Source organism: Mammaliicoccus sp. B-M6, assembly GCF_022386965.1.
Classification (GTDB): Bacteria; Bacillota; Bacilli; order Staphylococcales; family Staphylococcaceae; genus Mammaliicoccus; species Mammaliicoccus sciuri_A.
The window spans coordinates 1-44,624 of the sequence record NZ_JAJNHJ010000019.1 but is presented as its reverse complement, the minus strand read 5'-3'; the positions used below and the strand labels follow the sequence as shown (position 1 = coordinate 44,624).

45 protein-coding genes, 9 tRNA genes, 1 pseudogene and 1 riboswitch are annotated in these 44,624 nt (G+C 31.4%); of the genes and pseudogenes, 19 read left to right on the top strand and 36 right to left on the bottom strand.

The features are described from left to right. Positions 1-612: 612 nt before the first annotated feature. Together sagB and LQ693_RS08535 are read right to left on the bottom strand one after the other, a co-directional pair. On the bottom strand, positions 613-1,542 hold the full coding sequence (sagB, locus tag LQ693_RS08540) for a peptidoglycan release complex glucosaminidase SagB (RefSeq protein ID WP_107566135.1): 930 nt from the start codon (positions 1,540-1,542) through the stop codon (positions 613-615). A 186-nt stretch (positions 1,543-1,728) separates the two neighbouring features. Next, positions 1,729-1,950 (bottom strand): hypothetical protein, encoded by a 222-nt coding sequence (locus LQ693_RS08535; RefSeq protein ID WP_107566136.1) that lies wholly within the window; start codon positions 1,948-1,950, stop codon positions 1,729-1,731. A 278-nt stretch (positions 1,951-2,228) separates the two neighbouring features. On the opposite strand from LQ693_RS08535, the gene LQ693_RS08530 reads away from it, so the two are divergent. Together LQ693_RS08530 and LQ693_RS08525 are read left to right on the top strand one after the other, a co-directional pair. After that, positions 2,229-2,705 carry a sigma-70 family RNA polymerase sigma factor gene (locus LQ693_RS08530; RefSeq protein WP_239743661.1) on the top strand — a complete coding sequence of 159 codons (477 nt, stop codon included), beginning with the start codon at positions 2,229-2,231 and terminating at the stop codon, positions 2,703-2,705. A gap of 75 nt (positions 2,706-2,780) precedes the next feature. Beyond that, positions 2,781-3,251: a competence protein ComK gene (locus LQ693_RS08525; RefSeq protein ID WP_232151596.1), complete on the top strand. Its 471-nt coding sequence runs from the start codon at positions 2,781-2,783 to the stop codon at positions 3,249-3,251. Between the two features lie 41 nt (positions 3,252-3,292). Here LQ693_RS08525 and LQ693_RS08520 read toward each other — a convergent pair whose 3' ends face one another. Then, positions 3,293-4,114, bottom strand: a complete 822-nt coding sequence (locus tag LQ693_RS08520; RefSeq protein ID WP_107566138.1) for a DUF5996 family protein — start codon at positions 4,112-4,114, stop codon at positions 3,293-3,295. Positions 4,115-4,138: 24 nt separating this feature from the next. Then, entirely contained in the window at positions 4,139-4,594 is a 456-nt protein-coding gene (locus tag LQ693_RS08515) for a hypothetical protein (RefSeq protein WP_107566139.1), read from the bottom strand. A 97-nt stretch (positions 4,595-4,691) separates the two neighbouring features. On the opposite strand from LQ693_RS08515, the gene LQ693_RS08510 reads away from it, so the two are divergent. Next, entirely contained in the window at positions 4,692-5,363 is a 672-nt protein-coding gene (locus tag LQ693_RS08510) for a helix-turn-helix domain-containing protein (RefSeq protein WP_107565777.1), read from the top strand. Here LQ693_RS08510 and LQ693_RS08505 read toward each other — a convergent pair. Together LQ693_RS08505 and LQ693_RS08500 are read right to left on the bottom strand one after the other, a co-directional pair. Further along, positions 5,354-5,986, bottom strand: coding sequence for an HAD family hydrolase (locus LQ693_RS08505; protein ID WP_107572762.1), 633 nt, complete (start codon positions 5,984-5,986; stop codon positions 5,354-5,356). The two genes, LQ693_RS08510 and LQ693_RS08505, sit on opposite strands and share 10 nt — an antisense overlap. A 67-nt stretch (positions 5,987-6,053) precedes the next feature. Next, entirely contained in the window at positions 6,054-6,443 is a 390-nt protein-coding gene (locus LQ693_RS08500) for a hypothetical protein (RefSeq protein WP_182461935.1), read from the bottom strand. A gap of 211 nt (positions 6,444-6,654) precedes the next feature. Here LQ693_RS08500 and LQ693_RS08495 point away from each other — a divergent pair, with 211 nt between their 5' ends. Next, on the top strand, positions 6,655-8,004 hold the full coding sequence (locus LQ693_RS08495) for a PepSY-associated TM helix domain-containing protein (protein WP_239703163.1): 1,350 nt from the start codon (positions 6,655-6,657) through the stop codon (positions 8,002-8,004). 94 nt (positions 8,005-8,098) lie between these two features. Here LQ693_RS08495 and LQ693_RS08490 read toward each other — a convergent pair whose 3' ends face one another. From LQ693_RS08490 to LQ693_RS08480, 3 genes are all read right to left on the bottom strand, one after another. Next, on the bottom strand, positions 8,099-8,263 hold the full coding sequence (locus tag LQ693_RS08490) for a hypothetical protein (RefSeq protein ID WP_162841912.1): 165 nt from the start codon (positions 8,261-8,263) through the stop codon (positions 8,099-8,101). Between the two features lie 96 nt (positions 8,264-8,359). Beyond that, complete coding sequence (locus LQ693_RS08485) at positions 8,360-9,223, bottom strand: cation diffusion facilitator family transporter (RefSeq protein WP_374229777.1); 864 nt, start codon at positions 9,221-9,223, stop codon at positions 8,360-8,362. 316 nt (positions 9,224-9,539) lie between these two features. Next, a complete protein-coding gene (locus LQ693_RS08480; RefSeq protein WP_103361843.1) occupies positions 9,540-10,250 on the bottom strand; it encodes a transaldolase in 711 nt (236 codons plus the stop codon). Positions 10,251-10,449: 199 nt separating this feature from the next. Between LQ693_RS08480 and LQ693_RS08475 the strand changes: the two genes are divergently transcribed. Genes LQ693_RS08475 through LQ693_RS08460 form a run of 4 tightly spaced genes read left to right on the top strand, consistent with a single transcriptional unit; the run spans position 10,450 to position 12,403 of the window. Next, a complete protein-coding gene (locus tag LQ693_RS08475) occupies positions 10,450-11,301 on the top strand; it encodes an MBL fold metallo-hydrolase (RefSeq protein ID WP_107565780.1) in 852 nt (283 codons plus the stop codon). A 46-nt stretch (positions 11,302-11,347) separates the two neighbouring features. Continuing rightward, positions 11,348-11,650: a hypothetical protein gene (locus LQ693_RS08470; protein WP_025905535.1), complete on the top strand. Its 303-nt coding sequence runs from the start codon at positions 11,348-11,350 to the stop codon at positions 11,648-11,650. Positions 11,651-11,693: 43 nt separating this feature from the next. Next, a complete protein-coding gene (gene crcB, locus LQ693_RS08465) occupies positions 11,694-12,059 on the top strand; it encodes a fluoride efflux transporter CrcB (protein WP_103361845.1) in 366 nt (121 codons plus the stop codon). Beyond that, entirely contained in the window at positions 12,056-12,403 is a 348-nt protein-coding gene (locus tag LQ693_RS08460; protein WP_107572763.1) for a fluoride efflux transporter FluC, read from the top strand. Before crcB ends, LQ693_RS08460 begins: the two co-directional genes overlap by 4 nt. Positions 12,404-12,493: 90 nt before the next feature. Here LQ693_RS08460 and LQ693_RS08455 read toward each other — a convergent pair whose 3' ends face one another. The 4 genes from LQ693_RS08455 to metK all read right to left on the bottom strand — a co-directional run bounded on the left by LQ693_RS08455 (position 12,494) and on the right by metK (position 17,590). Then, positions 12,494-13,336: an aldo/keto reductase gene (locus tag LQ693_RS08455; protein ID WP_025905538.1), complete on the bottom strand. Its 843-nt coding sequence runs from the start codon at positions 13,334-13,336 to the stop codon at positions 12,494-12,496. A gap of 28 nt (positions 13,337-13,364) precedes the next feature. After that, positions 13,365-14,747: an NAD-dependent succinate-semialdehyde dehydrogenase gene (locus LQ693_RS08450; RefSeq protein WP_025905539.1), complete on the bottom strand. Its 1,383-nt coding sequence runs from the start codon at positions 14,745-14,747 to the stop codon at positions 13,365-13,367. Positions 14,748-14,806: 59 nt separating this feature from the next. Then, complete coding sequence (locus LQ693_RS08445) at positions 14,807-15,718, bottom strand: nuclease-related domain-containing protein (RefSeq protein ID WP_037589699.1); 912 nt, start codon at positions 15,716-15,718, stop codon at positions 14,807-14,809. A gap of 678 nt (positions 15,719-16,396) precedes the next feature. Continuing rightward, entirely contained in the window at positions 16,397-17,590 is a 1,194-nt protein-coding gene (metK, locus tag LQ693_RS08440) for a methionine adenosyltransferase (protein WP_025905541.1), read from the bottom strand. Positions 17,591-17,693: 103 nt separating this feature from the next. After that, a riboswitch (SAM riboswitch) is annotated at positions 17,694-17,805 on the bottom strand. Positions 17,806-17,987: 182 nt separating this feature from the next. On the opposite strand from metK, the gene pckA reads away from it, so the two are divergent. Further along, on the top strand, positions 17,988-19,589 hold the full coding sequence (gene pckA, locus LQ693_RS08435) for a phosphoenolpyruvate carboxykinase (ATP) (protein ID WP_107565783.1): 1,602 nt from the start codon (positions 17,988-17,990) through the stop codon (positions 19,587-19,589). A gap of 21 nt (positions 19,590-19,610) precedes the next feature. Here the strand turns inward: pckA and LQ693_RS08430 are convergent, their stop codons facing one another. Both LQ693_RS08430 and ytkD read right to left on the bottom strand, forming a co-directional pair. Then, the gene (locus LQ693_RS08430) at positions 19,611-20,387 is read right to left on the bottom strand and encodes an alpha/beta hydrolase family protein (protein WP_025905543.1); all 777 of its coding nucleotides are present in this window, start codon (positions 20,385-20,387) and stop codon (positions 19,611-19,613) included. Beyond that, positions 20,371-20,835 carry an RNA deprotection pyrophosphohydrolase gene (ytkD, locus tag LQ693_RS08425; protein ID WP_037560128.1) on the bottom strand — a complete coding sequence of 155 codons (465 nt, stop codon included), beginning with the start codon at positions 20,833-20,835 and terminating at the stop codon, positions 20,371-20,373. The genes LQ693_RS08430 and ytkD overlap by 17 nt, the downstream gene beginning before the upstream one ends. A 66-nt stretch (positions 20,836-20,901) precedes the next feature. Between ytkD and LQ693_RS08420 the strand changes: the two genes are divergently transcribed. Continuing rightward, a complete protein-coding gene (locus LQ693_RS08420) occupies positions 20,902-21,687 on the top strand; it encodes a hypothetical protein (protein ID WP_239703162.1) in 786 nt (261 codons plus the stop codon). Between the two features lie 10 nt (positions 21,688-21,697). Continuing rightward, positions 21,698-21,922 carry a membrane protein insertion efficiency factor YidD gene (yidD, locus tag LQ693_RS08415; RefSeq protein ID WP_025905546.1) on the top strand — a complete coding sequence of 75 codons (225 nt, stop codon included), beginning with the start codon at positions 21,698-21,700 and terminating at the stop codon, positions 21,920-21,922. Between the two features lie 46 nt (positions 21,923-21,968). Here yidD and menC read toward each other — a convergent pair whose 3' ends face one another. The 4 genes from menC to LQ693_RS08395 form a co-directional block, all read right to left on the bottom strand. Then, positions 21,969-22,967, bottom strand: coding sequence for an o-succinylbenzoate synthase (menC, locus tag LQ693_RS08410; protein WP_025905547.1), 999 nt, complete (start codon positions 22,965-22,967; stop codon positions 21,969-21,971). Further along, a complete protein-coding gene (gene menE, locus LQ693_RS08405; RefSeq protein ID WP_239703161.1) occupies positions 22,954-24,363 on the bottom strand; it encodes an o-succinylbenzoate--CoA ligase in 1,410 nt (469 codons plus the stop codon). The genes menC and menE overlap by 14 nt, the downstream gene beginning before the upstream one ends. 116 nt (positions 24,364-24,479) lie before the next feature. Further along, positions 24,480-25,646 (bottom strand): MFS transporter, encoded by a 1,167-nt coding sequence (locus LQ693_RS08400; protein WP_025905549.1) that lies wholly within the window; start codon positions 25,644-25,646, stop codon positions 24,480-24,482. Between the two features lie 141 nt (positions 25,647-25,787). Next, complete coding sequence (locus LQ693_RS08395) at positions 25,788-26,627, bottom strand: DegV family protein (RefSeq protein ID WP_103361856.1); 840 nt, start codon at positions 26,625-26,627, stop codon at positions 25,788-25,790. 360 nt (positions 26,628-26,987) lie between these two features. Between LQ693_RS08395 and LQ693_RS08390 the strand changes: the two genes are divergently transcribed. Next, positions 26,988-27,419 (top strand): GNAT family N-acetyltransferase, encoded by a 432-nt coding sequence (locus LQ693_RS08390; RefSeq protein WP_107591086.1) that lies wholly within the window; start codon positions 26,988-26,990, stop codon positions 27,417-27,419. Positions 27,420-27,439: 20 nt separating this feature from the next. Continuing rightward, positions 27,440-27,754, top strand: a pseudogene (locus LQ693_RS13840) (EamA family transporter); the annotation flags it as partial. Between the two features lie 370 nt (positions 27,755-28,124). Here LQ693_RS13840 and LQ693_RS08380 read toward each other — a convergent pair. The 12 genes from LQ693_RS08380 to hemE all read right to left on the bottom strand — a co-directional run bounded on the left by LQ693_RS08380 (position 28,125) and on the right by hemE (position 33,183). Then, a tRNA-Ser gene (locus tag LQ693_RS08380) sits at positions 28,125-28,213 on the bottom strand. 42 nt (positions 28,214-28,255) lie between these two features. Beyond that, a tRNA-Glu gene (locus LQ693_RS08375) sits at positions 28,256-28,327 on the bottom strand. Between the two features lie 3 nt (positions 28,328-28,330). Then, positions 28,331-28,405, bottom strand: a tRNA-Asn gene (locus LQ693_RS08370). Positions 28,406-28,412: 7 nt separating this feature from the next. Continuing rightward, positions 28,413-28,486 (bottom strand) — tRNA-Gly (locus LQ693_RS08365). Positions 28,487-28,506: 20 nt separating this feature from the next. Beyond that, positions 28,507-28,582 (bottom strand) — tRNA-His (locus LQ693_RS08360). Between the two features lie 20 nt (positions 28,583-28,602). Continuing rightward, positions 28,603-28,675, bottom strand: a tRNA-Phe gene (locus tag LQ693_RS08355). A gap of 10 nt (positions 28,676-28,685) precedes the next feature. Next, positions 28,686-28,761 (bottom strand) — tRNA-Asp (locus LQ693_RS08350). Between the two features lie 14 nt (positions 28,762-28,775). Next, a tRNA-Met gene (locus LQ693_RS08345) sits at positions 28,776-28,849 on the bottom strand. 87 nt (positions 28,850-28,936) lie between these two features. Next, positions 28,937-29,011, bottom strand: a tRNA-Glu gene (locus tag LQ693_RS08340). 731 nt (positions 29,012-29,742) lie between these two features. Continuing rightward, complete coding sequence (gene hemY / locus LQ693_RS08335) at positions 29,743-31,137, bottom strand: protoporphyrinogen oxidase (protein ID WP_107565464.1); 1,395 nt, start codon at positions 31,135-31,137, stop codon at positions 29,743-29,745. Between the two features lie 32 nt (positions 31,138-31,169). Then, positions 31,170-32,090: a ferrochelatase gene (hemH, locus tag LQ693_RS08330; RefSeq protein ID WP_239743658.1), complete on the bottom strand. Its 921-nt coding sequence runs from the start codon at positions 32,088-32,090 to the stop codon at positions 31,170-31,172. A 40-nt stretch (positions 32,091-32,130) separates the two neighbouring features. After that, positions 32,131-33,183, bottom strand: coding sequence for a uroporphyrinogen decarboxylase (gene hemE / locus LQ693_RS08325; protein ID WP_025904823.1), 1,053 nt, complete (start codon positions 33,181-33,183; stop codon positions 32,131-32,133). A gap of 166 nt (positions 33,184-33,349) precedes the next feature. On the opposite strand from hemE, the gene LQ693_RS08320 reads away from it, so the two are divergent. Further along, a complete protein-coding gene (locus tag LQ693_RS08320) occupies positions 33,350-33,877 on the top strand; it encodes an antibiotic biosynthesis monooxygenase family protein (protein ID WP_107572767.1) in 528 nt (175 codons plus the stop codon). A gap of 60 nt (positions 33,878-33,937) precedes the next feature. Here the strand turns inward: LQ693_RS08320 and ecsB are convergent, their stop codons facing one another. Then, a complete protein-coding gene (gene ecsB / locus LQ693_RS08315; RefSeq protein ID WP_239703160.1) occupies positions 33,938-35,158 on the bottom strand; it encodes an ABC transporter permease EcsB in 1,221 nt (406 codons plus the stop codon). Continuing rightward, positions 35,151-35,888 carry an ABC transporter ATP-binding protein gene (locus tag LQ693_RS08310; RefSeq protein WP_037589715.1) on the bottom strand — a complete coding sequence of 246 codons (738 nt, stop codon included), beginning with the start codon at positions 35,886-35,888 and terminating at the stop codon, positions 35,151-35,153. Before LQ693_RS08310 ends, ecsB begins: the two co-directional genes overlap by 8 nt. A gap of 128 nt (positions 35,889-36,016) precedes the next feature. On the opposite strand from LQ693_RS08310, the gene LQ693_RS08305 reads away from it, so the two are divergent. The 5 genes from LQ693_RS08305 to LQ693_RS08285 all read left to right on the top strand — a co-directional run bounded on the left by LQ693_RS08305 (position 36,017) and on the right by LQ693_RS08285 (position 39,168). Then, entirely contained in the window at positions 36,017-36,439 is a 423-nt protein-coding gene (locus tag LQ693_RS08305) for an HIT family protein (protein ID WP_025904819.1), read from the top strand. Positions 36,440-36,503: 64 nt separating this feature from the next. After that, positions 36,504-36,881 (top strand): YtxH domain-containing protein, encoded by a 378-nt coding sequence (locus LQ693_RS08300; protein ID WP_025904818.1) that lies wholly within the window; start codon positions 36,504-36,506, stop codon positions 36,879-36,881. A 96-nt stretch (positions 36,882-36,977) separates the two neighbouring features. After that, a complete protein-coding gene (locus LQ693_RS08295; RefSeq protein ID WP_025904817.1) occupies positions 36,978-37,523 on the top strand; it encodes an HTH-type transcriptional regulator Hpr in 546 nt (181 codons plus the stop codon). 38 nt (positions 37,524-37,561) lie between these two features. Further along, positions 37,562-38,125, top strand: a complete 564-nt coding sequence (locus LQ693_RS08290) for a DUF3267 domain-containing protein (RefSeq protein WP_025904816.1) — start codon at positions 37,562-37,564, stop codon at positions 38,123-38,125. Positions 38,126-38,196: 71 nt separating this feature from the next. After that, on the top strand, positions 38,197-39,168 hold the full coding sequence (locus LQ693_RS08285; RefSeq protein WP_025904815.1) for a peptidylprolyl isomerase: 972 nt from the start codon (positions 38,197-38,199) through the stop codon (positions 39,166-39,168). A 51-nt stretch (positions 39,169-39,219) separates the two neighbouring features. Here the strand turns inward: LQ693_RS08285 and yhaM are convergent, their stop codons facing one another. The 3 genes from yhaM to LQ693_RS08270 are packed head-to-tail and all read right to left on the bottom strand — an operon-like array spanning position 39,220 to position 44,280. After that, positions 39,220-40,161 (bottom strand): 3'-5' exoribonuclease YhaM, encoded by a 942-nt coding sequence (gene yhaM, locus LQ693_RS08280; protein WP_025904814.1) that lies wholly within the window; start codon positions 40,159-40,161, stop codon positions 39,220-39,222. Next, positions 40,158-43,091 carry an ATP-binding protein gene (locus LQ693_RS08275; protein WP_025904813.1) on the bottom strand — a complete coding sequence of 978 codons (2,934 nt, stop codon included), beginning with the start codon at positions 43,089-43,091 and terminating at the stop codon, positions 40,158-40,160. The genes yhaM and LQ693_RS08275 overlap by 4 nt, the downstream gene beginning before the upstream one ends. A gap of 4 nt (positions 43,092-43,095) precedes the next feature. Continuing rightward, the gene (locus tag LQ693_RS08270) at positions 43,096-44,280 is read right to left on the bottom strand and encodes a metallophosphoesterase family protein (protein ID WP_025904812.1); all 1,185 of its coding nucleotides are present in this window, start codon (positions 44,278-44,280) and stop codon (positions 43,096-43,098) included. Between the last annotated feature and the right edge of the window lie 344 nt (positions 44,281-44,624).

Here is a 44,624-nt window from a genome sequence, read left to right as displayed (position 1 = left end):
TAAACTTCAAAACAAATATAGTTGTTCGATTCATTAAAAACCAAAGGTTGATTACATACTAAAGATATTACACAAACATATGGACTTGACTAGTGCCCTTTTAGGGCTGGTCAGTAATAGAGGCTTATAGCCGCAGAACAAACCACCCGTTAAACGGGTGGTTTTGATTTGGACGGGTGCATTGTGAACACTTCTGGTCGAACTTGTTTATAACGGGTGCGTTGTGAACACTTCTCGCCAAACTTGCTCATAACAGGTGCGTTGTGAACACTTCTCGCCAAACTTGTTCATAACGCGTTTGTTAGTTACAAAACTTAGACGAATTGTTAATAAGGACCGTCTTAGTTACAAAACTCGGCCGAAGTGTTAATATGGACCGACTTAGTTACAAAAATCAGCCAAACTGTTACTATGGACCGCCTTAATTACAAAACTCCTGAGATTTGTAACTAAGGAACACAGTATTTGCACTTCTCACCAAAACTGCTAATAACGACACCAGTATTTGCACTTCTTGCCAAAACTGCTTATAACAGCAGTCCATTATGACAATTTCAATACTCCACTCACACAGAAAAGACTCGAAACATTTGTCTCGAGTCTTCTTTATTACTATTTTTCTTCTTGTTTATCTAATTTTTCATCTAATGCTTTGATTGAAAGTGACTTATCTGTATCTTGGTACTTATATACGATATAGTACTTTCCTTCTGTTTTAAGTTCGTTATAGAAATCTGCTATTATACGTGCATTACTTTGTGCCCATTTGATATCTGTTGCGTATTGATGTACGCCAGGTTTCTCTGGGTTCCATCTCATACTATATAAGGTATTTTGTTCTGGGTTTGATAAATAATGATCATGTATAAATTTCGCGCCACCTGATATGGCTTTTTGAGGTGTATCCCAGCCTCTTTTTTTAGCGTAATTTGCGCCTGTTCCGATAGGATCACTGTCTAATGCGCCGACACCATAAAAGTTATAATACTTTTTACCATCAGATTCTTCTTTAGATTTCGTTACTTTCCCTTTGTCGGTTAACATGACACCATTTGCTAATTCACTTTTGTTATTACCTGTTTCTAATATGGCGTGAGATATTAAATACACTTCATTAACATGCTCTTTCTTAGCAGCATTTAAAAATTCTGTTGTATAATCTTCAAGTACTTCTTGTTTTCTTAACATATGATGAATTCGTTTTTCTTCAATTCCTTGATACTCTGATAAGTTCAAGAATTGATATACTTGTTTTTTATCATTTAAGATTTTTTCTACATCCATCACTTCATATATTTCGCTTCGTGTTGCATTTTTCCAATTGCCTGACTCTGTTGCTACTTGCATTTTCGTATCATTTTTATATTGTTTATTTACCGCTTTACTTAAAGTTAATGGAACTTCTACATTATCTTCTTGTTTATCTACTTCATAAAATTTCAAATGATCTGAAATCAAATAATAAAACAGGCCAACAATAACTAACAAGACTATTGATAATATGACTAAATTTTTAATGGTTTCTAGCCTGGCATTCTTCATCGTTTCACCTCTGTGTTTGTAAACCACCATCAATCATAATTTATTACCTATTTTTTACAATTGCATTAAAGTTTACTCTTTATATTCTATAGGATAAGGGCTTATTATTCAAAAATAAGAATGTTACGTTTTAATTACTATTATATTTCAACAAAAAAAGCAAACATGCTTTGAAAGTATGTTTGCTTATTTATAAGTTGAATAATTCATAAATATAAATGACATTGCCGCTGATCTATTCTTATAGTTATACTGGCTTAAATTGATTGTACCCTCTTCTTCGCCATTTCTATAATTCATAAATCTGTTTACGTTGTTAATCATTACAAAATCTGCGTTATCTCTTATCGTATTCAAGTCATTATTTCTTGCAAAAAAGTGTTCTAAATTTAGATGTTCGTAATCCATATGATGAGCCTCCTAATCTTTGCCCCAATAAAACATATGTCCATATATATAACCAAATATACACGTTTGAAACGAAAATGTAAATCATTTCAATCTATGTTTTTATAAGATATTTTCGAGAAAAAGTCTTTATTTTTTCAAAATAATCTCATAAATTATGTTCTATTTTAAAGTTTGTCCGTTTTTTTAATATTTAACTGATTTTTAAAGTGTTTCTATATTATTTACAATGCGTTTATCCGGAAATAAACGTGTGCATGCTCACCAAAGAGGACAACATGAAACAACACAAATTTGAACATTATTATAAGCAATATAAAAATATGATTCATTATTTACTGCATCGATATCATATCCAATACGGTTACGAAGATTATTATCAACTGTTATTAATTAAACTATGGACTGAAATTGAGCGATACGATTTTTCAAAGACCGCTTCACTAGATAAATATTTATATACGAAATTAAAGTATTGTCTCATTGACTGCATCAGAAAGCAAAGTAAAGATTCAAAACGTGTTTCACCCACTTCTAATCATGAAATGTTAGATCAAAGCTTCATTGAATCTCATCAATTTGAAACATTTAGTATGTTAGAGATTTTATCTCAAGATGAACTCATGTGGTTAACGCTAACATTACAAGGATTCTCAACCCAAGAAATTGCGATATATTTAAATAAAAGTGAATCGTCCATTAAGTATTATCGCAAAAATGCGCGTCGTAAATTGAAATCACATTTTTTATTTTAATTACAATTAAATCTTCAAAAATTACAATATTTTTCCCGAAATTTAAGTAACATGTTATATAGGGAGGTGTATCAAATGACTTTAATCAACCCTAATATGACATTACTGAAATACGCAGATGATTCAGCTTATAGATTCCAAATCGAATATTTAGATAAATCAACCATTTATACTAATCATTCAATCCCCTATCTTATTAATGACGCACTAAAAATTGAAGGTGCTAGTTTAAAATCAAGAGAACATTACGCCAAATACGTCTTAAATATTTCTAAACTGCTTCCCATTCTTATCTATGCCACTGAAGATTTCGTATTATTTCCAACAAGCGCTAAATCTAACTACAATTATATGTTGATTAACAGTAAACACATTGTTCATATCGACGCATACAAACATTACACTAAATTGTTATTAATTAATCAGCATACGAAAGTCATCTATCATGAATATCCTATAATCAGTATGAAACTCGGTGAATCATTAAGACTCATTCAGTTTCAAAAGCATCATCTTAACAGACAAAATCTACCCTCAAATATATAAAAGTCGTTACGCACTAATTGCGTAACGACTTTTTTGTTATTCTATATTAACTTACTACTTACGCCTGATAACAATGCTTGGTATGCACTATTAAAGAATGTCAGCAATACTTCATCTCTTCTAATAATACTTTCCAAATCTTCTTCATAAATTAAAAAGCTTCCATCTTTACCATTATATTCAGCATATGATGGTTCTACTTGTTTCAAGTTGATTTTATCTTGCTTAAACGGATTAATCTTAATAATATAATAAGGAGACTCTCTATATTTATCTCCAAAGTAATAACAAAGTGATACGGTATACTCATCATTACCTTCTACATAAAAAATAGATGTTACATCAAATTTATCCCAGAACAAACCTGTTTTGACATCTTTAATATTTCTTGAATGTAAAAATTGATAATGATCATATTGAGCTTGCTGCATTAATCTTAGTGCATGATATGCAGTCTTTGGATTAAAGATTCGTTCTTTGTCATCTTCATCTAGCGTTTTTTCATATGGAATATTATACGGTTTCGTATTGATAGTGATATCAATGCCGTTATCATGTAATGTATCAAATACAAAGTGATAATATTCTTGAATTGTAAGTCCAGATTTGACGATCATAGATTCTTCTTTTTCATCTATTTTAACGATTAATAACTGATCGATTAAATCTAAGTTAATTTCAAATGTATGATTGTCCTTTTTTAATACGCCTGTAGATAGCCCAACTTGATTGACAGTTAACATGACGTGCTTATATAACGGTTCAGGTGTATTCACAGCTAAACAACATTTCCCCATAATTTGAACAATATATCTTATTGTTGCACGTGTATCACGCCATTCATCAAAATATAACAAGCTCATCTACAACACCCCCTAGTTAGTAATCTATGAAAATTCTTTAAATCTTCTAGCGATTAATAAACGCCTTGTAAAGAATGCATTTACCCATTTGATACCTTTATAACCTATAAAAAATAACACAATACCAATGACAAGGTATAAGGCTTGTAATGTTAATGCTTCACCAATTGGTTTTGTGAAATATAAAGTAAATGTCCCTAATATCAACAAAGCAGCTGTTATTAAAATGCCCGCCATTAAGACATTTCCAAATAATAAACCACCTAACGTGATTACTTTATACAAACTACTTGGTGGTGTTGCTTTATCTATAATTTCATTTTCTACAAATTCATTCACAAATTTACTTGGTTTACCATATTCATCAATTAAATTTTTATCTGCATGATGGTTTAATTTCTCATCCACTATATGTTTTTCTTTTTTATTGATAAACCAAAGCTTTTTATAAACAATGGATTTATATTGTTCGTTATTCATTACACACCTCTAAAATTCATTAATATTTTAATTATAACATTAATCAAACTATACGTTGATTATTTTTCAAAATTGCTATTTTGAAGGAGTGAAAAGGATGTTTAAGTTTAATATCAACTTTATTTCACATGAAAATAAATGGATCTATCATAATGAAGACGCATCGATCATCTACGTCACAAATGGTAATATTAATATTTTTTATCATACATCGAACTACATGATGACATTGAATAAAGGATTTTTGTGCATTGTACCATTTGATGAATATAGCTTTATTTATGCAGTTAATGGTCAAATATGTATACTTAATATTAATAAATTAATGGTATATACATTGGCTTCAAATATTTATGAATACTTCTTACTCAAAAATTTTTACCCCATTATTCAGTCTTTCAAATTTGATAAAGTATGTGACCACTTAAATACGCTTAATATTCTTGCACCTTTTCATAAAGAACAATTAACAACGACCGTTTCTACGAGTATCATTGCGTTATTAGATGATATTAAACAGCCACCCTATTGTGAAATTCCTACTAACGATACCTATGTAAGTCATTCCCACCATAATTATTATAGAAATCGCCATTTGTTTGAAGCTACTGTTGCACTTATTTTCAATACAAATCAAACTATTTCAGATATAGCGTTAGAATATGGCTTTTATGACCAAGCTCATTTTACAAAAGTCTTTAAAAATCATAGAAACATGACGCCGCTTCATTTTAGAAAAAGATACAATGTATATTCACATTACAAATAGCGATTGATAATCTCTTCAGCCTCTATATTCTTTGCTAAAATATTTAATGAATCAAAATTCAAATCTTCTGTAATATCATGCGTTATAACGATTACGTCCATACCAGCATCTATTGCAGCTTGTGCACCATTTGTTGTGTCCTCAATTGCTAAACACTTTTCAGGTTCAACTTTAAGATCATGTGCTGCTTGAATGTATAATTCTGGATTCGGTTTAACAAACGCAACATCTTCTCGCCCTTTAATAACATCGACATATTTATCTAATTCTAATCTTTGTACATTAGGCATAATATGCGCTTTATAACTACTAGTTGCGATACCCATTTTCTTTTGATTTTGAGTACCATATTCTATTAAATCTTTAACTACTGGTTTAATCGGTAAAGATTTCGTACCTTCATAATGATCTTCAAACATCTCTTCTAAAGCCTGTTTTGAACCTAAAGCATTTAATATTTTATCATTTAATGCTTCTGATACTGATCCGATAGAAGCTTTATATTCATCTAAACTTATCTTTTCATTATTCTTTTGTTCAATATGTTTATTTAAAGTGTTAAATAAATTAATTTCTGTATCTATTATCGTACCGTCAAAATCAAATATGATTGCATCGTACATGTTCATACACTCCATTCTAAAAAAATAAGAGACTAGGACTATTCTTAATCCCGATCTCTTATTATGATTATAAATCTTCTGATTTAAGTGTCAATTCTAAACGATCGATAATGTTCTCTAATTGAATTAAACTGAGTGATTTTTCCTGTGCAATACGTTCTCTATTTGTTGCTAAATATTGCACGATATCATGTAATGGGATAATTGAGCCTTTTTGTGTCCCATTCTCTTCAATGATAAATAAGCCATCTGACTCATTTAAGTTTAATTCATCTTGTTTAGCTTTAGATAAATCATTCTTAAAATATACTGAACCATGAGGAAAATCTTGATGCTTTCTTTCTTCTAAAGCAATGACTGCATCATGTATATTCTCTTGATTTAATCCATTGTAAAATTGATTAATAATTTGAGTGCGATTATCGTGATCGTCGAATAATTTTAGGTTTGTTAACATAGTCATTCACCTCATCCCGTTGCTTATATTTTAACATCTTAAACTGAATATTTAGAGTATTTTATTATTACATTTTCAAGTCATTTATTACATATATTTTTCGGTCTTCACGAAAGCGTCAAAAATTGCGTCGTTTCCATATTGTAATTAATTTCAAAAAATAATAATGTTAAATAGAAGTTATACATTATTTGAAATAGAGGTTGAGTACATGAACAAAAGTTTTAATCCATTGAGACGGTTACATTTTTATGCGGCTTTCTTTATCACACCTTTATTATTGACACTCTCACTTACTGGTATTGGTTATTTATTTTATACAAATGTAGAAAATAATATTTACCACGATGAATTTTTTAAAGATAGCGCTACAAAGGGTCATCAATCACTAGATGATGCTATTCAAGAAATTAGAGATGTATATAAAGGATACGACATTCAAAAAATTAGTATTATGAATGAGCCATACAATAACAGAGTTACAATCGGGAATGAAGAGGGTGATTCACGCTATATTTTCTTGGATGAACATAACCAAAGAGTTGCAAATCAAAACGCTAAATATACATATTCCAACGTATTAAGAGAAGCACATAGTTCTTTATTTGTTGGTGGTAGTTTTGTAAATTATTTAGTTGAGCTAGCAGCATGTTGGACAATTTTTATGATTATATCAGGTATTTATTTAACTTTTAAAACAAAAGCATTGAAACCAACAAAAAAGAAATCATCATTCTTATTTAATAGACGATTACACGCGATTATAGGACTTGTTATTGCAATTCCTATATTTATAATCGTATTAACTGGTTTACCGTGGTCAGCACTTATGGGTAAACAAATTAACCAATTTGCTGAGGATCATCCAAAGCTTGGCTATACAGCATTACAAGCTAACCCACCAGAATCAGAAGATAATGAATTACCCTGGGCAACTCGTACTAAGGAGAAACCTTCATCTAAAAAAGATCCACATGCCGCACATCACGGTTCTATGAGTAATGTGATTGGTGCAGATGGACAACAAAGTTTAGAAAATATTATCGCAAATGCTGAAGAAAATGGCATTAAAAAGCCATTCTCTATCGTTTACCCTTCTGATGAAAAAGGTGTATTCACTGTTTCGAAAAGTAGTAATACAGGTGTTACAGGACTAGACGTTGCACCAAAAGAAGAAACAACAGCATATTTCGATCAATACTCAGGTAAACTATTAGATAAAGTAGATTATGATGATTATGGTATTATCGGTAAATGGTTCAGTTTCGGTATACCTTTACATGAAGGTCATCTATTTGGAACTGCAAATAAAATCATTAACCTATTAGTTTGTTTAGCCTTTATTGGTGGTATTACATTTGGTTTCTTATCATGGATGAAACGAAAGAAATCAAACTCATTTAGCGCACCAATAAGAACTAGTAATCAAATTCCAATTGGACTCATTGTATTCTTAGTTATACTAGGAATCGCAATGCCATTATTCGGATTATCACTTATTCCAGTTGCTATTATTGAATTCTTCTTATGGAGACGACATAATAGATTAAATACAGTGTAAATAAAAAGCATATCACGCATCTAAAATTAAATTCAGATGCGTGATATGCTTATTTCTATACAAATATTTAAATGCATTCATATATTCATTAAACTTAGCTATTAGCCTCATCATAATCATTACAAACTGCTTCAAGTAAGTGTCTTAAATCATGATCATCCATATCATCTGGAACTCTAACTTTTATAAGATGATTTTTATCAGTAATAACATGAAAATAATGATGGTCATTCTCATATCCTTTTCCTAGTATTTGCATGAATAACATCCCCTTAGATATATATCAAACACTCATATACTAATAGTATCATACTTATTTAATTTATTTTAATATTTGAATTTCATAATAAATTGTTTACAAGTTAGGCTCAGGATGTACATAAGATGAATAAGCGCCTGCTTCTTTTAATTGATGTTCAACTAAATCACATATATCATGTGCTTCATCTAATGTTAAATCTTTATCTACAATGATCGTTACATCAAGAAAGACACTATTACCATGATAACGCCCTTTTATAGATGGAACGTCTAATACGCCCTCTATATTTTCAATTTCTTCTATATAATTATTTAAATCTTTTTCATGAAAACCATCACTCAAAGTGAATATTGATTCTTTAAAAATCGTAAAACCAGTATAAACAATAATAAAGCCAAGAATAACAGCAAGAATAATATCAATTATAGGTAGACCAAACTGTGTAAATATAAGGCCAATACCAGTACCGATGCTGACTAACGCATCAGACAAATTATCTTTTGCTGCTGATTTAAGTGATGTACTTTTAGTCTTAATCGCTAACTTCCAATTAAATAAATATACTAAAATCATAATAATACCACTTATAAAACTAACCCATATTGTTAGTGTGCTAGGTTCACTATAATTACCTTGAACTAACTTAGGAATGTTGCTAGAAATAACTTCTATCCCGACAAACATAATGATAAAAGATACAATTAAAGTTGTAATATTTTCAGTCTTCATATGTCCATAAGGATGATTTTTATCTGCAGGTTTGACTGAAATCTTCAACCCTATCAGTACTGCCACAGAAACAAATATATCTGTTAAGTTGTTTAAACTATCCGCTTTTAATGCAGCTGAATTATAAGTTGTCCCTACTACATATTTCAAAATAGAAAGGATAATATAAGTAACCAAACTTATATATGCGCCACGTTGTGCAATTCTCAAATTATTTGCCATTTCCAACACTCCGATTTTTTCACTGAAATATGATTATATAACAAAATTTGAGACAAGTTAATGAATTAGTTATCGTAAAATAATATAAATTATTTCGCATATTTATGTTTTAGGCATGCCTATATTTCAAGTACATATTCTCTTATAATATAGTATTTATATATCTAAAAATTTTTAATATATGCTCTTATGATATTTGTTACTATAAGCTCTCTTAATTACACTTCCTCCTACTTTTGTTACTTCTAAAAATCATTTTATTTACAAAACTAAAAAACCCAACAAAGTTAACTAACTTTGTTGGGTTCGATGATCTTCATTCTTATAAAATACTTAATCCGCTAGCCTTAATATCTTTAGCAAATCCTTGAACTGTATCTACAGATAGTTCATTAATATCTCTTCCGATGTTTGGTACTTTTGCTACTACATCTTTTGGACATGTAATGATATCTACGCCAATTTCGTCTGCTTGAATAACATTAAATAATTCACGGCAACTTGCCCATAATAATTTAACGCCTTCTTTACTATGACAAACTTTTTCTGATTCTTTCATTAATGGTAGTGGATCTACACCTGTATCAGCAATTCTACCTGCGAATACTGAAACATAAGTTTCAACACCTGGTTTAATTGCTTCTACTATGTCTTTAACTTGTTCAATTGTATAAACAGCAGTGACGTTAACTTTAACATCACTTTCTGATAATTTTTTAATTAAAGGAATCATTGATTCACCTTGTGTATTTACAACAGGAATTTTAACAAATACGTTTTCACCGTATTGTTTTAAGATTTCTGCTTCTTTAGCCATTGTTTCTATATCATCTGCAAATACTTCAAATGAAATTGAAGCATCTGGTATTGCTTTAACGACATCTTCAGCAAATGTTTTATAATCCGTTACACCTGCTTTTTTCATTAAACTTGGATTTGTTGTAAAACCATCAACTTCTTTATTCTGATAGGCTTGTTTCATTTCTTCAATGTCTGCACCATCAGCAAAAACTTGTACTTTAAGATTACTCATGAATTTCATTCCTTTCTACATGTTGTGCATTTATCGTACCATAATTTGCAATCGCTTACTAAATTATTTGTTTAAAACGACAATATCCAAGTTATTTTAAATGTATTTTGAGGTGCTTTATGGCATAATAAGAATAAATATAAATCAAATAATATTTTTTAAGTAATATAAATATAAATTGCTTAGGTGGTGTATTTTGATGGCTGATAATATAGAAACAATAAAGCATTTCAAACTATATACGACCGGTTCGTTTTTAGGTGATGAAGCAGTCATCAATAATAGTCCTACGAGCCGAGTTGAACGGTACTATATTTTTTCCTACTATTTAGAAATTAATGATTTCAAAATACTCATAAATACAGGCTTTTCCGAACATGTGAAACCAAGCACTGATTTAAAAACTTTAAAATTATTTCGTAGACAAGACTATAAAGTGTACGAAACGTTGCCAAGTCAATTGTTGAAAGATCATATACATCCAGATGAGATCGATTATTGTATCATTACCAATTTTTCAAGTCATCATCTCGGTTATTTAAACGCGTTTAAAAATGCGACTATCATAACTTCAAGTGAAGCTTATCATGATTTTATTACACAACAAGTTTCCAACAACAATAACCTTCAATTAAGCTTTCATGTTATGCCAGATAACTTTAAAGAGCGCATTGAATTTGTAGAAGATTTTGTACAAACAGAACACCCTATTTTGGGTAAAGGATATAAAGTCTTCAATCAAGATGCCTTAGTTAGCTTTGATTTGCCAGGAGCCATGCCAGGTCAATTTGGCTTAATGATGACATTCTCTAATTTAAAGATTTTTATGTGTAGCGATGCCGCATGGTGCCGTTCAAATATTCAAAAGAATGACCTTCCTACTAAAAGATTGTTGCGCAAAGCATACAACGGCGAACTTTTCATTGAAACCCATTTAAAACTTATTGATTTAAAAGAAAATGCGAATACCTCTCTTTTCATCATTCCTAGTCATTGTAAAAAAATGGACGACTTTGAAGAAGTAATGGAATTATTAGATGCAATAAAATAATTTATATGATAACATAAACGATTATACGGAATTTTTGGAGGGCATCATGGATAAAGCTAAACGCTATTTTTATATATCAATTATACTTATTATTATTAGTTTATTTTTAAGTGCACAAAACCCACTTTTAGAAACGATGTTTGGATCTTTAGTGTCACTCGTACTAATAAGTAGTATATTAAACGGTATTTTATTATTAATCGCTGTCTTTACAACTGATAAGTCAATTAAATATCAAACTGATAAACACACAACGCTTTCAAAATTGAATAAACTATTACCAATCGTTTTATTCATCGTCATTTTATATCATATTGTCGTTATAATAAGATTTTTCGGAATAATTTAAGGGAAACATTATGTTTCCTTTTTTTAATGAGGAGGTTTATTAAATGGTATATTTAGCAATATTTTTAGGTGGTGCTATAGGTGGAGGGTTAAGATATTTAGTTTCCTTAATGATCACTAATGACGCATTCCCGTTCTCCACATTAACCGTTAACGTAATCGGAGCACTTTTAATGGGTATATTCTCTACATATTTCATTAACTATTTCAAATCACATCCAAATATTAAAAAATTAATAACAACAGGCTTCTTAGGTGCTTTAACAACATATTCATCTTTAAGTTTAGAAACAGTCGAGCTACTAGAACGTGGACATATATTCCTTGCAGGCACGTATTTACTCGTTAGTTTACTTCTCGGTTTCATATTTATTGCAATAGGTTATAGGAAAGGAACTGACCAAGCATGATGTTATTATATATTATGATAAGTTCAGGTATAGGTGCTCTTTGCAGAAATTTTGTGAATGAATTCTTCACTAAACTGTATACAAATCACTTCCCAGTAGCTACTTTAACTGTTAACGTAATCGGAAGCCTTATAATTGGATTTGCTGCACAATATTTAAATGATGATAGTTTTTCATATGCAATTATTGCAATAGGCTTTTGCGGAGGATTTACAACATTCTCTACTCACTTTTTAGAAATTTATGAACGATACTTGTTAAAATCATATAAAATGATGACTATTTATATCGTATCTACAGTCATACTATCAATCGGAGCATGTTATTTAGGTTATCACTTATAAAGCCTCTTACGTAAAAGGTTCATTTATATGTATGACAAAATAAAAAGGACTGATAAGAATAAATTTTTCTTATCAGTCCTTTTGTGTTTATTATTGACCAGTAAAGACTTCTGGGTCTGGTCCGATTCTTTCGTCTTTATTTAAAGCATTTAATCTTGAAAGTTGATCTTCTGATAACTCAAAATCAAATACGTTTAAGTTTTCTTCGATTCTTGATGGTGTTACTGATTTAGGAATAACAACAATATTTTCATCAATATTCCATCTTATAATAACTTGAGCTGGTGTTTTACCTAACTCATTTGCAACTTCTTTTACAACTTCGTCTTCTAATATTTGTCCATTCATTAAAGGAGACCATGATTGTGCAACAATTTTTTGTGCTTCTAAATAAGTTCTTAATTCTTTTTGAGTTAAGTATGGATGACATTCTATTTGATTAATAACTGGTTTAATAGAAGCTTCTTGTAATAATGATTCTAAATGATGTACGTGGAAGTTACTTACACCAATATTTTTAATTTTGCCTTCATTGTATAAGTCTTCCATAGCTTTCCATGTTTCTGTGATAAGGTCTTTATCTTGGCCAGGCCAATGAATTAAATATAGATCTACATAATCTAAACCTAATCTTTCTAAAGATGCTTCATATGCTGATTGAACATTCTCTCTACCATAATCTGTCATCCAAAGTTTAGTTGTAATAAATAGATCTTCTCTATTTAATCCTGTTTCTTCTAATCCTTCTTTGATACCTTGTCCAACTTTTTCTTCGTTGTGATAAGTTTGAGCTGTATCTATATGTCTATAACCACTTATAATAGCATGTTTAACTGCTTCTCTACATTCATCATTATTTTCTACTCTGAATGTTCCTAACCCTAAAGCTGGTATAGAATTGCCATTGTAAAACTCAATTATTTTCTGTGTCATTTTACTGCCTCCTAATTTTAGACGATACTTAAATTAAAATTGAAACAACTTTAGTTTCTAAATATGGTTCAATACCTTCTGAACCACCTTCTCTACCAAATCCACTTTCCTTCATTCCACCAAATGGAATATGAGCTGCACTTGGTCCGCCATCGTTCCAACCAATTACACCATAATCTAAGTTCTCATACAACTTTATACCATTACTATAGTTTTCAGTAAAGAAATATGCTGCCAAACCAAATGGTGTATCGTTTGCTTTTATAATAACTTCATCTAAATCTTTATAAGTTTGAATTGGTGCTACCGGTCCAAACGTTTCTTCTACCATGATTTTCATATCGTCTGAAACGTCAGATAGAACAGTTGGTGTAATAAAATAACCACCATCTTTATAACTATCTCCTCCAGTAATCACGCGAGCACCTTTACTCGTTGCATCTTCAATATGAGATTTAACTTTTTCAAAACCATCTGCATTAATAACAGGACCTATATCTGTTGATTCATCCTGACCATCGCCTACTTTTAATTTACTAACTTCTGCTCTAAGTGCATCTTCAAATGCGTCTTTAATAGATTCGTGTACGTATATTCTATTTGCACATACACATGTTTGTCCTGCATTTCTAAATTTAGAAGCAATTGTTCCTTGAACTGCTTTATCTAAATCTGCATCTTCATGAACAATCAATGGTGCATGGCCGCCTAATTCAAGTGTTACTTTCTTCAATGTCGAACTAGATTGTTCCATTAACTGTTTACCTACAGGTGTTGAACCTGTATAAGTAATTTTTGAAATTAAAGGATGTTTTGTAAAAATTGCACCGACGTCTTTTCCTGAACCATTTACATATTGGATAACACTTTGATCAAATCCTGCTTCATGTGCAAGATCAACTAATTTCATAGTTGTAAGAGGTGTATCTTGTGCTGGCTTACATATAAACGTACATCCTGCTGCTAATGCTGGTGCTGCTTTTCTAGTCATCATAGCTGCTGGGAAGTTCCATGGTGTTATACTCGCTACAACGCCTACAGGTGCACGTGTAACGATAAGTCGTTTGTTATCAACATGTTCTGGAATGGTTCTTCCATAAGTACGTTTTGCTTCTTCAGCAAACCATAATATATAATCTGTCGCATATTTAACTTCACCTAAAGCTTCTTTTAATGGTTTTCCACTTTCTTTTGTCATAATTAAAGCAATTTCTTCTTTATTTTCAAGAATCAATTCATACCATTTATATAACAATGCACTACGTTCATGAGCTGGTTTCTTTTTGTATGTTTGAAAAGCATCATGTGCCTGTTCAATCTTGTTGTTAATATCTTCTTCCGTATTGTTCTTAATCGTTTCGATTACTTCACCAGTTGCAGGATTTTTAACTTCAAAATTTTCTTTTACCATACTTATAACCACCTTTTTTAGTATAAAAATAGCGCTACATAAAATGCAGCGCTTAGTTATTACGGGTTAAACTTTTCAATTTCATCCATAATTCTCTCAAGGTCTTCCACACTATATTGGAATCTACCATGGAATACAAATTTATTAAAGAAATGTTGAAGTTGTTTTTCACCAACTAACACTTTAATGTTAGGGTCTTGTGAATAATTACTGATAGTTGCTTCACTTACTTCATTTGGATGGAAGTAAATAATTGGTGTCGGTGTATATTTAAGTTCTAACTGTCTTTGTAATTCTTCAGTTGTATTATCAACTTCTTTAACTTCATCAGTATATGAATGGAATGCTGCAGTTTTATTATTTGATTGTTTTTCAAGTAATAACGTTTGTTCTTTGTTTGGGTTTAAATCCAATGTTTCAAAGACTTGTCCTAATACTGGAAAATCACTAAACTGCTGTTCAGTAATACCGTGATAGATATGACCACTTACTAAATTAGAGTCAATTACGTATATACCCGTTCTTGTTAAGACTAAATGATCAATTTGTCGAACTTTACCTAATGGATCTTTAGGTAAGAAGATATTTGCCATAATATGCATATCTTCAGGTCTAATTCTACGTTCATTAACAAGTTGGTCTCTCAACTCTAACAAATGTCTATCAGTTATATATTCCCCTTCATTCTTAGAAAATAACTTTAATGAGTCAATTTCTCTTTCTTTTTGTGAAATTGCTTCTTGATGAGTTTCTTCTTGTTTCGTTAGAACCTTTTTATTTTCAACTCTTTCATGATCTAACTTTTCTTTATGTTCAGATTTAAGCGTCTCATTTTCTTTTTTATGAGCTTCTTGAATCTTATTCAAAGATTTTTGTTTCTGCTTTAATGAAACAAAGAATAATATAATAAATAGTATCGCAATAACGATCGCTGCGATTAATCCATAATGAATCGGTTCTAATTGACTCATAATTGTAGATCGCTCCCTTTCATATGTATTAATTCCATTATAGTAAAAATTACAAATAAATTCAGTATATATCATGAAATATATTGATTATATAACGTAATTTCTTATACTTCATACATTTGAGTAGTTAAACCACACTTTAATAGTAAATATTTTATAAAAATTCAGTTCATTATGAACAACTTGACTTAAATTTGTTTGTAACGGGTGCGTTGTGAACACTTTCGCCCAAACTTGTTCATAACGAGTGCCTTAATTACAAAAGTCAGCTCAAGTGTTACTAAGTATAGCCTTAGCTACAAAACTCGCCTGAAATGTTACTATGGGCAGCCTTAGTTACAAAACTCGCCTGAAGTGTTACTATGGACCTCCTTAATTACAAAAGTCGGCTGAAATGTTACTATGGACGGCCTTAATTACAAAACTACTCAGAAGTGTAATTATCGGTACCAGTATTTGCACTTTCACCCTAAACTGCTAATAACAACCTCAGTATTTGCACTTCTAACCAAAACTGCTAACAACAACCTCAGTATTTGCACTTCTAATCAAAACTGCTAATAACTATCCCAGTATTTGCACTTCTAACCAAAACTGCTAATAACGACCCAACTTCCACCTAACCTAAAATAAAAACTCTGCATAAATCCCGTAAGATTATATACAGAGCTTCATCATTTATTTTAATAAGTCTTTTAGTAAATCTACTTTATCTAATTGTTCCCATGGTAATTGAACATCTGTTCTACCGAAGTGACCGTATGCTGCTGTTTTTTTGTAGATTGGTTGTCTTAAGTTTAACATTTGAATAATACCTGCTGGTCTTAAATCAAATACTTCTCTTATTTTTTCTACTAATACAGTTTCTTCTACTTTACCTGTACCAAAAGTATCTATTGAAATGGATACTGGTTGTGCTACACCGATTGCATATGCTAATTGGACTTCACATTTATCTGCTAATCCACTTGCTACTATATTCTTAGCAACATATCTTGCAGCGTATGCTCCTGATCTATCTACTTTAGTAGGATCTTTACCACTGAAACATCCTCCGCCATGTCTTGCATAACCACCGTAAGTATCTACGATGATTTTTCTACCTGTTAATCCAGCATCTCCTTGTGGTCCGCCAATTACAAATCTACCTGTTGGATTAATAAAGAATTTAGTTTCTTCATCTAATAATTCTTTAGGTACGATTGGATAAATAACATGATCTTTAATATCTTGTTGAATTTTTTCTAATTCAATTTTTTCATGATGTTGTGAAGAAATAACGATTGTATCTACTCTTACTGGTTTATCATTTTCGTCATATTCAACTGTTACTTGTGTCTTACCATCTGGACGTAAATATTCTAAAGTACCGTCTTTACGTACATCTGTTAATCTCTTCGCAAGTTGATGAGCTAAATAACCTGGTAAAGGCATGTATGTTTCAGTTTCATTTGTAGCAAAACCAAACATAAGACCTTGGTCACCTGCACCAATTGATTCTATTTCTCTATCTGATAAATCATCTCTATCTTCTAATGCGCAATCTACACCTTGTGCGATATCTGGTGATTGTTCATCAATAGCAGTTAAAATCGCCATCGTTTGGAAATCATAACCGTACTTCGCTCTTGTGTATCCTATATCTTTTACTGTTTGTCTAACTACTTTAGGGATATCTACATAAGTTGAAGTAGAAATTTCACCTGCAATTAAAGCCATACCAGTTGTTACTGTTGTTTCACAAGCGACTCTTGCTTTAGGATCCCCTTTTAATAATTCATCCAAAATAGCATCGGAAATTTGGTCCGCAATTTTATCTGGATGCCCTTCTGTTACTGATTCTGATGTGAAGAGTCTTCTATTCTTTGACATAAAAAATCTCCTTTAAATAAAGTTGTACGGTCTCTTCCTCAGCGCAAATAAAAAGTGCCTTCTCTCAATAAAGATATAGAGAGAAGGCACACTCGTCCATTCGCTCTTATCGTTCAGACAATATTGGTCTGCAAACGGTTTGGCACCTTTCTTTCATTAGAAAGAGGTTGCTGGGTTTCATTGGGTCCATGTCCCTCCACCACTCAGGATAAGAGAATCCGTCAGAAATGATAATACTAAAGTTTTCATAATATGTCAATGGAACGAAACACATTCAAATTTCTAAAAAAATTTTATAACAAATTTACTCATTAGTATAGACTATATATTTTAATGTGTTATACTAATTCCATGAAAATGCTTACAACATTAATATTAGACATGGGGGTCGTCATTTATGGCAATACAGTCAATTACCGAATCAATCGAACTTTCAAACCTTTTAAAGAAGGACACTACACTACAACAACTTTCTAGAACTGAATTGTACAATCACATTCTAGAAGCAGGAGAAGGCGTATTAACAGAATCTGGCGCAATCAGAATGGAAACTGGTAAATACACAGGTCGCTCTCCTAAAGACAAATTTATCGTTAAAGAGGAAGATACTGAACAAGATATTGATTGGGGAACAATCAACCAACCTATCTCAGAAAGTAACTTTTTAAATTTATATGATCAAGTTATTGACTACTTAAACCAAAAATCACAACTTTATGTCTTTAATGGATATGCAGGTGCAGATGAATCATCACGTTTAGATTTACGTGTTATTAATGAGTTACCTTGGCACAACTTATTTGCACAGAATATGTTTATCCGCCCAGAAACTAAAGAAGAAGCACTTAATATCAGCCCTAATTTCACTGTTATTAGTGCACCAGGATTTAAAGCTGATCCAGAAAAAGACGGCACAAATTCTGAAACATTCATTATTACTTCGTTCAAACACCGTGTCATATTAATTGGTGGTACTGAATACGCTGGTGAAATGAAAAAAGGTATATTCTCAGTCATGAACTATTTATTACCTAAAAAAGGCATTATGAGTATGCACTGTTCAGCAAACGTAGGTTATAACAAAGATGTAGCTTTATTCTTTGGTCTATCTGGTACAGGTAAAACAACTTTATCTGCAGATCCTAATAGAAAATTAATCGGTGACGATGAACATGGTTGGAACGAAAATGGTGTCTTCAATATTGAAGGTGGTTGCTACGCTAAAACAGTAAGTCTTAGCCGTGAAAAAGAACCACAAATTTACGATGCTATCCGTTATGGAACAGTTTTAGAAAATGTTACCGTAAATCCTAATGGATCAGTTGATTATGACGACACTTCATTAACTGAAAATACAAGAGCTGCATACCCAATTGATTTTATCGATAATATTATTACACCATCAATAGCTGGTCACCCAAATACTATTATCTTCTTAACTGCAGATGCATTTGGCGTATTACCACCTATTTCTAAATTAGATAAATCACAAGCTATGTACCATTTCTTAAGTGGATTCACTTCTAAGTTAGCAGGTACAGAAAGAGGCGTAACAAGTCCTCAACCAGTATTCTCAACATGTTTCGGTTCACCTTTCTTACCATTACATGCAACTGAATACGCTGAATTACTTGGTAAACTAATCGATGAACACAATGTAGATGTTTATCTTGTAAACACTGGTTGGACTGGTGGCGAATACGGTGTAGGTTCAAGAATGGACTTGAAGCATACACGTTCAATGATTCGTCGTGCAATTAGTGGAGAAATTAAGAATTCAGAATTTGTTAAAGATGAAATCTTTGGTCTTAATATTCCGAAACATGTACCAGGTGTACCTTCAGAAATATTATATCCACGTAATACTTGGGTATCTTCTGACGCATATGACGAAAAAGCAAAATTACTTGCTATGAACTTTAAAGAAAACTTCAGTAAATTCGGTGAGTCTTCTGAGCATATTCAAGAAGAAGGCGGATTTACGTATAATCGCTTATAAAATATTAAAAGAGCTTGGGCCTTATTGGTCCAAGCTCTTTTCACATTTATACATCCATTCTTTAATTTGTAACAATGTTTGCTTTTCTATTTCTGGTCTTAAAACATGGCCTTCTCCACTTAAATAGATTGTTTGATGATCTACCGCTTCTTGCTTTAAATGTTCTTCTAGATGATATGCCATATTAATATTAACTTGCTTATCTTCATCACCATGAACGATTAATATAGGCGGACTATCTTTATGAATAGATTGCAATGCATTTCTACGTGCATATGCTTCAAATTGTTTTTTAGGATGTCCGACCATTCTTTTTAACATCCCTCTTAGATCAATTCGTTCTTCATACATCATCAATAAATCTGAAACGCCACCCCATATAATGTAACTCGTCGCTTTCACTTTTTGATACGTAAGTAAGCCTTGAATACCACCTCTAGAGAATCCAATCATATGAACAGGAACGTTTGGGTAATGTGACTTTAATATTTCGATACCTTTTATAACATCATGTAGGTCATCACCACAAAATTCATCTCTACCTTCACTACCGTTACTACCTCTGTAATAAGGTGCAAAGACAAGTGTATGCTTATCTTTAAATTGCGCCATACGACCTGGTCTCACTCTACCTACTTGTCCTTTTCCACCACGTAAATATACAACGATGCGATTAACACGTTCATTTGGTGTCATCAACATGCCTCTAACTTTCAATTCATCCACTTCATATATCACTTCTTCAGTTAGATGATGATTAAAGAAAACTGGCATTTTTTTCTTACTGTAGAAATCCAAGTTTATACACCCTTTCAACGCACTTTAATATTGCTGTATCTTTTAATAGAAAACTCTTCTCTTCTTCAGGTATATCATTGATTTCTTTAGCAATAACGGGTCCATAAGTTTCGAAATACGCTTTATTGCTATCCATTGACTCAACTTCAATAAAATAGACATCTTTATTAAATGGGATTGTATCATGTACAGTATACGAAGCAATAAACGTTATATTTTTAGCGACCGCACCCGTTTCTTCATATAATTCACGCTGAACAGCCTCTTTATTCGTTTCATTTGGTTCAACTTTCCCACCAGGAAATTCAATACCTCTTATCTTATGATGCGTTAACACATATTCATTATTAAAAATAGGAATACCTAGAACATGTTTCGCATTTTGTTGATCTGTTGGACATTTATAAGCTAAATCAACATCCAATCCATTTGGATCTTTGTAGCGCATGATACACGACCTCTTTCTTCAATTATGATAAACTGTATATACATATTATTAGGAAGGTAGAAGATATTGAAAAAGTTAACCTTAACGACCTTAGTATTAACAATTACTCTTATTCTAGCAAGTTGTAGTCCAGAAGGTCAAAATAAATTTGATGATAGTAGCGATGCTATCGAAGCTTTTCAAAAAAATATTAAAAAAGTAGATTCACATTCGATTAAATCTAGTAACGAAACAACAGTTGATTTTCAAGATAAAAAAACAACGCTTAAACAACTGTCACATGGCCGAACAAACCACCATGATAAACTTGCATTTAATGTCGAACAAGAAAGTAATACAAAACAATTTCCAGTGCATAATAAAAGTGTTTGGATTGATTCAAACGAAATCAAATCCTCACCTAAATCTAAGTATTTAAATTATCATGCAAAGAATGCCGAAATAGATTATTATCAAAAAATTGGACAAGATTGGTTCGATTTAACGACTTTTAATCAAAGTTTACTTAAACCTATTGAAGACGATGTCACTTTAGAAAACGATACCCTTTCATATGAAGGTACAGGTAAAGTTATGGAATATCTCTATCAACTAGGATTTAGCCAATCACCTCTGGCAGATCAAGCGTCATTAAGCAATATTAACAACTTAAAAATTAAAAGTGGTAAGTTTAAGCTTACATTCCAAAAAGACAAAACATTACCAAAAACGCTAACCTTTAACATTAAAGCAACTGGAAAAATTAAAAATGAAACGATTAACATTCATATGAAACAGACAACAGATTTCTATAAATTCAATTCTACTGATGTTAAACCATACCAGAACTTAACGAAAAACAATTATAAATAGGAGCATTGCTATGAAAAAAGTATTTATTAAATTAATACGCCTTTATCAACGATATATATCGCCACTGACACCACCAACATGCAGGTTCCAACCAACATGTTCTAACTATGCTGTTGAAGCTATTTCAGAGTATGGGGTTATAAAAGGGACTTGGTTAGGTACGAAACGCATCTTAAAATGCCACCCATTTCATCCAGGTGGCTACGATCCTGTTCCACCTAAAAAAGATTCATAACATTTATTTAAAGGCATATGCGCTAAAAATTTAGCACATATGCCTTTTATTTTGTTAATTTATCTTTATCAACTATTGGTCGTACATATTTAATTTGATGACCATTAGTCTTTGCGCTATCAACAACGAAATCTTCCGTGAAGTAATAATCACTTGGCGTCACATCACTCGGATATGAACTGTGCTGTGCCAAGTAAGCTGTAAAGTAACTACTAAGTCCAAATTCATACATTCCACCTATGACATATTTAAGTCGATGTTCGTGACAATATTCAATAATTTCAAGTGCTTTATCTATCCCTCCAACACGTGAAGTTTTAATCACAACACCATCGATAAGATGTTGCTGATTAAATTGAATAATTCCCTCTAAATTTAGAGCACTTTCATCAATAAATACTGGTAACTCGAGCGTATTAACATGCTCAATATAGTCCTCATATTTAGAAAATGGCTGCTCAATATATATAAATTGTTCATCTTTAAATGTATTTAATAAAGAAACATGTTCATGATTTAACACGCCATTTGCATCAATCGCTCTTTGTATTTGCGGATAATATTCTGTTAAAAATTCTATATCTTGATTAACTTCGTCATGCCATTTTAATTTAATTCTCGTTGGTAATTCACCTTTATATTGCTTGAAATATTGTTCAATATTTTGATTAATTGTTGCACCATATGCTACTTCAATCGGCTTTAACTCATGGAATTTCTGAAAGAATATCATAGACATAACGCTACGTGCATTCGGATATTCATTGAGTTCATCTATTAATTCACAACATAATGGATAGCTATTAAAATCAACAAATTCATGTTTTTCGAACCATTTTATTAAAGTTTCTTCAACTTTATTTATTGTCTCGAAATGATACCAGTCACTATTAAACGCATTGCATTCACCATAATATGTAGACCCATTCATGTCTTGCCATTCTACAATTAATGCTTCTCGTTCATTTAATTCTACTAAAGGTGTTCGTATTGGTACTCTGAAAGGTGCTTTGAATCTATAGTAATGCAAACTATTTTTTCTCATTCATGACCCACGCCTTTACTTTATATCTTGAAAGTTTACCTGTTGAAGTTCTTGGAATTTCATTTATTTTATAAAAGTATTTTGGGTGTTTATACTTTGCTAATTTAGTAGCGAGTATATTTTTAAATACATCATCTTGGATAGTCTGTTCCGCTTCATACACTAATGCTGGTACTTGCCCCCACTTTTCATCATCAACTGGTACAACAACACAATTTTGAACGTCAGGATGATTTAATATCACATGTTCAATTTCAAATGGATAAATATTTTCTCCACCACTAATGATTAAATCTTTTCTTCTATCATAAATATATACATAACCTGAATTATCTATTGATCCCACATCACCTGTTTTAAAATAACCATCTTCAAATGTATCTGAATTCTGACTACCTGTTAAATAACCATTCATCACATTTCCACCATATACAGCGACTTCCCCATGCCCTTCTTTATTTTGATTTAAAATTTTAAGTCGAACATTTGAAGGTACTTTCCCTACTGTACTTGGTTCTTCACGTAACATCTCTGGACTTGCTGTCACAAACTGCGAGCATGTTTCAGTCATTCCAAACGAATTATAAATCGGTAATTGATAGTCTAACGCTTTATTAATCATCGTTTCGGATAACTTTGCGCCGCCTAATAATATTTTTTCTAATTGATATGGTTGTGTTAACTCATCTTGCATCAACCATTGTAATGTTTGAGGCACTAATGAAAAATGTGTGATGTTATCATTTTTAATTAAATGCATTACGCGATTTACATCAAATTTCGGTTCTAAAATAAGTGTAAAACCTTCTATTAAACTACGTATTAACACACTTAAACCTGAAATATGGTAAATCGGCAAGACGGACAACCATCTCGTTGATTCATCATAGCCGAGACTTTCTTTGCAACCCATTGCACTAAAATAATGATTTGAAAAAGTTTGTGGTACAGCTTTTGCAGGACCAGTTGTACCAGAAGTAAACATAATCGTCGCAATATCATCCATATCAAACGTAAAATCATAATTCTCATGTTTACTGTCTTCCAAATAAATATCCTCAATATCAATACAATTTTGCTTGATATTTAAAGGTTTATACGTAAAGACCGTTTGAACGCCAATACTTTCTAATTGTTGTTCAATTTCAACTGGTGTTAACTTCGTATTAATCATAACCACTTCTACATTTGCTAACCAAGCTGCAATGATAAGTGATGCATGTTTAATATCATTCTTGATATATAATCCAACTCTTTTCAATTGAAGTTGTTTAATGTAATGTGCTTTATTTTTAGAATCGTTAAATAGTTGTTCATACGTTAATTCAACATCACCTTGTTGAATTGCAATTTTATGCGGTGCACGTAACACCTGTTGTTCAATCCAATGTTTCATCGTTTGGACCTCCTTATACCATTATTCATTATAACGATATTTTTGAATTTAAACATAAAAAATGCTTTATAATATCAAAAAACCTAGGCGATTAATTCACCTAGGTTTCCATCATATTAGATTGCTTCTTTTTCTCTTCTTTGCGTAACGAATCGTTCAAGTAATAAGAAGACAAGTCCTATAATTGTTAAGAATGGCGCGACTAACGCTAAATCCTTAACTTCTAATTGACTAACTACGATACCGCCGATGAACGCACCAAGCGCATTACCGATGTTAAATGCAGATTGGTTCATCGTACTAGCAAGCATTGGTGCATCTTGTGAAATGACCATACTTTTAAATTGTAATGATGGGCTCATACTAAAGCCAATCAAACCAAATACAAAAATACCGACAACCATTAGCAAGCTATAGTTTTGAATAAAGTACATCATAAAGATATATATTGGGAAGACGATAAATATCGTATTCAGTGCTTTATTTAAATTCCAGTCTGCTAATTTTCCACCAATAATATTACCAAATGTTACACCAACACCGAATATAATAAGGACAAATGAAATCCAGCGTTCTTCTATATGCGAAACATTGATTAATATTTGAGAAATATACGTGAAATAAGCAAATACACTACTGAATCCGAATAGTGTTACACCTAGTGTCAGCCAAAGTTTAACATCTTTTAATACACTCAATTCATTTTTAATTGAAATCGGCTGTGTATCTTTTTGGTTAGGTACAAATCGAATAATACCTATTAATGTTAATAGTCCTAGAACACTAATAATAATAAATGTCATTTTCCAGCCAAATATTTGCCCTACAAATGTTCCGAATGGTACACCAATGATGTTGCTCATTGTTAATCCCATAAACATTAACGCCATTGCACTTGCTCTTTTATGAGGCGGTACCATGCTTGCTGCTAGTATTGATCCAATACCAAAGAATGAACCGTGTGCTAAAGCGGCAATAATTCTACTTAACATAAGCGAACCATAATTAGGTGCAATACCACCTATCCCGTTACCTACTATAAAAATAGCCATTAATAAGACGAGTAAATTTTTTCGAGGTAATTTATAAGTCGCTAACACTATAATCGGTCCGCCAATTGCAACACTCAATGCATAACCTGTAATTAATTGACCCGCATCAGATACAGTTACATCAAGATCTCTTGCAATATTAGGTAACAAACCCATGATTACAAATTCAGTCATACCTATCGCAAAAGCACCAAGGCTTAGTATCCAAATCGCTAAAGGATATTTTTTCATGTCTCAACGCTCCTTTAATCTTATTATTTTAATCAGATTTAACCATATTAGTACTTTTGCTATGCAATTACAAGAGTTTTTTTGAATTTTGTATATAAAAAAACCTGAGAAATTAAATTCTCAGATTTTTAAACGTTTTCATTATTGAGTTTGTATCCAACCTATTCCAATTGTGCCATACCCCGTATGAACAGATGCTACTGGAACTAACGGTTCGACATATACATTAACATCTTTATTTAAAGTTAAAATGCGCTCTCTCCATACATGTGCTTCTTGCTCATTTCCTGCATGTAACACACCAATGTTTGTAACACCTTTATCAATAATTTCTTTAATATGTGTGATTAAATAAGCTTCTATTTTCTTATTGCCTCTAGACTTAAGTTCTAAGTCGATTGTACTATTCTCTAATTTCAATAGTAATTTAATATGAAGTAAGCTACTTAATAAATATTTGCTATTCGAAACCCTTCCACTATTCTTTAATTGTTGTAAGTTTCGTGGCAACAAATATAATTCACTTGTATGTTTAACTTCTTCTAACTTATTAACGATTTCCTCAAATGAATAGTCCTCGTCATAAAGTTTTCTACCATACTCGACTAATTCTTTTTGAGGAAAGCTTCCTGTTCCACTATCAATTACACGAATTTCCATAGGGAAAGATTGTGCAGTTGATAACGATGATGCATATGTTCCTGATAAACTACTAGAAGGATGAACCGCAATAACATGCGTATAACCTTCTTCTTGAATTTGCTCATACGTCTCAATAAAATCTTGAGGTGTAGGTTGAGCCGTTTTAGCACCATTACCATTTTCTTTTAACATATCAAAAAATAACTTTGAACTTTCAAATTCTGAATCTTTATAAGGTTTGTCATTAATAATTGTAGATAAAGAAACGACAAATAAATCTTTATCATCCATATTTTGATCAATATAAGTTGTTGTATCAATTAACCACGCTAATTTCATTACTTCCTCCATTGTATATACAATAAATGCATTCACTTTATAAATAAGTATTTTTAACCTAACTTAATTAATAACATATAATCACTATTGAAACAATTAAAAACAGAACTGATAAGTTAAAGCAATCATATAATAAATACCGCAAATATCATTCTAGTATAATAAATTGATAAATACATAGAAAACACAATACCTTTACACCAATGAATCAAATTTTAACGTTAGAATATTCCTATAAATTTATTATTAAAATATAGCATTTATAAGATTGTAACTTTATAAAAAATGACAATACGCTATACGCATTTAACCTACATATGCTATCATTTTAATATTGATAACGAGTTAGGAGTCATAACAATGTGCTTAGTAAAAACAGAACTACAAGAGAAAGATTATCCACTTGCATTAAAAATTTGGGAACGTTCCGTACTCGCAACACATCACTTTTTAAAAGAGGAAGACAGAATTGCATTAAAAAAAGAAATACCCACCTACTTAAAATATGTAGATGCAAACTTATGGCTATACGATGGAGCAGCTGTTGGTTTCTCAGGTATCAATAAAGGTAACTTAGAAATGTTATTTATAGATCCAGAACATTTCAGAAAAGGATTTGGAACTGAAATACTTCAACACTTGTTAACTGAAGATCATATCCAAAAAGTTGATGTAAACAAAGATAACGAGCAAGCCTTGAACTTTTATATTAAAAATGGATTTAAATCATATAAAGAATCTTCACATGATGAACAAGGCAGAGATTATCCAATCATACATCTAAAATTATAATTTAAATTGGGGTTTTGCTTATGAATAAACAGACTAATATGTTATTACTTATTTCAATTATTGCAATTTCACTAGCTGCCATATTAGTAAAGCTATCAAACGCCCCTTCTAGCGTAATAAGCATGAACAGAATGTTTATAGCAGTCATCTTGCTAGTACCCTTTGCATATCGATATAAAAAAGAAATCTTCAAATTAAACCTTAAAGATTTTCTATATCTTGTATTAGCTGGTCTATTTTTAGCTCTTCATTTCGGATTATGGTTTGGTTCATTAAAATTAACAACCGTTGCTAGTTCAACAGTCATATTATCTTTACAACCCATTATTGCGGTTTATGATACAAATAAATCTAATCCAGACAATTCATTAAATCATTATTATAAGCTAATTTATTTCTGTAATAGAGTTAGTGGAGAATTAACAACAAGTGTTGAAACCAGTTCAGTTAAATACTTTGGAATCAATAATTTACCTGAACTATCGACTAAAAGAAATACAACAAAACAAATTAAAGAATGCTTTGAAAATAGAACAAATCATACGATTATTGAATAATTAAGTAATAAAAAAGAGCAAGTGTCAAAAAGTAAGAGAAATTTTCTCTAGACACTTTTTTGACACTTGCTCAAACGGATCAACTTACCAAATGCAAGAAAATCCAGCAATATCAACGTCTTGGATTAGTTGATTATTAAGGTACAAACGGAGAGTGAGGGATTCGAACCCTCGAGACGCTTGTGGCGCCTACACACTTTCCAGGCGTGCTCCTTCGGCCAACTCGGACAACTCTCCACAAACAAAAAAATCAGAAGCGATATTTCACCTCTGATTATATGACCCCTACGGGATTCGAACCCGTGTTACCGCCGTGAAAGGGCGGTGTCTTAACCGCTTGACCAAGGGGCCTTATGGCTCCACAGGTAGGACTCGAACCTACGACCGATCGGTTAACAGCCGATAGCTCTACCACTGAGCTACTGTGGAATAATAATGGAGCGGGTGATCGGAATCGAACCGACAACATCAGCTTGGAAGGCTGAGGTTTTACCACTAAACTACACCCGCTTAAGTAAATAATATATATATGGGGCGACTGATGGGAATCGAACCCACGAATGTCGGAACCACAATCCGATGCGTTAACCACTTCGCCACAATCGCCATACTTGTATAAAAAAGTATGGCTCAGGACGGAATCGAACCGCCGACACAAGGATTTTCAGTCCTTTGCTCTACCGACTGAGCTACTGAGCCAAAATATAAATGGCGGTCCCGACGGGAATCGAACCCGCGATCTCCTGCGTGACAGGCAGGCATGTTAACCGCTACACCACGGGACCATCATTAAAAAGTATTGCGGGAGGCGGATTTGAACCACCGACCTTCGGGTTATGAGCCCGACGAGCTACCGAACTGCTCCATCCCGCGCTAATAATAAGTAATTTGGCTACCTTATTAATATAACACATTCATTAATATTATGTCAATAAAATTTTAATAAATTTTTATTAAAAATGGTGACCCCTACGGGATTCGAACCCGTGTTACCGCCGTGAAAGGGCGGTGTCTTAACCGCTTGACCAAGGGGCCTCTAATTGAGAACTACTTAAGTATATATAGAAATATAAAGAACGTCAATGCTATTTCTTTACTTTTCTTAATAAAAATTTGAACTTTTAACATCTATGTGACAATTGTCACTAAAGGGAGAAATAATCATTCAAAACACACTCTTTTTTATCTTCTAAAGTGTCATTTTTTCATGACTTTTACAGAAAAAAATGATCATAAAGTAGTTTTTTTGAAGTCATTGTGAAAAAGATGAATTAAAATTCCACATTTTTAATAAAGTATACATTAAGTTATATAGACATCTCTATGTTGCTTGTTTGGCCTGTCTTGCAACTTACAACGACTCTATGTTTCATGTTTGGCCTGTCTTGCAATTTACAGCTGCTCTATGTTGCTTGCCACCCTCCACTTGCACTATTCAACCTCTCAACATTGCTTGTCACGCCCCACTTGCAATATTCAACCTCTCAACATTGCTTGTCACGCTCCACTAGCAATATTCAGACTCCCAATATTGCTTGTCACCCTCCACTAGCAACATTCAGTCCTCCAACATTGCTTGTCACCCTCCACTAGCAATATTCAGTCCTCCAACATTGCTTGTCACCCTCCACTAGCAATATTCACCCTCCCCCTCCAACAAAAAAACAGAAATTCTAATATTAAATTAGAATTTCTGTTCCTTTTCCCTGCACTTCCATACGCTTTCTTCCACTTCCGCACACTATCTACTTACTACTTTCTACTATCTACTTCAAATACTCTATCATCTTGTCACTTGCGTTCTTAGCCATTTGTACACAGTCTGGTAATCCGACTGCATCAAATGAAGCGCCTGTTATGATAAGGTTATGATAATTCTGATCGATATGTTCTTGTATATCTCTAATACGATCAATATGACCGACTTCATATTGAGGCATGCTGTGTGGTAATTTCGTTACGATAAAGAATTCTGGTTCTCCTTTAATCGTCATGATTTTATTCAAATCATTTAGAGCGACTTGTTTCAATTGTTCTTCGTCTTTGTGATGAATAATATTTGAGCCTGGTTTACCTACATATGCTCTTAATAAGACTTTTCCTTCTGGTGTTGTATGTGGCCATTTTTTGTTTGTCCAAGTACATGCTGTTATGGCTGTATCACTTGTTCTTGCGATTACAAATCCAGTTCCATCTTTATCATTCACGACTTGGTCTTTATCAAATGCCATAACGACTGTTGCCACACTTGTTGAAGGCATATAGTTAAAGTAATCTAATTTAAGGTCATCTTCAAACCATTTAACGAAATGTTGGTGTGGTATTGTAACAATTACACCATCATATTCATGCTCTTCATTATTTATCGTCAAAATTGTTTTGTTATCTTTTTCTACTAAATTTTGAACTGGAGCGTTTAAATGTATTTGAACGCCTTTATCTTCAAGACTATCACGTAAAGTTTGAATGAATGATTCAAGGCCATGTCTAAATTGTTTAAATTGACCTTTTGGTTTAACTGTTACTTTTTTATCAGCATTATTTTTTGCTTTTTGAGCTATCATGCCTTTTATTAAGCCGCCCTCTTTTTCTTCTTGTTCTTTAAAATGAGGAAATGTTGTTTTTAAGCTTAATTTATCAATATTTGCACCATAAATACCTGCCATTAAAGGTTCGATTAAGTTTTCTAATACTTCATCACCTAATCTTTGTCTAAAGAAATGGCCGATTGATATATCTGTATGCATCGGTTTAACAGGTAAGAAATAATCTAATCCTGCTCTTAATTTAGCTGCTGGCGAAATCAATTGTGTCTTAAGAAATGGTTTGATTTCTGTAGGTATACCCATAATTGAACCGCCTGGTATTGGATATAACTTATTATGGCTGTAAATATATGATTGCCCTGTTTTATTTGTTACTAAATCATCAGCAATCCCAATTTCTTCAGCCAATTCTGTCATAATTGTCTTTCTACCTAAGTAAGATTCTGGCCCTAGTTCAATTGTATAACCATCTTTACGATACGTTTTGATTTTGCCGCCTACTCTGTCTGATTGTTCATATACATCAATTTCTGCATTTGGATAATCTCTTCTTAAATAATGGGCAGCAGATAACCCAGTTATCCCTGCCCCTATTATTGCAATTCGTTTTGACATTCTTAACACTTCTTTCTTAATCGAATATCGAATTAGAATTTTTTCTTAATTGCTGATACCATTGCTTCTATAAATATAGGATCAATATTTGGCATTGGTGGTCTGTGATATTTCACGCCTAATTCATCACAAACAACTTTACATTCATAGTCGTTATCATATAATACTTCTAAATGTTCACATACAAATCCTACTGGTGTATAAATAAAGTGTTTATAGCCATGTTCATTATATAAGTCTCTTGTTAAATCTTGAACATCTGGTCCTAACCAAGGTTCTCCAGTTTGACCTTCTGATTGCCAACCTACTGATACATGTTTAATGTTAGATTCTTCACTTAAAATTTTAGCAGTTTCTTCTAATTGATCAGGGTATGGATCATTTGCTTTTTTAATTTTTTCAGGCAAACTATGCGCAGAAACGATTAATACTGTTTCATCATGACTTTCTTCTGGAATCGTTTGTAATGTTTCATCAATCATGTTTGTCCAGTAAGAAATAAATGCTGGTTCATTGTAAAATTGCTCAACGTGATGCATTGAAATGCCGTATTTATCTGCTTCTTCTTGAGCACGTTTATTATAACTTCCAACTGAGAAATTAGAATAATGAGGTGCTAATACAATCGTAACCGCTTCTTCAATACCATCATTATGCATTTGTTCTACTGCATCTTCAATAAATGGATGAATATGTTTTAAACCAATGTACAATTTAAATTCAACATCTTCATATGCTTCATTTAAAGCGCCAAGTAAACTTTCTGCTTGTTTCTCTGTTGTACCTGCTAATGGTGAAATACCACCAATCGCTTTATAACGTCCTTTTAAGTCTTCAATTTGCTCATCAGATGGCTTACGACCATGTCTAATGTGTGTATAATAAGGTACAATGTCACTTTCTTTATAAGGTGTACCATATGCCATAACTAAAAGTCCCACTTTTTTATTCATCTTCTATACTCCCTTTAATAAAATTAAGCTGTTTAATAACCTATCTTTGTTGTGATTTATATTTTGCTGAATAATCATGCACAAACTGAGCAACTCTTCTCAATGTATCAGGTTGTACTTCTGGAAAGACACCATGTCCAAGATTAAAGATATAATTATGGTCTACTAAACCTTGATCCAATATTTGAACGAGTCTTTGTTCAATAACTTCCCATGGTGCTAGTAAAATAGCTGGATCTAAGTTTCCTTGTAACGTCTTAGTAATACCTTTTTCCCTAGCTTCTTTGATTTGTAAGCGCCAATCTAGCCCGATTACATCAACCGGTAATTGATTCCATTCTTCTATTAAATGGCTTGCTCCAACACCAAATGTTGTAACAGGTACGTTCTTTTCTTTAATTGCTGCAAAAATTTTATTCATAGATGGTCTAATGAAATAATGATAATCTTCAGCATTTAACGCACCTACCCATGAATCGAATACTTGAATCATCTTACATCCAGCATCAATTTGAGCATGTGTATAGCGAATTGCCATATCAGCTAATGTATCCATTAATTTAAACCAAGCTTCTGGCTGTTTATACATAAACGCTTTAGTCTTATTATAATTTTTAGAAGGTCCACCTTCAATCATATAGCTCGCTAGCGTGAACGGTGCGCCAGTAAATCCTATTAATGGTACGTTTAGTTGTTCTTCTGTTAAAAGTTTAATCGTATCTAAGACATATTTCACGTCTTCTTCAGGATTAATTTGACCTAATCGATTAATATCAGAAATGTCTTTAATAGGGTTATGTATAACAGGTCCTATTCCAGATTTAATTTCTACATCTACACCAATTCCAGTTAAAGGTGTCATAATATCTTTATATAAAATTGCAGCATCAGTATTATATTGATCTACTGGTAATTTTGTAACATATGCACAAAGTTCTGGTTGATGTGTAATTTCAAATAATGAATACTTTTCTTTAATTTTTCTATATTCAGGCTGTGATCTACCTGCTTGCCTCATAAACCAAACTGGTGTATGAGTTGTTTTTTCTCCCTTTGCTGCTTTTAAAATTGTATCGTTAAACGGTACACTCATTTATTTCACCTCATTATAATCATTACAATCTATTTTAACATATTCTATTATAAAGACATCTATGTGTACAAAAATTCATAAATTATACAAAAGATTTCATGTATTGGTTGATTTTAGCGCTTACATGTTTATAATCTAATTAAAGAGATATAGGAGGTATATCATTATGAAATGTTATATAACAACAGGTACGTATCATTTTCTGCATAGTATAATGAAGAAACATCCAGATGAAGATATTCATCATTATACGAGACAAGATACGACAGTACTTATTCATGAAACAAATGGTGATACAGTATTTGCACAACCAAGAGAATATCGAATATTAGAATCAAAAGGTGCTTTTATCAATCATGAATTTATAGCAGCAAGCTACATTCCTGTATCTGATGAAATGCAACATCGATTCGAAAATCATTATGTAGATATCGACAGTCAATTTGATAATTTCGAAGGGTTCGAATCATTTAGATTACTTAAACCTCGAAAAGGCGATACTTATATGATATTAGTAGGTTTCGATTCAAACGAATTATATGAAGATTTCACAAAATCATCTTTCTATGCGGAATATTTCTCAAGAGAGGCTACTCGTAAATTCTCTGGCGCTGAACAATATTCAACAGCAAATTATACAAAGTATTGGTATAGACCTGAAGAAGATGAAGAAACAGAAAACGAAGAAGCATAATTATAAAATAAAAAAGAAGAAATGATTCTCACTGAGTCATTTCTTCTTTTTTATTTGTTATTAATCTCTAAGTAGCTCTTGATGTTTTTTAATTTTCTTAATGGACGAATCTATTGTTAACCAACCAACAACGAAGAATAATATAACGAAATAAATCGCTGTAACAAATTTCAAGATATATATGATTGATAAAATAATACCTAATACAAGCATGATATTAATTAAAAACTGATGATAGCCTTTAACAACTTGTCCTTCACTAACCGGCCATACTTGTGGCCACAACCCGTATGCTTGTTGTTTATAAAATTGAGATAATTGTAATATCAACAAGTACATGATTAAAGCACCTAATATGGCTGATATGAATGGCTGATCAATCCACCAAATTAATACAAGTCCGATAATCAATAATCTTAATACGATAAAGAATGCATCTTTCCCTCTCGCAAAACTTCTTACAAATAAGAATTTATACATATAATTTTGATTAAATTTCTTAGGACTCGGAACTTTTAAGAAGACATCTAAATATCTTCTGCGAACTGTTCGTTCATTTAATACTTTTACATCTGTAAACATATTAACGAATTTATAATAATTCATCTTATGATTATGTTCGATAGTGATTAATGTTTCCCACTGATAAAAAGTACCTCTATTGATATTTTCTAATAAAATAATTAAAGCAATCAATACGACAATAGATAATAGACCTGATAAAGCCCCTACTTTTAAAGTTGTGTAATAACCACTCGCATATACGATAAAGAGTAATACATTAATTCCACATATTTCTAAACCATATTTTAACCAGAACCATTTCATCATCAGTCCTAGAATTGGAAAGATGAAACTCAAAACCATTACCGTGATATATAAATAAAATTTACCACCCATTAATTGATAGAATAATGGTAAACCGATCACTAATATTACGACTGGTAAATATAGTCGATTAAAATAACTATAAGTCAGTGCTTTTCTAATATAGAGCGTTAAGTGTTTTTCAAATGGTAACAAATATAACTTATCTGCTTCTCTAAAGAAAGTCCTCATTGGAAATATCGAACAAATAGATAATATAACTGAAAAGATTAAACGATAGTTAATATTTTGTGGAATATCTTTTAACCAATTACTATAGCCCAACGCAAAAGCGCCAATCATAATGGTTATAAATATCAAGAAATGACCATTAAAGATGAATTTATTGTAATTCATTTTCTCTAATACTTCTTCTCTTTGTCTAACCTTATATAAAGTATTTACATCATTCATACGCTTCACCTTGTGTTAAATGTATATAAATATCATCTAGTGTTGCATTAGTAAGTCCAGTTTTTTCTCTCAATTCTTCTAAATTGCCCATCGCTACTAAACGACCTTGATGTAATATAATAAATCGGTCGCAATATCTTTCAGCAGTTGCAAGTATATGTGTAGACATTAATACTGAAGAGCCTTGATTACGTCTTTCTACTATTAAATCTAACATTGTTTGTATACCTAATGGATCTAACCCTAAGAATGGTTCATCTATGATATATTGTGTCGGTTCAACTAAGAATGCACAAACAATCATAACTTTTTGTTTCATACCTTTTGAAAAATGTATCGGAAAGACTTTTAATTCATTTTCAAGTCTTAGTCTTTTCAATAACGGCATTGCCTTTTCAAGCGCTGTATCTTTATCAATACCATATGCCATTGCAGTCATGTAAATATGTTCTTCTAAAGTTAATTCATCATATAAAACTGGACTTTCTGGTATATATGTAAGATTTCTTCTATAAGATTCTATATCTGCTTTAATATCTATATTATTAATGGACATCTCACCTTGTTGTGGTGTTAATAAGCCAAGTATATGTTTAATTGTTGTACTTTTCCCTGCACCATTTAATCCAATAAGTCCTACGACTTCACTTGGTTTACATTCAAATGAGATATCATGGATAACAGCTTTTTTACCGTATCCACCTGTTAAATTATTCACTTTAATTGTCACGTGAACACACCTCCAAAATATATTGTAGCATGTTCTCAATGTTACATTCATTAAATATTATCTTTATCAGTGAGATGATATTACGAGCATGATATAATAAAACTAATATTTACATAGGAGATGATAGTATGTCAGAAACAATATTCAGCAAAATTATCGATGGTGAAATCCCATCATTCAAAGTTTACGAAAATGATTATGTATATGCATTCTTAGATATTTCTCAAGTAAGTAAAGGACACACATTACTTATACCAAAGAAAGCTTCACCAAATATTTATGAAACAGACCCAGAAACAATGAAACACATAGCTGAAGCTTTACCAATCGTTGCAAATGCCATCAAAAAAGCTTTCAATCCTGATGGTTTAAATATTATTCAAAATAATGGTGAGTATGCTTCACAATCTGTATTCCATATCCACTTCCACTTAATCCCTAGATATAAAGAAGATATTGATGGATTCGGTTATATTTGGAATACAAATGAAGACCAATTAGATGATGAGAAAAAAGCAGAAATCGCACAAACAATTCAACAGCATTTTTAATACACTGCATGTTTATAAAAATTCAGGGTATATATTTAAATAAGAGATATCAAGGAGGATAATTATGAAATTTTCAAGACTCGCAATTGGTGTTGGTGTAGGATTTGTTACAGGTTTTACAACAGCCATTTTAAATACAGACCGTTCTGGTGATGCTTTAAAGACAGATTTAAAATCAACTGCTGACGGTTCTAAAATTCAATTAAGTGAAATTAAAGACAATGCTATTGAAATAAAAGATTATGTATTAAAGACTAAAGACGAAAGCCAAATTGCCATTCAATCATTAAGTGAAGAAATTAAAACGATGATTAATGAATTTAAAGCTGATATTAACCCTAATATTGAACAAATACAGAAAAATATTGAAAATATTAGCAATCGTGGCAATGAAATTCAAAAAGAAATTCAAAATACTAAGCTTCCATTTCTAAAAAATTAGAAAACGTGTTAAAATTATTATATTATTAAAGTGTTATAACTAAGCATGATACATTAGTATCATGCTTTTATTATACAAACAAAGGGGGATTTAACTATGTCGAATGAATTGGACATGATTGAAAAAATGTTATTTACTCATAAGGTTTCACAGTTATCTAAAGCTTTATGGAAGACAATCGAGAAAGATTGGCAGCAATGGATTAAGCCTTTCGACTTAAATATTAATGAACATCATATTTTAATTATTATTAGAAGCTTAAATGAAGCTACAATATCTGAAGTGAGTAAATATGGCGTTATGCATGTATCTACTGTTTTCAATTTCGCTAAAAATTTAGAAAAACGTGGCTATTTAACAATGCCTAAAAGTCAGCACGATAAGCGTACGACTTATTTAGAATTAACAGATAAAGGTCTTGCAGTGTTAAGAAAGACATATTTAAACTATTCAAATGATACGAACAGATTATATGAAATTGCTGCAGATTATGAGAAAGTCATGTACAATATGCCAGAATTTACAGATGTGAAATATATCGTTGGTCAAATATATGGTAGCGACTTTATTCATCACATTGAACAAAACCATGAGCAATTAAGAAAATATCTACTTGACGAACAGTCTGAGGATGATGCATAATATCAAGATAAATCATATCTTAGAAGGTGACATTAACCATGTTTTTGTGTTCTAAATCAATTAATATACAGTCTCGTTATGGATTGCAGAGAATTGTATTAATTAGTGCTTTAGTTTCATTCTTAACATTTATCGTCACTTACGAAATATTCAATTATATACAAACAGAACCTTTAAAGGACGATAAGTTTATACTATTCTTATTCGTCCTTTGCTTAATTTATCCAATTCATAAATTGTTGCATTTGATTGTATTAATGTATTATCGTAAGTCATTTAAAATGAACAAAACGACTAAAGCTAAACGTGCTTTACCTTTATATAATATTAGAGTAGATCAACCAGTTAATAAGATTGTATTTTGTTTTGCACTTATTTGCCCACTCGTTACGATAACTACCCTATCTATTGCACTCGTAAATATAATTCCACAATATGGACATTACATTTTATTTATCATGTCTATCAATATTGGCATATCAATTATCGATTTACTTTATTTGAAGATTATTTTATTTACAAAAAAAGGTACTTATATTGAAGAAAGAAAAAATGGTATCGAATTGTTAACAAAACGTTCACTGGATGCCGAACATTTATAGTTTATTTTTTGTATTTAAAATAGTATATATGCTATATTTATCATTGTATTCTTACAAAAGGAGTTCTATTTATGAAATCAATTAAAAAAATAGTGTTACCTGTAACACTTTCAGCATCAGTATTAACTTTAGGCGCTTGTGGTAATGGTTCAGATAATTCTGGAGAAACTTTAGTAGAAACTAAAGCCGGAAACGTAACTTCACAAGACGTACTAGACAAAATGGGTAGTAACGAAGTCGCACAAAATGCATTTCAAATTGTACTTAACAAAGTCTTAAAAGATAAATACGAAGACAAAGTTGATACGAAGAAATTAGACAAACAAGTTGATAAACAAATCGAGCAATACGGTGGTAAGAAGAAATTTGAAGAAGCACTACAACAAGAAAAACCAGGTGCTACTATAAAAGACTTTAAAGAATCTCAAAAAACTTCTAAATATCAAGAAGAATTTATCAACGATGCCGTAAAAGTTTCTGACAAAGAAATCGATGAAAATACTAAAAAGGCTTCACATATCTTAATCAAAGTTAAATCAGATGATTCTGATGAAGGTTTAAGTGATAAAGCAGCTAAGAAAAAAGCTGAAAAATTACTAGCTCAAATTAAGAAAAACCCAGACGACTTTGAAAAAATTGCTAAGAAAGAATCACAAGATGAAGGTACTAAATCTAAAGGCGGCGCTCTAGGATTTGTATTGAAAGGTCAAATGGATGAGTCATTTGAAAAAGCATTATTCAAACTTAAAAAAGATGACGAAATTTCAGATGTTGTTAAATCTCAATATGGTTACCATATTATAAAAGCAGATAAAGGCGAACCATCTAAGAAAGAAAAAGCGAGCCTTAAAGAACAATATCGTCAACTAAAAATCCAAAAAGAACCTAAGATCATCATCAATGCTTACAAGAAATTATTAGATGAATACAAAGTTGACTACAAAGATAAAGATATTAAAAAAGCAATCGAAGATAATATCTTAAACGAAAAAGCATTACAACAACAACAAATGCAAGCAGCACAACAATCATCAGCAAGCTAAAATTAAAAAGCTATGAAGAAACGTTAAACGTTACTTCATAGCTTTTTTTGATTAATCTAAAGTTTCAGGTTTATAAAATTGTCTATTTTCTAAAGCAAAGATGCGCTCTGTAAATTGACCTTTATCTACTTTTTTAAGATGTTTTTCAAACATCATCATTCTTGCATCAATATTATCAATAAAATGAAGAATTTCTGCTTCTTTAACCATAGGTAATTTTGGTGAACCATACTCTAATTTACCGTGGTGACTTAAAACTAAATGTCTCAATAAGAGGACTTCTTCCCCTTCTATATTGTGCTCTTTTGCAACTTGTGCAATTTCATCACTAACGATTGAAATATGACCTAATAAGTTCCCTTCAACTGTGTATGATGTAGCGACTGGTCCTGATAACTCTTTTACTTTACCTAAGTCATGCAAGATAATACCACTATATAATAAGCTTCTATTTAATATTGGATAAATATCACACAATGCCTTCGCTTGTCTTAACATTGTTACAACATGATAGCTTAAGCCAGAAACAAAATTATGATGATGTGAACTAGCTGCTGGGAATGTAAAATACTCTTTTTGATATTTTTTAAGTAATATACGTGTAATTCTTTGTAATTTAGCATTTTCAATATCTAGTATATACGTCATAATTTCTTCTGACATATCATCGATTGATAATGGCGCCGCTTCTAAGAAGTTTTCCAATTTCACATTATCTTCATCTACAGCCACTCTAAATTGATTAACTTTCATTTGTTTTCTTCCACGATAATCAATAACGTCACCTTTCACACGAATAATCGTTTCAGGTACGAGTAGTTGAATATCTTCATTTGTTACCGTCCATACTTTTGCTTCTATATCACCACTTTTATCTTTAAGATAAAGTGTCATATATGGTTTACCTTGAGCTGTAACACCTTGAGTTGCTCGATGAATCAAAAAGTAATGATCTACTGAGTCTCCTGGTTTCAATGTCTCTATAGTTCTCATTTGCTCTTAGCTCCTTCTATTTTTGTCAGCGTAATTGTTTGTTTCTGAGGTACATTTTGATCTTTATTACAAGTGAAATAAAGTATTTGAATATCATCTTTCATACTCATTAAATATTTAATCATAATTTCTTTACGATGTTTATCAAAATGCACAAATGCATCATCAACGATAATTGGAAATGGATAATATTTTTGTAATGATTTAATTAAACTAAATCTTAACGCGATATATAATAATTCTTTCGTTGATTGACTTAATTCAGTAGGATGGAATATTTGTCCATTTTCATGTCTAACTTGTACATTTTGTTCTTCATAAATAACTTGATTATATCTGCCTTCTGTTAATGCTTTTAAAATATCTGTAGCATCTTTTACAACATAAGGTAGTCGTTTATCTTTAATTTGTTTAATATGTGCTTCAACTAAGTTTTGTAAATAACTCAATGCAGCCCAATCATTTGCAGTTTCATTCACTTTATCTTTAAGTAAATGGTATTCATGTCTTAAAGCTGAAAGTGTTTCATCCGTTTCCATATGATTGATTTGAGCATTCAAATCACTTAATTCTGCTTGAACATTTAAATAACGATCATTATATTCATCAACTTGACCTTCTAACTGAGTACGTTCATTTTCTAGGTCTGTTTTTGTCATATAACTTAGTTGTGTATTTTTATCGTAATCGTAATTTTGATTGTTCAATAAATCTGTTAAATAATTAAATCGTTTTAAATCCTCATGATAAGACACATATGCTTTATGATGACGATAATAAGCTTCTTCATTATCTACACTAATGAAGTCAAATAATGATTGAATCACATTGTTATTTTCTTCTAAACGTTCATTCAATGCATTTATTTCATTGGTTAATAATGCTTGTTGGTCGTTATTGCGTGATTGAATATTAAATTCTTTTTGATGTTCGTCTAAAGCTTGTTTGACATCATGAAATAGTGAAATCTCTTGATAATGTAATCCAGCATGACTCACAATGCTATCAGCTTCTCTATAAAATGCTTCTAAAGCTGCTTGTTTCTCATCTCTTATTTTAGTAATGCGTGTAATTTCTAATCTATTTTGTTTAATTTTTCTAATTGTCGACAATGCATCATTTAATAATTGTGAAGATATTTGATTAGATACATGTAAACTTACTTTAGTTTCTTTAAGTGCTCTTTCTTTAGTCTCAATAATTTCTTCTACTTGTTCAAGTTCTTTATTTAATTCAGATTGCTTAGTAGATAGTATCTCTTGAGACTGATAATAACTTTCTAATTCTTGTCTAATTTTCGTTTGTTCATCAAGATTAAAGTCTAAATCATAAAATTGCTTTAAGTGTTGAACTTTCTCTTCTAATTCATCTATTTCTTTAGAAAATGCTTGATCATGATTTAACTCTTTAGATTTAATCATAAAGGCTAATCCAACTAATACAACACCTACAACAGCGAATATAGCACTAAATACAATTTGTGATGCAATAAACGCATAAATGGCAATTGCGATTAATAATATGCCACCAATGCCAGAAGCAAGTCTATATTGTTTACTTCTCTTTTCACTTTCTTCTTTTTGCTTATTAAAGCTTTCTTCCATTTTTTTGTATAGTGATTTCTTTTCGCCAAGCTCTAGCGCTTTTTGATTATATACTTTCTTTTGTTCATAGTTTTCATCAGATACGAGATCATTATGCAATTTATCAACATTGTTAGAGTAACGCTCTTGTTCAATTGATAATTGGTTGAGCGAACGTTTTATTTGTTCGCGTTCTGCAACGTTTTCTTCTCTAATGCGATTGACTTCAGCTATATGTGTCTTCATCGCGTCAGACGTATCTACATCTAAAAATTCTTCATTCCAGCCGATATCTTGTCTAAGTAATTCATTATCACGTTCAGCATTATCGATTTGCTGGTTTAATTGTTTTAATTCTTGATGTTTCTCTTTAATATCTGATTCTCTTTGTCTAATACTATTGAGCGCTTTTTCATCTCGTTCAGACATAACTTTAACATTTTCTAAAGTATGTACGACTTGTCCAAGCTTTTCATTTCTTAGCGTTAAATCGCGTTTAATACTTTCATTAGAACGTACAGCTGATTCATAGCGCTCTATCCCTTGTTCAGGGAATTCATATGGTTCTATATTTAAATTGCTTTCTAACTTCTTCCATTCAACCACTTCGTTATGTAGTGAAATTTCTTTTTCTTTACTTGTTAACCTATCAGTAAGTTTACCGAGATTCTCTTTTAATTGATTTAATCTTCGAGATGTTTTATCACGTTCATCTTGAAGTCTTTCATATTCTGAAAGTTTCTTTTCTTCGTTTTTAATCTTAATTTCTAAATCATTCAACTGCTCTAATTGAACATTTAGCACTGGATTTTTACCATTCTTCTTATATAATGCATCTTTCTCAACTTGCATTAAATCACTCATACCTGTGAACTCAGTTGAACCGAGTGCACCTGCTTGAAGTAAATACATTTGAAGTTGGTCTTCAGTTAAGTTCTTATGAATATCTTGTAATCCTAATACATTAAAAGAGAAGATACCTTGATAAGTTCGTTTATTAATGAAATTTAACTTTTGTTTCAGCCATTCTTCATCTTTAACTTTACCGTTAGAAAGATATACTTTAACGTCACCTGTTACGCGACCTTTAACTCTTTCAACTTCAACAATTTGACCATCGAAATCTAACACTAACTTACCGCCGTATTGGTTCCCTAGTCTTGGTTCCAATCTTGGTTCATTTTCTTTTTTAGTTGGAAAGCCAAATAATATAGAATGAATAAATGCTTGTATCGTTGATTTTCCTGCTTCATTCTCACCATATATTTGCATAAAACTTTGATCAAATTTTATTTTTCTAGACATGAGTTGGCCATAGCCATAAATTTCTAAAGATTTAATTTTCATCGCTTTAACCTCTCATTCTTCTTTTTAAAATTGCTTCCCCACGCTCAATAAGTGCTTGTTTATCAACATCACTAAATGGCTCTAAAAATCGATTTGCTTTTGGATTCATATACAAATCACTGAGTGCTTCTTCAAGAATGTTCTCGTCTTGTAGGATATCATCATTGAACTCATTCGCTAAAGCTACTTCTGAATCTTGATCAAAGAATACATTCAACTGTTCAACAAAGATAAAGTTTGTTTGATTCTCTTCATACTCTTGTATCAATTGAATAACTTGGTTAATTTCATCTTGTTTTAAAATTTCATCATGTTTAACATAAACATCTAATTGATAAAAAGCCTTACCTTCAGTTCTCACACTATCTTTGAATTTTTGTATCGCTTCGTATAATGCATGCTTACCTTTAGCTTGAGTTTCAATGACCGCTTTTTCAAACCTAATATATTGAGTTGGTTTGAATGATGCTTGTAATTTAGACTCATCACCTTCAACTAATAAATAACCCTTTTCACCTTTTTCTTTAAAATGACGGGCTTGTATATTACCAGGATAATGGACTTGAGATAACTCACTAATCATTGCTCTTTCGTGAATATGCCCCAATGCCCAGTAATGATATAATTTGCTATTTAAATCTTCAATATTGAATTCAGTATATCTTTGCTTCACTCCTGAAGCTTGTGAATATGTACCATGTAATACACCAATATGTATCCCTTTATTACCTGTAGATTCAGGATATTCATCAATTTTATTCTCATAACTTTGATCTTTTTGATAACTAAAACCATGTAAATAAACAACTTGTCCATTTTTCGTAATAAGTTGATAAGTAGAAACTTTATCAGAGAAAACTGTAACATTCTCTGGCCAAACTGTATGGACACCAACAGATAAAGGATCGTGGTTACCATGTATAATATAAACAAAAATTTGTTCATCTTGTAGTCTAAGAAATTGCTCTCTTAAAAACACTTCCGCACGCAAAGTTCTATTATTTTGATCAAATAAATCCCCTGCAATGACGATGAAGTCAACTTGCTCTTTAATTGCGTCGTCAACAATTTTTCTAAAACTATTATATGCACTTTGTTTTACATCGCTTAAAATAGAAGGGCTTAAATAATGTCTAGACTTAAATGGACTATCAAGGTGTAAATCCGCACAATGTATAAATTTAATCATATACCTAACCTCTTTCAATATTAGCTCATTTCTTAATTATTATATTCAAGCTCAACCAATAGAATAATCAGATTTATAAAGATTTTTAATGCTTTAATTTTACCATATTCCGCGCGTATACGATACATCGCACATATAAGATTAAACAACAAAAAAGCGACATATGAATTGTTAATTCGTGAGATTGTAATGGATACGTTATGAACACTTTCGCCCAAACTTGTTTATAACGGGGCTCTTGATTACAAAACTCAGTCAAGTCCATATGTTTGTGTAATATCTTTAGTATGTAATCAACCTTTGGTTTTTAATGAATCGAACAACTATATTTGTTTTGAAGTTTA

What these genes read in the sequence shown, in the direction of transcription:
- LQ693_RS08270 (WP_025904812.1), bottom strand. Translation starts at nt 44,280, where the DNA reads ATGATTAAATTTATACATTGTGCGGATTTACACCTTGATAGTCCATTT.
- LQ693_RS08390 (WP_107591086.1), top strand. Translation starts at nt 26,988, where the DNA reads ATGTGCTTAGTAAAAACAGAACTACAAGAGAAAGATTATCCACTTGCA.
- hemH (WP_239743658.1), bottom strand. Translation starts at nt 32,090, where the DNA reads ATGAATAAAAAAGTGGGACTTTTAGTTATGGCATATGGTACACCTTAT.
- sagB (WP_107566135.1), bottom strand. Translation starts at nt 1,542, where the DNA reads ATGAAGAATGCCAGGCTAGAAACCATTAAAAATTTAGTCATATTATCA.
- LQ693_RS08500 (WP_182461935.1), bottom strand. Translation starts at nt 6,443, where the DNA reads ATGTTAACAAACCTAAAATTATTCGACGATCACGATAATCGCACTCAA.
- yidD (WP_025905546.1), top strand. Translation starts at nt 21,698, where the DNA reads ATGAAAAAAGTATTTATTAAATTAATACGCCTTTATCAACGATATATA.
- LQ693_RS08460 (WP_107572763.1), top strand. Translation starts at nt 12,056, where the DNA reads ATGATGTTATTATATATTATGATAAGTTCAGGTATAGGTGCTCTTTGC.
- yhaM (WP_025904814.1), bottom strand. Translation starts at nt 40,161, where the DNA reads ATGAGAACTATAGAGACATTGAAACCAGGAGACTCAGTAGATCATTAC.
- LQ693_RS08300 (WP_025904818.1), top strand. Translation starts at nt 36,504, where the DNA reads ATGAAATTTTCAAGACTCGCAATTGGTGTTGGTGTAGGATTTGTTACA.
- LQ693_RS08535 (WP_107566136.1), bottom strand. Translation starts at nt 1,950, where the DNA reads ATGGATTACGAACATCTAAATTTAGAACACTTTTTTGCAAGAAATAAT.
- ytkD (WP_037560128.1), bottom strand. Translation starts at nt 20,835, where the DNA reads ATGCGCTACAAAGATCCAAATGGATTGGATGTTGATTTAGCTTATAAA.
- LQ693_RS08470 (WP_025905535.1), top strand. Translation starts at nt 11,348, where the DNA reads ATGGATAAAGCTAAACGCTATTTTTATATATCAATTATACTTATTATT.
- LQ693_RS08490 (WP_162841912.1), bottom strand. Translation starts at nt 8,263, where the DNA reads ATGCAAATACTAGGAAAAGGATATGAGAATGACCATCATTATTTTCAT.
- LQ693_RS08395 (WP_103361856.1), bottom strand. Translation starts at nt 26,627, where the DNA reads ATGAAATTAGCGTGGTTAATTGATACAACAACTTATATTGATCAAAAT.
- hemE (WP_025904823.1), bottom strand. Translation starts at nt 33,183, where the DNA reads ATGAGTGTACCGTTTAACGATACAATTTTAAAAGCAGCAAAGGGAGAA.
- LQ693_RS08320 (WP_107572767.1), top strand. Translation starts at nt 33,350, where the DNA reads ATGAAATGTTATATAACAACAGGTACGTATCATTTTCTGCATAGTATA.
- LQ693_RS08450 (WP_025905539.1), bottom strand. Translation starts at nt 14,747, where the DNA reads ATGGTAAAAGAAAATTTTGAAGTTAAAAATCCTGCAACTGGTGAAGTA.
- crcB (WP_103361845.1), top strand. Translation starts at nt 11,694, where the DNA reads ATGGTATATTTAGCAATATTTTTAGGTGGTGCTATAGGTGGAGGGTTA.
- LQ693_RS08305 (WP_025904819.1), top strand. Translation starts at nt 36,017, where the DNA reads ATGTCAGAAACAATATTCAGCAAAATTATCGATGGTGAAATCCCATCA.
- hemY (WP_107565464.1), bottom strand. Translation starts at nt 31,137, where the DNA reads ATGTCAAAACGAATTGCAATAATAGGGGCAGGGATAACTGGGTTATCT.
- LQ693_RS08505 (WP_107572762.1), bottom strand. Translation starts at nt 5,986, where the DNA reads ATGTACGATGCAATCATATTTGATTTTGACGGTACGATAATAGATACA.
- LQ693_RS08520 (WP_107566138.1), bottom strand. Translation starts at nt 4,114, where the DNA reads ATGAGCTTGTTATATTTTGATGAATGGCGTGATACACGTGCAACAATA.
- LQ693_RS08295 (WP_025904817.1), top strand. Translation starts at nt 36,978, where the DNA reads ATGTCGAATGAATTGGACATGATTGAAAAAATGTTATTTACTCATAAG.
- LQ693_RS08510 (WP_107565777.1), top strand. Translation starts at nt 4,692, where the DNA reads ATGTTTAAGTTTAATATCAACTTTATTTCACATGAAAATAAATGGATC.
- LQ693_RS08275 (WP_025904813.1), bottom strand. Translation starts at nt 43,091, where the DNA reads ATGAAAATTAAATCTTTAGAAATTTATGGCTATGGCCAACTCATGTCT.
- pckA (WP_107565783.1), top strand. Translation starts at nt 17,988, where the DNA reads ATGGCAATACAGTCAATTACCGAATCAATCGAACTTTCAAACCTTTTA.
- LQ693_RS08290 (WP_025904816.1), top strand. Translation starts at nt 37,562, where the DNA reads ATGTTTTTGTGTTCTAAATCAATTAATATACAGTCTCGTTATGGATTG.
- LQ693_RS08525 (WP_232151596.1), top strand. Translation starts at nt 2,781, where the DNA reads ATGACTTTAATCAACCCTAATATGACATTACTGAAATACGCAGATGAT.
- LQ693_RS08455 (WP_025905538.1), bottom strand. Translation starts at nt 13,336, where the DNA reads ATGACACAGAAAATAATTGAGTTTTACAATGGCAATTCTATACCAGCT.
- LQ693_RS08475 (WP_107565780.1), top strand. Translation starts at nt 10,450, where the DNA reads ATGGCTGATAATATAGAAACAATAAAGCATTTCAAACTATATACGACC.
- ecsB (WP_239703160.1), bottom strand. Translation starts at nt 35,158, where the DNA reads ATGAATGATGTAAATACTTTATATAAGGTTAGACAAAGAGAAGAAGTA.
- LQ693_RS08400 (WP_025905549.1), bottom strand. Translation starts at nt 25,646, where the DNA reads ATGAAAAAATATCCTTTAGCGATTTGGATACTAAGCCTTGGTGCTTTT.
- LQ693_RS08515 (WP_107566139.1), bottom strand. Translation starts at nt 4,594, where the DNA reads ATGAATAACGAACAATATAAATCCATTGTTTATAAAAAGCTTTGGTTT.
- LQ693_RS08480 (WP_103361843.1), bottom strand. Translation starts at nt 10,250, where the DNA reads ATGAGTAATCTTAAAGTACAAGTTTTTGCTGATGGTGCAGACATTGAA.
- menE (WP_239703161.1), bottom strand. Translation starts at nt 24,363, where the DNA reads ATGAAACATTGGATTGAACAACAGGTGTTACGTGCACCGCATAAAATT.
- LQ693_RS08445 (WP_037589699.1), bottom strand. Translation starts at nt 15,718, where the DNA reads ATGAGTCAATTAGAACCGATTCATTATGGATTAATCGCAGCGATCGTT.
- LQ693_RS08530 (WP_239743661.1), top strand. Translation starts at nt 2,229, where the DNA reads ATGAAACAACACAAATTTGAACATTATTATAAGCAATATAAAAATATG.
- metK (WP_025905541.1), bottom strand. Translation starts at nt 17,590, where the DNA reads ATGTCAAAGAATAGAAGACTCTTCACATCAGAATCAGTAACAGAAGGG.
- LQ693_RS08285 (WP_025904815.1), top strand. Translation starts at nt 38,197, where the DNA reads ATGAAATCAATTAAAAAAATAGTGTTACCTGTAACACTTTCAGCATCA.
- LQ693_RS08495 (WP_239703163.1), top strand. Translation starts at nt 6,655, where the DNA reads ATGAACAAAAGTTTTAATCCATTGAGACGGTTACATTTTTATGCGGCT.
- menC (WP_025905547.1), bottom strand. Translation starts at nt 22,967, where the DNA reads ATGAGAAAAAATAGTTTGCATTACTATAGATTCAAAGCACCTTTCAGA.